We start from the raw sequence: 55,013 nt of genomic DNA, 5'->3' as shown, positions 1-55,013 counted from the left end.
CGGGGAAGTCGAAGTAGGTGTCCGGGTAGGGCTCGTCCCGCAGGGTGTAGTGCCACCACTCGCAGTCGTACCGGATGAAACCGCAGTCCTCCATGAGCGTGCGCAGGTGCCGGCGGTTGCGCGTCTCGGCCGGGGTGATGCCCTTCGCGCCGTGGTGCGAGACGGGGTCCATCAGGTCGTGGCCGCCGCCCATGGCCGCGAGCTCGCCGGTGCCCAGGTGGTAGAGCGTCAGGTCGACGGTGCTGCCGCGGCTGTGGCCGGACTTGGCGGCCACGTAGCCCTTCTCGAACATCTGGCGCCGCTGGATGTTGGGATAGTGCCGGGGCTTCGTCCGCCCCGCCTCCGGCTCCTTCGACCAGCGCACGAAGCAGTCCACGGCGCGCTGCGGGCGGTAGCCGTCCCACAGGAGCAGGCCGAAGCCGAGGGCCGCCGCCTTGTCCCGCGCCTGCTCCAGGGCCGCGCACAGGGCCCGCGTGCCGACGATGCGGTTCGCCACATAGCCGTCCACCGGCTTGCCGGTGAAGTTGTCCCAGGTGGCGTACTTGGCGTCCCAGCGGATGCCGGGCACCAGCTCGTCGACGAAGACGAACTCCTCCTTCATCGCCGCCGTCCCGCCAGCGTCAGGGCCACGAGCCGGTCGATCACCTCGGCCAGCGGCAGCCCGGCGGCCGCCATCATCCGGGGATAGCGGCTGTACGACGTCAGGCCGGGCATGGTGTTGACCTCGTTGAGCACGACCGTCCCGTCCTCTCGCAGGAACAGGTCAACGCGCGCCAGCCCCCGGCAGCCCAGCGCCCGGTACACGGCCTTGGCGGTCTCCCGCACGAGCGCGCGGGACTCGGCCGGGATGTCGGCCGGGACGATCGGCGTCGAGTTCTCGGAGCCGCTCTCCGGCGTGCTCTCCTGATGGATGCGGAAGAACCCGTGCGACAGCGCGATGCGATCCACCTCGCCGGCGAGCAGATCCGCACCGCTGCCCAGGATGGCGCAGCCGACCTCGCTGCCGACGACCGCCTCCTCGATCAGGACCTTCGCGTCGTACTGCCGCGCGGCCTTCACCGCGTCGGGCACGTCCTCGGCGCGGGTGACCTTGCTGACGCCGAACGACGAGCCCGATCGGGCCGGCTTCACGAAGGCGGGGTAGGCGATCCGCGGGTCGACGGGCTCGTCCCCGGTGACGATCCAGTGGTTCGGCGTGGCGATGCCCGCGTTGCCGGCGACGATGTAGGCCAGCGACTTGTCCATGCACAGGGCGGAGCTCTGGATGTCGCAGCCGACGTAGGGGATGCCGGAGAACTCGAGCAGCCCCTGCACGCCGCCGTCCTCGCCGAGCCGGCCGTGCAGCACGGGGAACACCAGGTCGAGCCCGATCGTCTCGTACCGCCCCGCATCGAGCACCAGCAGCCCGTGGACGCCCGGGTCCGGCGACAGCGCCACCGGCCGGCGGCCGCCGTGCTCGTCGAGCAGGTTCCAGGCGCCGTCCTCCGCGATCTCGATGAAGTACGGCTCGTACCGGCCGGTGTCCAGGTTCTTGGCGACCTCCCGCGCCGACTTGACGGAGACGGGATGTTCCTCGGAACGACCCCCGAACATGATGCCGATGCGCAACCTAGCCATGCCGCGTCCCGCTTTCGAAGTTGAGGCAGTTGATGATGGAGTTCTCGACCGTGTCGCTCAGGGCGTGGTCGGTGTAGTAGGCGGTGTGCGGGCTGATGAGCACGTTCGGCAGTTGGTGCAGCCGCAGCAGCGCCTTGCTGTCGATGGGGCGGTTCCGGCAGTCGGCGTAGAAGATGCCCTCCTCGCCCTCCAGGACGTCCAGCGCCGCGCCGCCCAGCCGCCCGTCCTCCAGGGCCGAGACGAGGGCCTCGGTGTCGATCAGCGGGCCGCGCCCGGTGTTGACGACGTACGCGCCGGGCTTCATCCGCTCGATGCGCTCGCGGTTCAGGAGGTGGTGGGTGTCCGCCGTGAGCGGGGTGTGCAGCGTGACGATGTCGCTTTGCCGCAGCACCTCGTCGAGGGGATGGCGGCCGCTGGTCAGGATGCGGCAGCCGAACCCGCCCAGCCGGTCGACGACGGCCGAGCCGATGCGCCCGGTGCCGACGACGCCGACCGTCAGATCGCGCAGCTCCCGGCCCCGCACCTCGTGCAGCCGGTAGTCGTGGGCGTCCGCGCGCAGGACGATCGACTTGGCGTTGCGCACCGCCATCAGCATCAGCATCAGCGTGAAGTCGGCCACGCTGTCGGGCGAGTAGGCGACGTTGCCCACGGCGATGCCGACGCTGCGCGCGAAGGGCACGTCGATGTGGTTGTAGCCGATGCTCCTGGTGGAGATGTACCGCACGCCGGCCCGGCCGAGCGCCCGCAGCGTGGCATTCGTGACGTGGGTCTTGTGCCCGACGCTGACGCACCGGTTGCCGACGGCCAGGCCGATGGTGGCCTCGGACGCGGCCGCCTCGGTGATGGTCGGCCGGACGCCGAAGCGGGGGGCCAGCTCGCGGAACAACACGGCCTCGTCGGGGCCGCACCCGTACACCGTGATGCCCGTCGAGGTCGCGCCACCAGTCATGCCACCAGTCAAGGCGGCGGGGTGTTGCCGGTGCGTATGCGGTTTTCGATACGCGGGCGATATGGCCTCAGCCGAGCGTGAGCCAGCCCAGGCTCGCCAGCCCGGCGGCGACGCAGTAGATCGCGAACGGCGTCAGGGTGCGCCGCTCGAAGTACCGCGTCAGAAACCGCACCGACAGGTATGCGGCGGCGAAGGAGGCCACGCTGCCGGCCAGGACCTGACCGCGGATGCCGGCGCCGAGCGGGCCGGACAGGTCCGGCACCTTCAGCACGCCAGCGGCGAAGATGACCGGCGTGGCGAGCAGGAACGAGAAGCGCGCCGCGTCCTCGTGCGACAGCCCCTTGAGCAGCCCCGCGCCCATGGTCGCCCCGGAGCGGCTGATGCCCGGCAACAGGGCCAGGATCTGCGCGCTGCCGATCTGCAGGGCGCGCGAGAACGAGCCGGACGCCAGCCGCTCGTCCGGATCGCCGGTGGTCCGATCCTCGGCGGGCGCACGGCGGCGGAGCCGTTCGGCGCCGAGCAGGATGAGCCCGTTGAGGGTGAGGAAGATCGCCGCGGGCACGGGGCGCCCCAGGACCGTGCGGAACGTGTGCTCCAGCAGCAGGCCGGTGACGCCCACGGGGATCGTGGCCACGATGATCATCCACGCGAGGCGCTCCTCGGGCGTCATGATGCGGCGGTACCGCACCGACGACCCGAACCCGCCGAGGATCCGCAGCCAGTCCCGCCAGAAGAACATCAGCAACGCCAGCGCCGTGGCCACGTGCAGCCCCACCACGAACGCCAGATACGGCGACTCGGGCGCCGACACGCTGAGGTCGCGGGCCCAGCGGCCCCCGATGAGCGCGGGCAGCAGCACGCTGTGGCCGAGGCTCGACACCGGGAACAGCTCGGTCACGCCCTGCAGGAGGCCGACGACGATCGCCTCCGGATAGGTCAAGTGGTGCATGAGCCGGGATGGTGCCGAGCCGATCCTGAGAACAGCTTGAATTCAGCCCCCGTTCAGGACCGCGCCGTTACCGTCCGTCGGGTGATGAGGTTCGCGGCGGGGATTCGGCAGCGGCTCGGGGTGCGGATGCGCTCCGCGCTCGCCGCGTCCGCCGTGGTGGCGATCGCCTCGGTGCTGACCGGTGTGGCGTTCGTCATCGCCGCGAAGGTCATCCTCACCGGCAACGTCGACCAGAGCACCGGCGACCGGGCGGCCCAGATCGCCGGGGCGATCGACGACGAGGAGGCCCTCGCCGCGGTCATCCAGCCGTCGCTGCGCGACCGCACCATCGTGCAGGTGCTCGACGCGAGCGGGAAGGTGCTGCGCTCCTCGACGCTGCTCGCCGGGGCCCCGCCGATCTCGGCGCTCCGGCCGCCGGCGGGGGAGACGCGGCTGGAGCAGCGCCGGCTCCCGGTGGCGCACGACGAGTACTTCCGCATCACCGCGCTCGGGGCGCCCGGGCAGCGCACGGTCCTCGTGGGGCAGTCGATCGACGAGATCGACGACGGGACCGAGGCCGCGATCGGGGCGCTCGCGATCGGTCTGCCGCTGCTGACCGTGACCGTCGGGGTCGCGACCTTCCTGTTCGTGGGGCGCTCGCTGCGGCCGGTCGACGCGATGCGCCGGCAAGCCGAGACGATCAGCGGGCGGAACCTGCACATGCGGCTGCCGGTACCGCCGGCCAATGACGAGATCGCCGCGCTGGCCGCGACCATGAACGGGATGCTCGACCGCATCGAGTCCGCGACCGCCGCGCAGCGCCGGTTCGTGGCCGACGCCTCGCACGAGCTGCGCAGTCCACTGTCGACGGTGCTGGCCGGGCTGGATCTGCTCGGAGACGGGCCGCACGTGGACCGGATGCGCCGGGAGAGCGACCGGATGGCGCGGCTCATCGCGGATCTGCTGCTGCTGGCGCGGGTGGACGAGAAGGGGCTGCAGCTGCGGCACCAGGACGTGGACCTCGACGACCTCGTGTACCTCGAGCGGGAACGCCTGACGGCACAGCACCCGCAGTTGCGGGTCACGACGCGGGCGGCGCCGGTGCGCGTGAACGGCGACCCGCACCACCTCCAGCGCGTGCTGCGCAACCTCGTGGACAACGCGGCCCGGTACGCGAAGCACGCGGTCGACGTGACGGTGCGGACGCAGGACGACGCGGCCGAGGTCACCGTGGCCGACGACGGGCCGGGCATCGGCCCCGCGGACCGCGACCGGGTCTTCGACCGCTTCGTCCGCCTCGACGAGGACCGCTCCCGGGCCGGCGGCGGCACGGGACTCGGGCTGCCCATCGCCCGCGACATCGTGACCGCCCACGGGGGCACGCTGACGGTCGAGGAGTCCCCGGCCGGCGGGGCGCTGCTGCGCGTGAGCCTGCCGCTCACGCGATGACGATCCGCTTCGCCGAGGCCGAGCGTCGGCTGTGCCAGGTCCATGGCAGGTCCCTGGCAGCGTTTACCCAGGTTCATCTCCGACGCTGAGCATCGCGAAAGCGCAGGTGGAAGGCCTGCGCGGGGGATAGGAGCGATGCACGTGCCCATGAAGTCGATGAAGACAACCAAGCGGATCGGCCTCGCGGCGGTCGGCCTGACGGCGACCGGCGTGATGGTGTTCGGCGCCGCCTCGCTGGCCAGCGCGGAGACGGCCGCGCCGTCCCCGAGCGCCTCGGCCGAGGCCGGCAACGGTGGCAAGGGACACGACGGCGGTGGACGGGGCCAGTCGAACCACACGGCGGTGACGGGGGATGAGCTGGCGAAGGTGACGGCGGCGATGCGGGCGAAGGACTCGTCGGTGTCGGTGACGAAGGTGTTCAAGGACTCGGACGGTTCGTACGACGTGCTGGGGACGAAGGACGGCGCGAAGGTCTTCTACGAGGTGACCGCGGACCTGAAGACGTTCACCCAGCGCACGCACAAGCAGGACGGCGGCAAGTAGGTCTCCGCGCCGCCGGATCGCTAGGCTGCATCGGGTATGAGCGTTCGTGCGGCCGCAAGACGGTGGCTCCGCACCGCGGTGGCGGTGGCGGGGTTCCTGGTCGCCGGCTGTGGCGCCGCCCCGCCGCCGCCGGCGGCGTCACCGTCGTCGCCGCAGGGGCCCGGGCACGTCGTCGTGGTGGTGTTCGAGAACAAGTCCTACCGGCAGCTCGCCGGACGCCCGGAGGCGCCGTACCTCAACACGCTCATGGCCCGCTCCGCCGTCTTCACCGACGCGCACGGCGTCGCCCACCCGAGCCAGCCGAACTACCTCGCCCTGTTCTCCGGCTCGACCCAGGGCGTCACCGACGACCACTGCCCGGTCCGGGCCGGCGGGGCACCGAATCTTGCCCAGCAGCTACAGGCGGCCGGGCACACCTTCGCGGGCTACTCCGAGGACCTTCCCGCCGCCGGATACCGCGGCTGCTCGCGCGGGCGGTACGCCGCCAAGCACAATCCCTGGGCCGACTTCGACACCGTGGCCGACGCGGCGAACCAGCCCTTCACCGCGTGGCCCGCCGACCCGGCGAAGCTGCCCACCGTCGCGTTCGTGATCCCGAACCTGTGCGACGACATGCACGACTGCGGGGTCGCGACCGGCGACGCCTGGGCGCGCGAGCACCTCGACCCCTACGCGCGGTGGGCCGAGGCGAACGACAGCTGGCTGATCGTGACGTTCGACGAGGACGACGGCGGCAGCGGCAACCAGATCCTGACCCTCGTCGCCGGGGCGGGCATCACCCCCGGCAACCGCTCCGGCCGGGTCGACCACTACTCGGTCCTGCGGACCATCGAGGACCGCTACGGGCTGGCCCCGCTGGGTGGCGCGGCCGCGGCGACCCCGTTGCCGCTGGGGCGCTGAAGGCTCAGCCGCCAGACTTGCCGGCCCGCGCGCCGGGGCCGCCCTCGACCGCGATCGGGCCGGGCTCGAGGCTCCGGCACGCGGTGTCGGCCCGGCGCCAGGCCGGGTCGTCGTCGGGCGGCACGGTGGCGGGCCGGAACACCCCGTCGCCGCCGGGGTCGGGCCAGTCGGGCAGGCCGTTGTCGCGCACGCACGCGGCCCAAGCGCGCAGCTTCGCCATCTCCGCGACGCTCAGCGGGCGCTCGGTGCGGGCCGGGATGGCGCCGATCCGGGCGAACTGCTCCTGGCACTCGGCCGCCGGCTGCTTGACGAGGCCGTTGACGGAGGCCGGGAAGCCCCACCGGCCGTCGGTCTCGACCGGGTCGGGGAAGTCGGGGAAGCCGTTGGCGCGCATGCACGCCGCGGCCGCGGCGTAGACGTCCCGGTCCGGCGCGGCCGGCTCCGGGGTGCCGGAGCCGCAGCCGGCCAGGCCGATGATCCCCGCGCTCACCGCGGCGAGCAGACGCATACGCATGCCCCAACGGTCGGCCCCGGGCGCTGTCGGCGCTTCCCCCGAAGGATGCCCGGACCCGACCCGAATTCGGGGGAGCCGCGGTGACAGGGCGTGGACGGGTGCGAGTATACCGAGTATGCTACCGGGCATGATATCGAGTGGGGTGGCGCGATGAGCATCCGATATGCCCTGCTGGCGCTGCTGAAGGAGGGCCCGAAATACGGGCTCCAGCTGCGCGAGGAGTTCGAGGCGCGCACCGGCGAGGTGTGGCCGCTCAACGTCGGGCAGGTCTACACGACCCTGCAGCGGCTGGAGCGCGACGGGCTCGTCGAGTCCGACGACGACGCCGAGCCCGGCCCGCAGAAGGGGTTCCAGATCACCGCGGCCGGGGCCGAGGACCTGGCCGTCTGGCTGAGGACGCCGCCCGACCTCGGCTCGCCGCCCCGCGACGAGCTCGTCATCAAGATCCTGATCGCGGTGCGGCTGCCGGGGGTCGATGTGCACGAGGTGATCCAGGAGCACCGGCGGTACATCGTGGAGCTGATGCAGCAGTGGACCCGTCTCAAGGAGGAGGAGGGCGAGCTCGACCTGGGCCTCGCGCTCGTCGTGGACGCCGAGCTGTTCCGCCTCGACTCGGTCGTGCGCTGGCTCGACACCGCCGACGGGCGGCTCAAGCGGGCCGCGCTCGACCCGCCGGCCCCGGCCCGCGCCGCGGGCCCGCAGATCCGCCGCCGCGCGGGGGTGCGGCGATGAGCGGGGTGCTGGAGCTGCGCGGGGTGTCGAAGACCTATGTGGACGGTGCCGACGAGGTACACGCGCTGCGCGACGTCGACCTGACCGTCGAGCCCGGCCGGATGGTCGCGGTCATGGGGCCGAGCGGCTCGGGCAAGAGCACCCTGCTGACCATCGCGGGCGCACTGGAGTCGCCGAGCGCCGGCGAGGTGCTCATCGCGGGGCAGCCGCTCTCGGCGATGTCCCGCGACGACCGCGCCCGGCTGCGGCGGCGCGCGATCGGGTACGTCTTCCAGGACTTCAATCTCCTGCCCGGCCTCACCGCCGCCGAGAACGTGGCCCTCCCGCTCGAGCTCGACGGCCTGAAGGCGGCCAAGGCGCGGGCGGCCGGCCTGCGCGCCCTGGACGAGCTGGGCCTGGCCGACCGGGCGGCGCGCTTCCCCGACCAGCTCTCCGGCGGCGAGCGGCAGCGGGTGGCGATCGCCCGGGCGGTCGTCGGCGACCGGCGGCTGCTGCTGGCCGACGAGCCGACCGGCGCGCTGGACACGGCCAACGGCGAGGCCGTCATGCGCCTGATGCTCGCCGCCTGCAAGCGCGGGCTGGCCGCGGTGATGGTGACCCACGACGCCCAGCTGGCCTCGTGGGCCGACCGGGTCGTGTTCATCCGCGACGGGGCCGTGGTCGACCGCACGGCCCCGCGCCCGGGCCCGGACTCGCTGCTGACCGGCGAGGCGGCCCGGTGAGCGCCGCCGTCGCGCACCGCCCGCTGGTGCTCGGCTCCGGCCACGGCGGCCTGCCCGCGCGGCGCGCCGTGGCCCGCTGGGCGTGGCGGCTGTTCCGGCGCGAGTGGCGGCAGCAGGCGATCGTCCTGGCGCTGCTGGTGGTCGCGGTCGCCGGGACCACCGTCGGGCTCGCCGTCGCCGCCAACGCCCCGACGGAGGCGGGCACCTTCGGCACCGCCGACCACCTGATCGCCCTCGACGGCACCGACCCGCAACTGGCGGCCGGCCTCGCCGAGCTACGCACCTCGTTCGGGACCGTCGACGTCATCGAGCACGGCAAGAAGCTCCCGCTGCCCGGCTCGGCCAACGGCTTCGACGTGCGCGCCCAGGACCCGCACGGGCCCTTCGGCGCCCCGATGCTGCGCCTGACCCAGGGCCGCTGGCCGCAGGGCCCCGGCGAGATCGCGCTCACCGGGCGCGTGGCGGCGGCGCTCGGCCTGGGCGTCGGCGGCGCCTGGAACCAGGACGGGCGGCCGCGGACGGTCGTGGGCCTCGTCGAGAACCCGCTCGACCTGCGCGACACGTTCGCCCTCGTCGCGCCCGGGCAGGCGGCCGCGGTCGACCGCGTCGACGTGCTCATCCGGGCCTCGGCCGACGAGTTCCGGGCCCGGCCGAGGCCGAGCGGGTCGACGCAGGTCCGCTCCGCAGATGCCTCCGCGAGCGCCGTGGTGCTCGTGCTCGCCACGATCGGGCTGGTGTTCGTCGGCCTGCTCGCGGTGGCCGGGTTCACCGTGATGGCCCAGCGGCGGCTGCGGGCGCTCGGCCTGCTCGGCGCGATGGGCGCGAGCCACCGGCACATCCGGCTCGTGCTGCTCGCCAACGGCGCGGTCGTCGGCGGCGTCGGCGCGGTCGCGGGCGCCGCCGCGGGGACGGTCGCGTGGGTCGCGCTGGGCCCGATCCTGGAGTCGCCGCTCGGGCACCGCATCGACCGGTTCGCCGTACCGTGGCCGACGATGCTCGTCGCCGTGCTGCTGGCGACCATCACCGCCGTCGTCGCCGCGTGGTGGCCGGCCCGGGCGGCCGCGCGCATGCCGGTCGTGGCCGCGCTCAGCGCGCGTCCGGCGGCGCCGCGCCCGGCCCACCGCTTCGCGGCCCTCGGGGTCGTCCTGCTGGCGGCGGGGACGGCCGCGCTGGCCCTGGCCCAGCAGACCAGGGCGCCGTTCATCATCGGCGGCGTTCTCGCCACCGCGGTCGCGCTGCTGCTGCTCGCCCCGGCCGGGGTCGCGATCGTCGGCCGGCTCGCGCGGCGCGCACCCCTGGCGCCCCGGCTGGCCATGCGCGACCTGGCCCGGCACCGGTCCCGCTCCGGCGCGGCGCTGGCCGCGATCGCGCTGGCCGTGGGCATCGCCGCCGTCGTCACCCTGGGCGCCGCCGTCACCGTCGCCCGGGCCGCCGCCCCGACCGGCGGCAACCTTCCCGCCGACCAGCTCGCCGTGTGGGTGTCCCCGGAGGCGATGACCGGCCCGGTCCCGACGCTTCCCCAAGAACAATTCGATGCGGTACGGACCGAGGTGGCCACGATCGCCGCCGACGCACACGCCACCGCCGTCCCGCTGACCGGCGTCGTGGACCCGAACCAGCCGCTGGAGCGCAACGGCCGCCAGCCCGCGGTGTACGCGAAGCCGCACGCGCCCGGCCCCGGCGAGCCCGGCGGCGTGATGTACAGCAGCCGCGACATGATCGGCCTGTTCGTCGCGACGCCCGAGCTCCTCACGCACTTCGGCATCGACCCCGCGAGCGTCCACGCCGACACCGATCTGCTCCTCGGGCGCGACAGCATCGACGGGTACGACCTCATCCCCGGCCGCAACGCGCGGTGGCAACCGGTCCAGCAGCACGTGACGCTGCCCGCCTACGGCTCCCTGCCGAACGTCCTCATCACCGAGCACGGCCTGGCCCGGCTGCACCTGACGCCGATCCCGGTGGGCTGGCTGGTCGACGCGCCCGCCGCCCTGACCGCGGCCCAGATCGAGCACGCCCAGCGCTCCGCGGCCGCCGCCGGCGTCAGCGTCGAGTCCCGCCCGACCGGCGCGGACCAGGCCCGGCTCGCCGGCTGGTTCACCGGGGCCGGGATCGCGGTCGCCCTCGGCGTGCTCGCGATGACCGTCGGGCTCATCCGCAGCGAGACGGCCCGGGACCTGCGCACGCTGATCGCGACCGGGGCCCGCCGCGGCACCCGCCGCGCGCTCACCGCCGCGACCGCCGGGGCGCTCGCCGTCGCCGGGGCCGTCATCGGCACGGCGTGCGCCTACGTGTCGATGCTCGCCTGGTATCACCGGGAGGCGCACTGGCTCGCGCATCCGCCGGTGCTCAACCTCGTGGCGCTGCTCGTGGGTCTGCCGGTCGTCGCCTACCTCGGCGGCTGGCTGCTGGCCGGTCGCGAGGCCCGCGGCATCGCCCGGCGGCCGCTGGAGTGACCGGCGTGCTGCTCACGCGCCGTCGCCGCCCGGCGGGGAGCCGGGGGGTCGCAGCCGGACGAGATCGCGCCGGCGCGGGCGCAGCACGATGCCGAGCGCGATCAGGATGGAGCCCGCGAGCAGCCAGCCGCCGAGCACGTCCGTCGGCCAGTGCGCGGCGAGCGCCACGCGGCTGATGCCGACCAGCCCCGCCCACAGCCCGGCGGCGGCGGTGAGCACGGCGCGGGCCCGGCCGCTCGGCAGCAGCGGGCACAGCAGCACGACGAGGATGCCCGCCGCGATGGTCGCCGAGGTCGTGTGGCCGGACGGGAACGCCCAGCCCGCGGCGGCGGTGAGCCGCTCGGGCGGGCGGGGGCGGTGCACGAGGGTCAGTACCGTCAGACGCAGCACGGTCGCGGTGGCCGCCGCGGCGAGCAGGAACACGACGCCGGCCCGGTCGCGGCGCCACACCGCGAACGCGACGGCGAGCAGCAGCGCCGGGAGCAGGACCCGCTGGTCGGCGGTGTGCGTGATGGCCGACATGACCGCCCGCCACGCGTGGTGCGACCGCGCGAAGCGCAGGGCCGCGTCGCTGACCGCGGTGTCGAGGCGCAGCAGCGGCCCGAAGCGCATGGCGACGAGGGCGGTCAGCGCGGCGAATCCCAGCGGCAGGACGACGGCCACGACCCGGCGGTCAGCCGCCATGCGGGTCCAGCCGGTAGCCGACGCCGCGGACGGTCTGGATCGCGCAGCGCCCGTACGCGTGGTCGATCTTCTTGCGCAGGTAGCCGACGTAGACCTCGACGATGTTCAGATCGCCCTCGAACCCGGCGTCCCACACGTTCTCCAGGATGGCCGACTTGGACACCACGTCGCCGGCCCGCCGCAGCAGGAACTCCAGCAGCGCGAACTCGCGCGGCGTCACCTGGATCGGGTCGTTCCCGCGGCCCACCCGGCGGCGGGCCGGGTCCAGGTGCAGGTCGCCCGCGGTGAGCACGACGGGCCGCTGGGGCGCGCCGCGGCGGATCAGCGCCCGCAGCCGTGCGGTCAGGACCACGAACGGGAACGGCTTGGTGAGGTAGTCGTCGGCCCCGAGGTCGAGGGCGTCGGCCAGGTCGTACTCGCCGTCCTTCGCGGTCAGCATGAGGATCGGCGTCCACACCTCCCGCCGCCGCAGCTCCCGGCACACCTCGTAGCCGTTGAGCCCGGGCAGCATGATGTCGAGCACGATCGCGTCGTAGGCGCCGTTCGGGGACTCGGTCGCCGCCCACAGCCCGTCGATGCCGGTGAAGGTCAGGTCGGTCGTGAACCCCTCGACGGCCAGCCCGTCACGAATCGTCTCGGCCAGCCCGACCTCGTCTTCCACCAGCAACAGCCGCATGGATCCACCTCCCACCGCAGAGCCTCACACGGTGCACCTGAATGCATCCTGAAAGGCGCCTACATGGTGTAGGAGTGAAAATTGGCCATTCGTGTTACCGGGTGCGCCGCGCGGCGTAGACCACGTTCACGGCCCACGCCCCGCTGCCGGGCAGGCGGCAGGCGAGGGCGTCCAGCGGCGCGGCGGCCCGGCGCAGCAGGGGCCGCTCGTACCAGCCGGGCGTCAGCACCGAGAACCCGCGCCGGGCCACGATCGTGAACCCGTGCCGGTGCAGCAGCGCCTCCACCTGGGCGTGCGACAGCTCCGCGAACCATCGCCGGCCCCGGTGCCGGCGCGCCCGCAGGTGCCGCAGCGAGCGCCGGTTGCCGTGGTTCTCGACGATCAGCAGCCCCGACCCGGCGCTCGGCAGCGCCGCCGCGGCGAACGCCAGGGCCCGCTCGCGCACGTCGTCGTCGACGTTGAGCAGCAGCCGGAACATCGTCACCAGCGCCGGGCCGTCGCTCGCCACCGGCTCCGGGACCGGGCCGCCGGTCGCCACCACGTGCAGCCGCGCGTCCGTGCCCAGCTCGGCGGCCTTGGCCAGCATCTGCGGCGAGGTGTCGTAGCCGTGCGCCCGCCGGACCAGGCCGTGCAGGTTGCGGATCGCCCGGCCGGTGCCGCAGGCGAAGTCGTGCTGCGTCGGGAGCGCGTCCGGGAACGTGCGGCGGATCAGCCCGCGCAGGAAGACCCGCTGCCGCCGGTTGACCCGCGAGGCATAGCTTCCCGGCGCATATGTGACGTGTTCGTACTTGTCGACGGACCCGGCATTCCGGAACGCATTCGCGTAATTGTCATCCACCATTCTGCTTCAACGCCGGTGACTTTTCCCGAGTGACGGCCGGGGCGGCGCCGGGCCGGCGTATCACCCGAGTGTATGTACTCGGTGTATATCCGTGGTGTATGGTCGGCGGCATGAGCGTTCCTCTCACGCTGCTGGGCCTCCTGGAGCGCCAGCCGAGCCATGGTTACGACCTCAAGCGCGACTACGACACGTTCTTCGGCCGCGGCCGCCCGCTGCCCTTCGGCCAGGTGTATTCGACCCTCGGCCGCCTCGCCCGCGACGGCAAGGTCGTGATCAGCGAGGTCGAGGCGGGGGAGGGGCCCGAGCGGAAGCGCTACGTCATCACCGACCTCGGCGCCACCGAGGTCGACGCGTGGCTGACCCAGCCGGTTGAGCCCGAGCCGCACCTGCAGACGGTGCTGTTCGCCAAGGTGATGCTGTCGCTGATGCTGGAGCGGCCGGCCGCGGAATATCTCGACACCCAGCGCGGCGCGCACCTCAAGCGGATGCGGGAGCTGCACGAGATCAAGAAGGGCAACGACCTCATCGAGGCGATGCTCGCCGACCACGGCCTGTTCCACCTCGAGGCCGACCTGCGCTGGATCGAGCTCACCGTGGCCCGCCTGGACCACCTGGCCGGGCTGGTGCGCCGATGAGCGCCGTCATCGAGGCCCGCGACATCGAGCTGTCCTTCGGCGAGACCGCGGCGCTGCGCGGCGCCTCGTTCGACGCGGGGCCGGGCGAGATCGTCGCCGTCATGGGGCCGTCCGGCTCCGGCAAGACCACGCTGCTGCACTGCCTCGCCGGGATCCTGGTGCCGAGCGCCGGCGAGGTCCGCTTCGACGGGCAGCGCATCGACGGGCTCAACGAGCACCAGCGCAGCACGCTGCGCCGCGAGCGTTTCGGGTTCGTGTTCCAGTTCGGGCAGCTGGTGCCGGAACTGACCGTCGAGGAAAACGTCGCCCTGCCGCTGCTGCTCGGCGGGTCACGGCGCGGAGACGCCCTGCGCGAGGCGCGCGGATGGCTGGACCGGCTCGGCCTGGCCGGGATGGAGGGGCGCCGGTCGGGGGAGCTGTCGGGTGGTCAGGCCCAGCGCGTCGCGCTGGCACGGGGAATGATCAACCGGCCGCGGGTGCTGTTCGCCGACGAGCCCACCGGCTCCCTCGACTCGCTCACCGGCGAGCAGGTCATGGATCTCATGGTGGCGGCGGCGCGGGAGCACGGCACGACCGTCGTGCTCGTCACCCATGAGCCGAGGGTCGCCGTCTACGCAGACCGCGAGGTGATCGTCCGGGACGGTCGCGTGCACGCCCTGGCCGCCTCGTGATCCGGTTCGGTCTGCGCCTGGCCCTCGCCAACGGGCGTGAGGCGCTGCTGCGGTTCGTGGTCATCGCCGTCGCCGTCGCGCTCGGCACCGGGCTGCTGCTGGCCACCACCGCCGGCGTCCGCGCGCTCGACGCCCAGGTCGGCCGGGGCGCCTGGCTGCGCGGGCAGCAGGCTCCCGGCGGTCCCGCGGCCGACCCGGTCGTCTGGGCCGGCCGCGAGGACTTCTTCGGCGGCAAGTCGATGTGGCGCATCGACGTCGGCCTCAAGGGCGCCAACCCGCCGGCCGTGCCGGGCATCCCGCGGCTGCCGGCGCCGGGGCAGTACTACGTCTCGCCGGCCCTGCACGACCTCATCGCCGCGCACCCGGCCGACCAGCTCGCCGCGCGCTTCCCGGGGCACGAGGCCGGGATCATCGACGCGGACGCGCTGGAGTCGCCGGACTCGCTCGTCGCCGTCGTCGGCCGCACCCCGGGCGAGGTCGGCGGCATCCCGAGAGCTCACGAGGTCACCGCGGTGTCCACGACGCCGCTGAAGATCCCGACCGCCGCCATGGACCTGGTGCTGTCCGTCGTCGCCGGGGGCCTGCTCTTCCCGCTGCTCGTCTTCGTCGGTACGGCCACACGCCTGTCGGCCACCCGCCGGGAACAGCGGTTCGCGGCCATGCGGCTCATCGGCGCCACACCGCGCCAGGTGACCCAGCTCGCCGCCGTCGAGTCCGGCGCCGCCGCCGTGGCCGGCACGATCGCGGGCTTCGCGCTGTTCCCGGCGCTGCGGGCGGCGATGGCGGCGGTGCCGCTCACGACCGAGCGGTTCTTCCCCGCCGATCTCTCGCCCGGGCTGCCCATCGCCGTGCTCGTCGCGCTCGGCGTCCCGCTCGGGGCGATCGCCGCGGCCGCGCTCGCCATGCGCCGGGTCCGGATCTCGCCGCTCGGCGTCGCCCGCCAGGTGACCCCGAAGCCGCCGCGCGCGTGGCGGTTGATCCCCGTCGTCGCGGGGCTCGTGGAGCTGGCGTACTTCGTCGGCCGTAAGCCCGAAACCTCCAGCGGACAGACCGCCGCCTTCCTGCCGGGCTTCCTGATCACCATGGTCGGCCTCGTGATCGCCGGCCCGTGGATCACCATGGTCGGGGCCCGGCTGATGGCCCGCCACGCCCGCCGGCTGCCCACGCTGGTGGCGGCCCGGCGGCTCGCCGACAACCCGCAGGCCGCGTTCCGCGCGATCAGCGGCGTCATGCTCGCCCTGTTCGTCGTCAGCGTCGCGACCGGCGTCATCACCACGATGCAATTCGAGCGCGGCGTGCGCTACAGCGACCTCGCGGCGGTGACGATGGACCAGTACGTCGGACCGCAGGCCACCCTCCCGGACGACGTGTCCGACCGGCTGCGCCACGTCCAGGGCGTGACCTTCGCCCTCCTGCTGCACGACAACCCCGACGACGGGCCGGACAGCCCCTCCAGCATCGTCGCGTGCGCCGATCTCGCCCGGATCCCGCAGTACGGCACGTGCGCCCCCGGAGCCGAGTACGCCCAGATCTGGAGCAACCTCGTCGGCTTCGACCGCACGCGCACCGGCACGGGCACGGCGACCGTCTGGCCGGCCGCGCCCGTCACCGCCGAGCAGGTCGCGGCGCTCCCGCTCGACAGCGTCGTCGTCGGCCTCGACGGCAGCGCCGCCGCCCACGAACGGGCCCGCACCGCGATCGGGCTGGCCTACCCGGACTACGAGGTCCCGGCGCTCACCGACCTTGAGCGGGGCAGCAACTCCCGCACCCAGATGGCGCTGTTCCAGCGCCTGGCCGACGTCATCATGCTCTTCAGCCTGCCGATCGCGGGCTGCAGCCTGGCGGTGAGCGTCGCCGCCGGCATCGCCGACCGCAAGCGCCCCTTCAGCCTGCTGCGCCTCACCGGCGTCCCGCTGCGCGCCCTGCGCCGCGTCGTCGCCCTCGAGTCCGCGGTGCCGCTGCTGGCGGTCGCGGTGCTGGCCGCGGTCACCGGGTTCGCCGCGGCCCAGCTGTTCCTCCGCGCGCAGATGGGCTACACCCTGGCCGCGCCGGACTGGTCCTACTACGCCCTGGCCGGGCTGGGCCTGGCCGTCTCACTGGCCATCATCGCCGCGACCCTGCCGCTGCTGTCGCGCATCACCGGACCGGATTCCGCCCGCAATGAGTAGCCCGTCCCGCCGCACCGTCCTCATGTCCGCGGTCGCCGCCGGTATCGCCGCGCCGTTCGCCGCCGCCGGCCGGGCCGGCGCGGCCACCACCGAGCCCACGTCCGCGCCCCGGCTCGTCCTGCCCCGGCCGACCGGCCCGTATCCGGTCGGCACGGTGGCGCTGCGCCTGCGCGACCGCTCGCGCGACCGCGAGCTGATGGCGAGCGCCTGGTACCCGGCCCGCGACCCCGACCGCCACCCGCGGGCGATCTGGCTGGCCGACGCCCCGATGCGCGCCCTGCTGGGCAACGCCGGCTTCCCGCCCGGCGCGGTCGGCGCCCCGATCACCTCCGGCCACGCCGGCGCACCGGTGCGGCAGTCCGGCGGCCGCCTTCCGGTCATCGTGTACTCGCACGAGGCCCACGATCACCGCGCCGACACCACGATCGTCGTGCAGGAGCTGGCCAGCCACGGATACCTGGTGCTCACCGTGGACCACACCGGCGACGCCTTCACGGAGTTCCCCGGCGGCCGCCTGCTCGTCCCGATCCGGGGCGACGGCGCGCTGGGCGCGCGGGACTTCGCCGACGACATCCCGTTCGTGCTCGACACCGTCGAGCGCCTCGCCGCCGGCCACAACCCCGACGCCGATGGCCGACGGCTGCCGCCCGGGCTGCTCGGCGCCCCCGACCCGCGCCGCGTCGGCATGTTCGGCACCTCGAAGGGCGGCACCGCGACCGCGCTCGCCATGGGCACGGACCGGCGCATCCGGGCCGGCCTGAGCCTGGACGGCCCGATGGAGCCCCTGATCACCACTGACCTCGACCGGCCGTTCATGCTCATGACCGCGGACTTCCCGCGGTCCACGCCGCCGGTCGCCCAGTTCTGGTCGCACCTGACCGGCTGGCGGCTCAACGTCCAGGCCGACGGCGCGGTCCACAACGCGTACGACGACTACCAGTTCCTGCTCCCGCAGGTCGCGAGGGCGGTCGGGATGAGCGACGCGGAGCTGCGGGGCTGGATCGGCACCCTCGACCCGGGCCGGGCCGTGCGCATCCAGCAGGCGTACCCGCTCGCCTTCTTCGACCAGCACCTGCGCGGCCGGCGCCAGCGCCTGCTCGACGGTCCGAGCCGCGCCTTCCCCGAGGTCCGCTACCTCCCATGAGCGCCGCTACGCTTCCGGGCCATGGGTGTCATGTCGACGTACTGCCAGATCTGCGGCCTGCCGGTGCAGCAGGACCACTACGTGCCCGCACCGGGCGGGGGGTCCTTCCGGATCTGGCGCGGTGACGGCGACGACGAGGGCGGCCCGGCGGTCGCGTTCGGGCCGGAGCACGGGTGGCTGCGCGACGCCGTCGGGCTGCGGCTGCGGGCCGGCGACGGGGACGTCGTCATCGAGGGCGCCGTGCACGACGGGGTCTTCGAGGACTCCGGCAGCGACGGCTTCGTCGGCGACGGGCTCGACGACCGGGCGGCCCTGCACCGCGCCTGCTGGGACCTGGCCGGACGGCCGGACACCTTCGAGCCGCTGGCCGACCTCGAGTGGCCCGAGGCGGAGGAGCGCTATCGCCAGCAGCTCTTCGAGTTCGCCGGCTTCGTCGCCGACGGCCACGGCTGGATGCTGGTCGACCCCGCGACCGGCTCACCGGACGCCCTGCGCAACCGCCGGCGCATCGCCGACCTGCTCGCGTGACCCGCTCCAGGCGGGACCGGGGCGCCAGGTCGTGACCAATGCGAACGCGAGCAGCAGCTCGGCGATGTCGCCGGCGTAGTACATGAGCGCGGCCCCGCCGTGCCGCTGGGCGGCGGGCACCGCCGCGCCGGGCAGGAACAGCCCGGCGTAGAGGAGCTGGGCCAGGCTGGCGTGCACGGCGATCGCGACGCCGAGCACGGCGAGCCGGAGGCGGACCGCCGGGCGGCGGGGCGCCGGGTCCGGGCCGGCGATGACCCAGGTGAACAGGCATCCGGCGAGCAGCATATGGGCGTGGACGAGCTGGTGCAGGCCGGGGTCGCGGGTGGTGGCGGCGTAGAGCGGGGTGCCGTAGAGCACGATCAGGCCGCCGGAGGTGACCGTCAGCGCCGTCCACGGGCTGCCGAGGAGCCGGACCGGGCGGGTGCGCAGCAGCCGGGTGAGCCGCCGGCCGGTCGGGGCGGGCACGGTGCGCAGCAGCAGCGTCCCCGGCGCGCCGAGGACCAGGCCGAGCGGGGCGAGCATGCCGGTGAGCAGGTGCTGCAGCACGTGCGTGCGGAAGTCGCCGGCCGGCCACGGCGATACGGCCGGGTCCAGGCCGGCCGCCAGCAGGCCGGCGCCGGTCAGGAAGAGTGCCGAACGCCACCAGGGCCAAGAGCGGCGGCCGAGGCTCGCCATCGCGTCGTAGCCGACCGCGCCGGCGAGGACCAGGGCGGGCAGCAGGCCGACGGCGGGATGGGCGTGGCTCACCGGGCGCGGTCTCCCGGCCGGGCCGAGTGCTGCAGCAGCCAGCCGGCGACGACGAGGACGGCGCCGAGCGCGAGGAAGCCCAGGTCCCACCAGCGCTGGTCGGGGCCGCCGTGGACGTGGTGGATGCCCAGGATCTGATGGTCGATCGTGCCCTCGACGAGGTTGAAGCCGCCCCACCCGACCAGCATCCAGCCCCACAGGGTGCGCGAACCCCACACCCGCGCGCGCCCCGCCGTGATCCGGGAGTACAGCAGGGCCAGGCCGATCAGCACGGCCAGCCAGGTGCAGGTGTGGAACAGGCCGTCCCACAGCGTGTTCACCCGCAGGCCCGCGAGCGTGTCGGCCGGATACCTGGTGGTGCTGCTGAGCATGTGGTGCCACTGCAGCAGCTGGTGCAGCAGAATGCCGTCGACGAACCCGCCGAGGCCGGCGCCGAGCACGACGCCGGGTAGCACGATGCCGCGGTCCGCCCCGGTGGCGTCCGTCTGGGTACCCGTCATGGCGGCGGGAACTACCCACCGCCCGGCACCTGACACAACCGCCTCCGGGCCCGCACCGGTCGCGCCGGTGCGGGCCTTCGCGGGTCAGGTCCTGCGCAGAGCGTCCCGGATCTTGTCGAAGACGGCGATCGGGGGACCGGCGAGCAGGTTCACCGTCGCCGACTCACCCGCGGCCGGGTGCGGCCGGGTCGGCGCGACCGTCTCGGCGGCCTCGAACACCGAAGCCATCCGTCGCAGCTTGTCCGGCTCGACGGTGCGCCGCAGCTGCTCGAACTCCTCGGTCTCCTCGCTGGCGGCGTGCTCGCTGACGTCGGCCGCGAACGCGCCGAGCCGCTCGTCGAACTCCGGGTGGTCGACGCCCAGGTCGTACAGTTCCGACAGGACCTGCTTGGCCTCGGACTCCTCGCGGAGCCGGGCGTCGACGACCTGATCGCCGCGGTCACCCAGTGCCCGGCGGGCCTCCGGGTGCACGATCTGCTCCTCGGCGCTCTCGTGCACGGCGAGCAGCCGGACCAGGTCGAAGAACAGCGTCCGCTTCTGGTCGCCCTGCGCGCTGGCGACCCGGTTGAACAGGGCCTTGATCTCGAGGTGCTGGTTCATCAGGACGTCGACGACGTCCTGATGCTGAGTCTGGGTCACGCGCCACCTCCTTCGTCTCCGCAGCCGACTACCCGCGGCCCCGGCCGCCTAACAACCCCGGGACGCGGGCGGATCACGGCACGGCGGTGACGATCTGCTCGGCGAGCGACTGCCACTGGGCGTAGGCGTCCGGGAACGCCGACACCTGGACCGTCTGCGCCGCGACGGTGACCGCCATCTGCTGCCAGCCGGAGACGTCCATGAGCGCGTTGTAGAAGCGGCGCGCGGACTCCGCCGGGTTCATCAGCTCCGTGACGGTGCCCCAGTTCGGCCGCTGCTGGAACAGCCCGACGGAGTCGTGGTCGCTGCCCACGCCCTCGTTGGGCAGGTTGAGCGACTCGGGAACGTTGGAGTTGGCGAGGTTGTGCAGGTGGCTCTCCTGCAGCGCGGTGGAGATGGCCACGACGAACGCGCGGCTGGGCAGGCCCATCTGCTGTCCGGTGCGGATGATCGTCACGGCGTTGTTCATCTCGGCCTGGGTCAGCTCGCCGACCGCGGCGATGACCGCCGGCGTCGGCGCGGCGGTCGTCGGCGCGGCGGTGGCCGTGCTCGGCGGCTGTGCCGTGGTGCCCGCCGTCGACGGCTTCGCCGGGGCGCTGGCCGCCGCCGACGGTTGCCGGCTGGGCGTGTCGCCGGTGCGCGCCTCGCCGCGGGATGCGCGGTTCTCGGCGTCGGCCGCCCGGTCGTCGGCGCGCTGGGTCGCCGACTCGTTCTGCGCCACGGCCAGCGCGCTTGGGCCGTGTGAGTTGAACAACAGCAGCGCGCCGATGACGGCGAACGCTACGACGGCGGCCGCCGAGTACAGGGCGATGCCCCGCCGGGCCGGGAGGCGCCGGCCGGACGGTTCCTGCCGCCGGTGCCGCCCGGTGGTCTCATCGGCCGGCACGGGCGCACCTCGGCCGGAGTGAACGGTGCGGATTGTCGGGATGGTTGGGTTTGTTCGAGTGCTGCACGGGAAACCTCGACAGGGTTCGACTCCGGGCCGGGGGTCCGGTGCGGAGCAAGGGAATGCGCAATCGACCGTCCACTCGGGACAGTGGCGGTCGGGGCGTTGTGGTGGGGGCGGGGTCCGGGGCCGGAGGGTCAGCCGATGCGGCGATCCGGGCGCGCCGGCGGGTCCGCTGGGCGATGGGCCGAGGTATGGCTCCGCGAGAGGGCGTGCATGTACTGCTCCTTCCGGTGCCGCCTACCGGGTTAGCTGACGGATTCGGGCGGGAGGATCGCCCTACCGCGCGGCGCGTGGCCACACGGATTCACCCCAGTGATGCTTGGGTCCCCGGCTCGTCCGAGCACGACTCGGCGGGCCGCCGCGCCGTCACCGGAACGGTGACGATCACTCGCGGCGAGCCTCATGACCATAGCGGCTTCTCAAGCGCAGGTGAACCCCTCGATTGGAACTGCCGAGATGCGGCGTGCACCCCGGCCACCTGCGACTTTGCTCAGGAAACGGCGCCAATCGAAGGGAAGTCCATCGATGTGTGCGTCAGGCGGCGTGCACCACCGGCACCACATCGGGGGCCTCGCGGCGGATCCGCTCGGCGGCGCGGTCGTCGGGCTGGGTCTGGGAGGCCCGCTCCGCCTCCACGCGCAGCCGGTAGCTGTCCACCTCGCGATCGACCTGCTCGGCGGTCCAGCCCAGCGCGTCGGCCATCAGCATGGCCACCGGGCGGACCGCCGTCATACCCCGGTCGAACGTCTCGATCGAGATGCGCGTGCGGCGGGTGAGCACGTCTTCGACGTGCCGGGCGCCCTCGGCCAGCACGGCGTAGCGCACCTCCGCCATCAGGTAGTCGTCGGCGCCGGGCACCGGCCGCGCCAGGTGCGGGTCGGCGGCGAGCAGTTCCAGCACCTCGGGGACGAGGCTGCCGTAGCGGCCGAGGAGGTGCTCGATCCGGGCGACGTGCAGGCCGCTGCCGGTCGCGAGCGCGGCGCGCTGGTTCCACAGGGCCGCGAAGCCGTCCGCGCCGACGAGCGGGGTCTGGTCGGTGCACGACGGGGGTACCGCCCTGTCCAGCCCGTGCACCGCGGCGTCCACGGCATCGGCGGCCATCACGCGGTACGTGGTGTACTTGCCGCCCGCGACCGCGACGAGCCCGGGCACCGGCGTGACGACGAGGTGCTCGCGGGACAGCTTGGAGGTGGGCTCCGACTCCCCGGCCAGCAGCGGGCGCAGGCCGGCGTAGACGCCCTCGACGTCGTCGTGGCGCAGCGGCGTGGCGAGGACCTGGTTGATCTCGCCCAGCAGGTAGTCGATGTCCGTGCGGGTCGCGGCCGGATGCGCCTTGTCCAGGGTCCAGTCGGTGTCGGTGGTGCCGACGATCCAGTGCCGGCCCCACGGGATGACGAACAGCACGCTCGTCGCGGTGCGCAGGATCATGCCGGTGGAGGAGCGGATCCGGTCGCGGGGCACGACCAGGTGGATGCCCTTGGAGGCGCGGACGTGGAACTGGCCGCGCTCGCCGATCATCGCCTGGGTGTCGTCGGTCCAGGCCCCGGTCGCGTTGACGACCTGCCGCGCGCGCACCTCGAACTCGCGGTCGTGCTCCAGGTCGCGCACCCGCACGCCGGTGATCCGGCCGCCCTCGCGCAGGAAGCCGATGACCTGCGCGCGGGACAGCACGTGCGCGCCGTAGGCGGCGGCGGTGCGGGCCACGAACAGGGTGTGCCGGGCGTCGTCGACCTGCGCGTCCCAGTACTGCACGGCGCCGACGAAGCTCTCCGGGCGCAGCGCCGGGCAGACCCGCAGCGCGGCGCGGCGGCTCAGCTGGCGGTGGCGGGGCAGGGCGCCCCGGTCGCGCCCGGCCATGGTGTCGTACAGCGTGACGCCCGCGCCGACGTAGCCCCGCTCCCACACGTGGTGGGTGAGCGGGTAGAGGAACGGGACCGGCCGGACCAGGTGCGGGGCCAGGCGGCGCAGCAGCAGGCCGCGTTCGCGCAGAGCCTCGCGCACCAGCCGGAAGTCGAGCATCTCCAGGTAGCGCAGGCCGCCGTGGATGAGCTTGCTCGACCGGCTCGAGGTGCCGCTGGCGAAGTCGCGCATCTCCAGCAGCCCGGTGGTCAGGCCGCGGGTGACGGCGTCGAGGGCGCAGCCGGCCCCGACCACGCCGCCGCCGATGACGACGACGTCGAGCTCGGTGCCGGTCAGGGCCGCGACGGCCTCGTCCCGGGCGGTCGGTGACATGGTGCCGGTGTCGTACACGCTCAGGCCCCGATCTCGATCCAGTCCATGGTCCGCCGTACGGCGTCGTGCCAGTGCCGGTACCCCTCGGCCCGCTGCTGCGGCGACCAGGTGGGCTCCCAGCGGTGCGATTCCTGCCAGTGGGCCCGCAGCTCCTGCGTGTCGCTCCAGAAGCCGGACGCGAGCCCGGCGGCGTAGGCGGCGCCCAGCGCGGTGGTCTCGGCGACCACGGGCCGGCTCACCGGCACGCCGAGGATGTCGGCCTGCAGCTGCATGCACAGGTCGTTGGCGGTGACGCCGCCGTCGACCTTGAGCACGTCGAGCGTCACCCCGGAGTCCTGCTGCATCGCCTCGACGACGTCGCGGGACTGGTAGCAGATCGCCTCCAGGGTGGCGCGCGCGAGATGGGCGTCGGTGTCGTACTGCGACAGCCCGACGATCGCGCCGCGCGCGTCGGCCCGCCAGTAGGGCGCGAAGAGGCCGGAGAAGGCGGGCACGAAGTACATGCCGCCGTTGTCGGCCACCCGGGCCGCGAGGGTCTCGCTCTCGGCCGCGGTGCCGATGATGTGCAGCCGGTCGCGCAGCCACTGCACGGCCGCGCCGGTGACGGCGATCGAGCCCTCGAGCGCGTAGACCGGCGGCTCGGAGCCGAACTGGTAGGCGACCGTGGTGAGCAGCCCGTGCCGCGAGCGCACCGGTTCGGTGCCGGTGTTGAGCAGCAGGAAGTTGCCGGTGCCGTACGTGTTCTTGGCCTCGCCGGGCGCGAAGCAGACCTGCCCGACGACGGCCGCGTGCTGGTCGCCGAGCGCCGCGGTGAGCGGGATCCCGTCCGCCGTGCGCCCGAAGACGGCCGGGTCGCACGACGGGTGGATGCGCGGCAGCATCGCGCGCGGCACCCCGAAGCAGGCCAGCAGCTCGTCGTCCCAGTCCAGCGTCTCCAGGTCCATCAGCATGGTGCGGCTGGCGTTGGTCACGTCGGTCGCGTGGACCCGGCCGCCGGTGAGGTTCCACAGCAGCCAGGTGTCCATGGTGCCGAAGAGCGCGTCGCCGCGTTCGGCCGCCGCCCGGGCGCCGTCGACGTGCTCGAGGATCCACTGCAGCTTGCCGCCGGAGAAGTACGTGGCCGGGCGCAGGCCACTCTTGCGCCGGACGAGCTCGCCGCGCCCGTCGCGGTCGAGGGCCTCGGCGATGCTGTCCGTGCGGGTGTCCTGCCAGACGATCGCGTTGCCCAGCGGCGTGCCGGTGCGCCGGTCCCACACCACCGTGGTCTCGCGCTGGTTGGTGAGGCCGAGAGCGCGGATGCGGTACCCCTGGAAGGCCTTGCCCGCGACGAGGAGCGCGTTGCGCCGGATCTCGTCCGGGTCGTGCTCCACCCAGCCGGCCCGCGGCAGGATCTGGCGGTGCTCGACCTGGTGCTGGGCCACGACCGCGCCGTCGTGGTCGAACACCATCGCCCGGGTGCTCGTGGTGCCCTGGTCGATCGCCCCGATGTAGTCAGCCACTGCCGATGTCCACCCTTCCCGGCTCGCGCCGCCGGACCGGCAGGTAGCGCCCGACGGCGAGCCGGTACGCCCAGGCACCGAGGATCCCGCCGACGATCGGGGCGACGATCGGCACCCAGAAGTACGGGTAGCCGCTCTGGTCCACGAACGCGCCGCCGTAGCCGGTGAGGAACGACGCGACCCGCGGCCCGAAGTCGCGCGCCGGGTTGATGGCGTATCCGGCGGCGGAGCCCAAGGCCATGCCGATCACCACGACGATGAGCCCCACGAGCAGCGGCGCCAGGTTGGCCCGCGGCGCGTTGTTGCGGGCGTCGGTCACGGCCATGATGAGAAACAGCAGGATCGCCGTGCCGATGATCTGGTCGAGGAACGCGTTGCGCACGTCGACCGGCAGGGTGCCGTTGCCCGGCAGGGTCGAGAACACGATCTGCGTCTTGATGGTGTGCCGCGGGTCGGCGGCGTGCAGGATCGACGCGTAGTTCCAGCGCACCAACAGGGCACCGGCGAACGCACCGAGGGTCTGGGCCGCGGAGTAGGGCAGCACCTTGCGCCACTCGAAGCCGCCGAACACCGCGTACGCCACGCTCACGGCCGGGTTGAGGTGCCCGCCGCTGAGCCGCCCGGCGACGTACACCCCGAACGTCACGCCGAGGCCCCATGACCACGCGATGCTGTCGTGTCCGCCCAGCCCGCCGGCGATGACCTGCGCGACGGCGCCGCATCCGAAGAGGATGAGCACCATCGTCCCGGCGAACTCCGCCGCCAGCTCCCCGGCCAGCCCGCTCTCGCGCAACCAGCGCACCGCAGCCATGCGCCGCGGACTACCCCGCCGCACCGGGCCTACACCACGCCGGCACCGGTGTGCCGAACCCCGCACCGGGGGCCTACAGCGCCGGAGTCGTCCAGATCGGGAACCAGCGGCTCAGATCCGACTCGACCGGGAGCTCGCCGCCGAGCTGCGCGCGGACCTGGAGCTCCAGGGCGTTGTCGCGGGTCTGTGCCCCCGAGGGTGCGAACGGGTAGAAGGTGCCGCGCTTGAACAGGTAGACGAGGCCGAGCCGGCGGCCGCCGGCGCCGGTGAAGCCAATGACGGTGCACAGCAGGCTGGGGCCGTAGCCGGCGTCGGCGAGGGTGCTGTTCACCGCGTGCAGGTCGGTGACCAGGCTGGCCAGGTCGTCGGGGTCGCGCCGGCCGGCGATCCAGGTGTAGCCGTACTCGTCCCGGCTGGTGGCCACGCGCGCGGCCTGGTCGGCGGTGAGCAGCGACAGGGCCTCGGACTCGGCCCGGGCGGCGGCCGGGCCCTCGGCCGTCTTGAAGCAGACGGCGCCCACGCCGGTCGGCTCGAGGTCGAGGGCCGCCTGCAGGGTGGTGGCCGCGGCCGGCACCGCGAACAGGGCGTCGAGGTCGGGCTGGACCGGTCTGGTGCGCCCCAGCAGCGCGTCGAGGAATCTCATGCCTCCGGTGCCGCCCTCTCGAGTTCGGTCGAGATCTCGGCCAGCTGGTCCAGGCGCCGCTGCAGGGTCGGATGCGTGGAGAGCAGGGTCGCCAGGCTCGGCCGGGCCCCGACCGCGGGGGTGAAGAAGAACGCGTTGAACGCCTGCGCGGTGCGCAGGTCGCGGGTCGGGATGCGGGCCATCTCGCCGGTCACCTTCGTCAGCGCGGAGGCGAGCACCGAGGGCCGGCCGGTCAGCGTCGCGCCGGCGCGGTCCGCGGCCAGCTCCCGATAGCGCGACAGGGCACGGATCAGCAGGAAGCTCAGCGTGTACACCACCGCGGAGACGGCCATGACCAGCACGAGCAGCAGGTACGTCTGGTTGTCTCCGCGCCGGCGGCCGCCGAAGAGCTGCGAGTAGAACATGAAGCGGGTGACCATGCCGGCCACGACGCCGAGGAACGCGGCGAGCGTCATGACCGCCACGTCGCGGTGGGCGATGTGGGACAGCTCGTGGGCCAGCACCCCCTCCAGCTCGTCGGTGTCGAGCCGGCGCATCAGGCCGGTGGTCACGCACACCACCGCGCGGTCGGTGTTGCGGCCGGTGGCGAACGCGTTGGGCAGGTCGGTGTCGGCGACGGCGACGCGCGGCTTGGGCATGTCGGCCGCGGCGCACAGCCGGTCGATGACGCCGTGCAGGCGCGGCTGCTGCTGCGGGTCGACGATCCGGGCGCCCATGCCGGCCAGGGCGATGCGGTCGGAGCACCAGTACTGCACGGCCATCACACCGCCCGCGATGACCACGATCGCCACCCACGAGCGCAGCAGGGTCACGAGGACGGCGATGAAGGCCACGTACACCAGCCCGAGCAGGAACACGGTCAGCACCATGCGCGCGGTCAGGCGGCGGTCGGGGCGGAATCGGGTACGCATCGGGTGCTCCTCAGCCCGGGATGAGGCCCTCGTCGCCCAGCAGCGCGGCCACGTCGGCCAGGTCACTGTCGGGTGCGGGCAGGACCAGCCCCGAGGCGGTCAGCTCGTCGTCGGGCACGCCGGTGCCGCGCGCCCGGACGGCGGCGAGCAGGTCGCCCAGCCGATCGTGGAACGCGGCCCGGTCGCCGGTGTCGACGGCCGTCTGCACCGCGGCGTCGAGCTCGTTGAGCTCGACCAGCGCGGACTCCGGCACGCGGTACTGGCCCTCGCCGAGAATTCTGATGATCATCGCCGGGCCTCCTCGTCCGACGGCCCCGCCTCAACCGCGCGGGGCTGCGGTCCGCCGCCGACGGCCGGCACCGACCGGCCCGCCTTGAGCGCGGCGAGCTCGCGGTCGACGCCCTGGTCCCCGCGCGCCGCGTCGAGGGCGGCCTGCAGGTCGTCGCGGCCGGCGGTCGTCGCGGTGGCGTCCTGCAGCGCGCCGGAGGTGAGCAGCTCGTCGATCGCGCCGGCGCGGGCCTGCATCTGCGCCGTACGGTCCTCGGCGCGCTGCACCGCCATGCCGACGTCGCCCATCTCCTCGGAGATGCCCGAGACGGCCTCGCCGACGCGGCTCTGCGCCTCGGCCGCGGTGTAGGTGGCCTTGATGGTCTCCTTGCGCGTGCGGAACGCCTCCACCCGCGCCTGCAGCCGGGTGGCGGCCGTGGTGAGCTTGGCCTCCTCGCCGGTGAGCGTGTCGCGCTGGGCGCTGATCTCACCCATCTGGGTGGCGACGGCGGCCCGGCGCGTGAGGGCCTCGCGGGCGAGGTCGTCGCGGCCCATGTCGACCGCCTCGGCGGCCTGACCCTGCAGCCGGTCGGCGGCCTGCTGCAGCTGGGCCAGCTGCAGGTCGAGGCGTTTGCGGCTGGTGGCGACGTCGGCCACGCCGCGGCGCACCTTCGTCAGCATCTCCAGCTGGCGTTCGTAGGAGTAGTCGAGCACCTCGCGCGGGTCCTCGGCCCGGTCGAGGGCCTTGTTGGCCTTGATCCGGAACAGATCGGCCAGGCGGCGGGAAATACTCACGGCACCCGTCCTTTCCTCTCGATGCCGTTCGGCCCGGTCGCACGCCGCGCTCCGCGGGCGGGACGCCGGTGCGACCCCATGTGCGACCCCATCTCCAATCTTGCTTCGCCGCCGGCGCCGACCGGCCCCGGTTTCGGTGCCACCGCCGCGGGTAGCGGCCGTCCCGATCGGTCCCGGCCAGGTGGAGGAGTGCATGAGCAGACGGCTCCTGGCGGTGAGCGTGTCCGCCGCCGCCGTTGTGCTGCATGCGGGCCCCGCGGTGACGGCGCTGCCGCCGGTCCGCCGGCACCTGCCGGCGCTGAGCGGCGCCGGTCGGCCCGGCACCGTCGCGCTCACCCTGGACGACGGCCCGGACCCGCGTTCCACCCCGCACTTCCTCCGGTCGCTGGCCCGGCTGGGCATCCCCGCCACCTTCTTCGTGCTCGGCTCCATGGCCGCGAGGGCGCCCGGCCTGCTGCGCCGCATCCACGAGGAGGGGCACGAGATCGGCGTGCACGGCTGGACCCACCGCAGTCACCTCCGGATGAGCCCGGGCCGCGTGCACGGCGAGCTCGCCCGCACGGCCGAGCTGATTCTCGGGGCCTGCGGAGCCCCGCCCCGGTGGTTCCGCCCGCCGTACGGCGTGCTGTCCGCCGGAAGCATCGTCGCGGCCGCCCGGCTCGGCCTGCGCCCGGTGCTCTGGAGCGCCTGGGGCCGCGACTGGGAGGCGGGCGCCACCACCGCCACCGTGCTGGCCCACCTGCGCGCCGGCGGCATCAGGGGCGGCGCCACCCTGCTGCTGCACGACAGCGACTGCGTGGCGGTGCCCGGCTCCTGGGGCTCGGCCCTCGGCGCGCTGACGTCGATCGCCGGCGACGGCGAGCGGCAGGGGCTGCGATTCGCCCGCATGAGCGAGCACCTCCGGTGGGGTGAGCGACGGCCGGGCGTGCCGGATGCCGGACCGCCACCAGGAACTGCCGCGAAGGTTACGAGCGCGGATCGCGGGTAGCGCGCCGCCATGCGCGGCATGACGACCCAGACGGCGCTGCCTGACGGGCCCTTGGCACCGCAGCAGCGGGCCGGCGGCGAGAACTTCCCGGTGGCGCTTCGCATCCTTCCCAGGGCGACACGCGAGCACCTGCTGGCCCTGTACCGCTACGCGCGGTTCGTCGACGACCTGGGCGACGAGCCGGTGCCGGGCCTGAGCGCCCGGGCCCGCATGGCGGCGCTGGACGCGTTGGAGGCCGAGGTCCACGAGCTCTACGACGGGCGCCCGGTCCGGCACCCGGTGCTGCGCGGGCTCGCCCCGACGGTGTCCGCGTGCCGGCTGCCCGCCGGGCCGCTGCTGCGCCTGATCGAGGCCAACCGGGTCGACCAGACGGTGACCCGCTACGAGACCGTCGGGCAGCTCGTCGAGTACTGCTCGCTGTCCGCCGACCCGGTCGGCGAGCTCGTCCTGCACGTGTTCGGGCGGCCCGAGCCGGCGCTGATCGCGCTGTCGAACCGCGTCTGCACCGCGCTGCAGGTCATCGAGCACCTCCAGGACATCGCCGAGGATCACCGGCGCGGGCGGGTGTACCTGCCCGCGGCCGACCTCGACCGGTTCGGCGTGACGGAGGCCGACCTGGCCGCGGCCACGGCGAGCGGAGCGCTGCGGGCGCTCGTGCGGTTCGAGGCGGGCCGCGCCCGGGCATGGCTCGACGCCGGGACGCCGCTGGTCGAGGGGCTGCACGGCTGGGCACGGGTGGCGGTCGCCGGATACCTCGCCGGCGGCCTCGCCACGCTGCGGGCACTGCGGCGCAGCGGCTACGACCCGCTGCCCGGCCCGCCCCGGCCCCGCCGGCGCGACATCGCGAGATCCTGGCTGGGCGTGATGATCAGGAGCGCCGGGTGAGCGCGACCGGTCCCCTCGCGGCGGCCTACCGGCACTGCGAGGAGATCACGCGCCGGGAGGCGCGCAACTTCTCCTACGGCATCCGGCTGCTCCCGAGGGACCGGCGGCGCGCGCTGTCCGCGGTGTACGCCACCGCCCGCCGCATCGACGACATCGGCGACGGAGCCCTGCCGCCGGACGAGCGGCTGGGCCGGCTCGACGAGGTCCGCGACGCGCTGCACCGGCTGCCGGAGACGGCCGGGCACGACCCGGTGCTGCTGGCCCTGCACGACGCCGCCCGGCGGCTGCCCATCCCGCTGCCGGCCTTCGACGAGCTCATCGACGGCTGCGCGGCCGACGTGCGCGGCACCACCTACGCGACGATGGACGACCTGCTGTGGTACTGCCGCTGCGTGGCCGGCTCCGTCGGGCGCCTGTCGCTGGGCGTCTTCGGCACCGGCGCACCGCCGCGGGCCGCCGCGCTCGCCGACGCGCTGGGCATCGCGCTGCAGCTGACCAACATCCTGCGCGACCTGCGCGAGGATCGGCTGGCCGGCCGGGTGTACCTGCCCAAGGACGACCTGGACCGCTTCGGCTGCAACCTGGAGCCCGACGGCGACGGCTTCGCCGACCCGCCCGAGCGCTTCGCCGCGCTCGTGCGCTTCGAGGCCGAGCGGGCCGAGCGGTGGTACGAGACCGGCCTGCGGCTGCTGCCGATGCTGGACGCCCGCAGCGCCGCCTGCACCGCCGCGATGGCCGGCATCTACCGCCGGCTGCTGGCCCGCATCGCCGAGGACCCGCTGGCCGTCACCCGCACCCGGCTGTCCCTTTCTCCCGGCGCGAAGGCCATGGTCGCGGCCCGTGCCCTCGCGCTGCGGTCGGCCTGATGGCGACGCCATCGAACACACCATCAGCCCCGGTCGCCGGCCGTGACGTGTGCGTCGTCGGCGGCGGGCTCGCGGGCATCACCGCCGCGACGGTGCTCGCCGACGCCGGTGCCCGGGTGACGCTGGTCGAGCGGCGTACCGAGCTCGGCGGGGCGACGTACTCCATCGACCACGACGGTCTCGCCGTGGACACCGGGCAGCACGTGTTCCTGCGCTGCTACGAGCGATACCGGGCCCTCCTGGACCGCCTCGGCAGCGCGCACCTGGCCCGGATACAGCCGCGCTTCCGGGTTCCGGTCCTCTCGCACGGGCGGGCCCCGCACGTGCTGGCCCGCACGCCGGGACTGCCCGCCCCGGCCCACCTGCTGCCGGCCCTGGCCCGCTACCGCCTGCTCGACGCCCGCGAGCGCCTGCGCGCGATCGGCGCGGCCGGCGCGCTGCGCACGGTGGACCCGGACGACGCGGCCAACGACCAGCGGTCCTTCGGCCAATGGCTGGCCGAGCACGACCAGGGTTCCCGGGCGGTGCGCCGGCTGTGGGACCTGATCACCATCGCCGCGCTCAACACGCCCGCGCGGCACGCGTCACTCGCGCTGGCCGCCCGGGTGTTCCGGACCGGGCTGCTGGAGCGCGCCGGCGCCGGCGACATCGGGCGTCCGCTCGTGCCGCTGGCCGACCTGCACGGCCGTCCCGCGCACCGGCTGCTGACCGGGCTCGGCGTGCGGGTCGCCACCGGCAGCCGGGCCGAGCGGATCCGGCCGGACAGCACCGGGTTCCGGGTCGTGACCGGCGGCACCGGTGGCCGCACGGCCCAGGACGAGATCCTCGCCGACGCGGTCGTGCTGGCCGTTCCGCCGCAGGCCGCCGCGCGGCTGGTGCCGCCCGCGGCGGGCGCCGCCCGGGACGACTGGCACCGGCTGGGCAGCTCCCCGATCGTGAACGTCCACCTGCGCTACGACTCGGCCGTGACCCGCCTGCCGTTCGCCGCGGCCGTCGAGTCCCCGGCCCAATGGATCTTCGACCGTACGCCGGCGTCGATGCCCGGCGAGCAGTACCTGGTGGTGTCGATCTCCGCCGCGGACGACACCATCGCGGCCCCGGCCGCGCGCCTGACCGCCGTCTGCGCCGACGCCGTAGCCGGGCTCCTGCCCGCGGCGCGCTCGGCGCGGCTGCTGGACGCGTTCGTCACCCGCGAGCCGCGGGCGACGTTCCGGCAGGCTCCCGGGACCCGTGCGCTGCGGCCCGGCGCGGCGACCCGCGTGCCCGGCCTCGTCCTGGCCGGAGCGTGGACCGACACCGGGTGGCCGGACACGATGGAGGGCGCGGTCCGAAGCGGTCACCGCGCCGCCGACGTCGTGCTCGCCCACCTGGCTTCTGCCGACCGAACCCTGGAGGGCACACGTTGACCATCGCACCCGTCGGCTTCCTCGACCAGGTTCCCGCCCTGGTCGAGCCGCGGATCAGGGAGCTCCTGGGCCGCCTCGATCCCCGCAACCAGCGGGTCACCGCCTACCACATGGGCTACTGCGAGGCCGACGGCTCGCCGTCCGCCGCGGGCGGCAAGGGCATCCGCCCCGCCCTGGCCCTGCTGTCGGCCCGCGCCGCGGGTCATCCGCCCGAGCGGGGCGTCGCCGCCGCGGCGGCCGTCGAGCTCGCGCACAACTTCTCGCTGCTGCACGACGACGTCATGGACCAGGACACGGTACGCCGGCACCGCCCGACGGCCTGGGCGGTCTTCGGCGTCCCGGCCGCGATCCTCGCCGGCGACGCCCTCATGCTGCTCGCGCGCGACGAGCTCAGCGGCGACACCCGGCCGGGCACCGTGCGGGCGGCCCGGCGGCTGGATTCCGACGTCCACCGGCTCATCGCCGGCCAGGTCGCCGACCTGGAGTTCGAAGGGCGCGACGACGTCACCCTCGCGGAGTGCCTCGCGATGAGCGCGGACAAGACCGCGGCGCTGATGTCCTGCGCCTGCGCGCTGGGGGCTCTGCTGTGCGACGCCCCCACGGCCGTGACCGAGGCCCTGACGCGCCTCGGCACGCACCTGGGCATGAGCTTCCAGCTCGTCGACGACGAGCTCGGCGTCTGGGGCGAGCCGGCGCGCACCGGCAAGCCGGTCGGGTCCGATCTGCGCTCCCGCAAGAAGTCGGTGCCGGTCGTGCACGCGCTCACGTCCGGCACCGCCGCGGGCGAGGCGCTGCGGGAGCTGTACGCGTCGACCGGCGACCTGCACGACGCCGACCTGCGCACCGCCACCGGGCTGCTGGAGGAGGCCGGATCGCGGGACTGGGTGCGGCAGGAGGCCGACCGCCACCTGCGCCACGCGCTCGCCGAGCTCGACGCGCTCGGCCTGCCCGCGGACGTGCACGACGACCTCGCGGACCTCGCCCGCCTCGTGACGGGACGCAACCACTGATGGCCGGGGTACCGACGCGGGCACCCGCGCGCGACGAGCTCACCGACCGGCTCCGCGACGGCCTGGAGCGGGCGACCGATCACCTGCGCGCCCGGCAGGACGCCGCCGGCTGGTGGAAGGGCGAGCTCGAGACCAACGTGACGATCGAGGCCGAGGACCTGATGCTGCGCCGGTTCCTCGGAATCCGCGACGAGCGCCTGACCGCGCAGACGGCCCGCTGGATCCGCTCCCGGCAGCTCGGCGACGGGGCCTGGGCGACGTACCACGGCGGCCCGGGCGACCTGTCCACCACCATCGAGGCGTACACGGCGCTGCGCCTGGCCGGCGACGCGCCCGAGGCACCGCACATGACGGCGGCCGCCGCGTTCGTCCGCGACCGGGGCGGCATCGAGCGCAGCCGGGTGTTCACCCGCATCTGGCTGGCGCTGTTCGGCGAGTGGCCCTGGCGGCGGGTGCCCGCCGTCCCGCCCGAGCTCGTCCTGCTGCCGGCGTGGATGCCCTTCAACGTGTACGACTTCGCGTGCTGGGCCCGCCAGACCATCGTGCCGCTGTCGATCGTGCGGGCGCTGCGGCCCGTGCGCTCGCTGGGCTTCTCGCTGCCGGAGCTGCGCACGGGGCTGCACCCGCCGCCACCGCCGCCGCTGACGCGCCGATCCGGCTGGCTGCACCGCCTCGACCTCGCCGCCCGCGGCTACGAGCGCGTCGCCGCCGGGCCGCTGCGCCGCCACGCGCTGCGCCGCGCCGCGGAGTGGATCATCGCCCGGCAGGAGGCGGACGGCTCGTGGGGCGGCATCCAGCCGCCGTGGGTGTACTCGCTCATCGCCCTGCACGCGCTCGGCTACCCCGTGACGCATCCGGTGCTGCGAGCGGGCCTGGTGGGGCTGGAGCGGTACACCGTGCGCGAGGAGACGCCCGGCGGGACCGTGCGCCGCCTGGAGGCGTGCCAGTCGCCGGTGTGGGACACCGCGCTCGCGGTCACGGCCCTGGCCGACGCCGGGCTGCCGGCCGACGATCCCGCGATGGTGCGGGCCGGGAACTGGCTCGCCGCGGAGGAGATCACCGCGCGGGGCGACTGGGCCGTCCGCCGCGCACACGTCCCGCCGAGCGGGTGGGCGTTCGAGTTCGACAACGACGGATACCCCGACACCGACGACACCGCCGAGGTGATCCTCGCGCTGCGGCGGACCCCGCTGCGGGGCCACGCCGTGCTGCACCGGGCGACCCGCTGGCTGGTCGGCATGCAGTCGCGCGACGGCGGCTGGGGCGCCTTCGATGCCGACAACGACCGCACGCTCGTGGCCGACCTGCCGTTCTGCGACTTCGGCGAGGTCATCGACCCGCCCAGCGCCGACGTCACCGCGCACATCGTCGAGGCGCTGTGCGCCCAGGGCCTGACGGACTCGCCCGCCACCCGCCGGGGCGTGCGGTGGCTGCTGCGGGCGCAGGAGACGGACGGCTCCTGGTTCGGCCGGTGGGGCGCCAACCACGTGTACGGCGTCGGCTGCGTCGTGCCCGCCCTGACCGCCGCCGGCGTCGCGCCCGGGCACTCCTCGATCCGCCGCGCCGTGCGGTGGCTGCGGGAGCATCAGAACGACGACGGCGGCTGGGGCGAGGACATGCGCTCCTACCGCGACGAGGCCATGCGCGGACACGGGGCCTCCACCGCCTCGCAGACGGCCTGGGCACTGCTGGCGCTGCACGCCACCGGCGAGCACCACACGCCCGCGGCGCGCCGGGCACTGGCCTGGCTGCTCGACACCCAGCGCCCCGACGGCACCTGGGACGAGCCGCACTACACCGGCACCGGCTTCCCGGGCGACTTCTACATCAACTACCACCTGTACCGGCTGGTGTTCCCGGTCAGCGCCCTGGGCCGCATCCTGCGCGACAGCGCCGAGGAGGAGCGATGAGCACACCGGCCCGGACCCGCGCGGACGTCGACTGGCTGCTGTGCGCGCCGATGCGCACGGAGGCGGCGGCGCTGCGCCGGGGCCGGCCCGGTCCGCTCGGCACCGTCCTGCACACCGGGGCAGGGCGCCGCCGCTCCGTTCGGGCCGCCGGCTCGTCCGCCGTGACCGGTGCCGCAGCGCTCGCCGTGGCCGGCGTCGGCGGCGGGCTGGACGCCGCGCTCGAGCCCGGCGACGTCGTGGTGGCCACCGAGGTCCGCGCCGCCGTCCGGGCCGGAGCCGCGGCGCCGCCCGTGACCGTGCTCCCCGCGGCCGTCCTGCTCGAGGGGGCGCTGCGCCGCCAGGGACTCACCGTGCGCGCGGGCCCGGTGCTCAGCACCGACCGGCTCGCCCTGGGCGCGGCGCGCAACCGCCTCGCCGGCACCGGCGCGCTGACGGTGGACCTGGAGTCGGCGTGGCTGCTCGCCGCGGCCGAGGACCGGCCCGCCGCCTGCGTGCGGGTCGTCGCCGACACCGATGCGGTGCTCCGGCCGGGCACCGTGGGGCGGCTGCGCACGGCGCTGGCGGCCCTGCCGGCCGTCGCCGCCGGGCTGCGGGAATGGGCGGCGGCCACCACGGTCCGCCGGGTCGTGCTCGCCGCGCCCCGCTCGTTCTGCGCCGGCGTGGAGCGCGCCATCCTCGTCGTGGAGCGCGCCCTGGAGCAGTACGGGCCGCCGGTGTACGTCCGCAAGCAGATCGTGCACAACACGCACGTGGTCGCCGACCTGTCCCGGCGGGGCGCGATCTTCGTCGACGAGGTCGACGAGGTGCCGGAGGGCGCGATAACGGTGTTCTCCGCGCACGGCGTCTCGCCCGCGGTCCGCTCCGCGGCCGCCGACCGGCACCTGCCGACGATCGACGCCACCTGCCCGCTCGTGACGAAGGTCCACAGCGAGGCCCGGCGCTTCGCCGAGCACGGCGACACCGTGCTGCTCATCGGCCACGCCGGGCACGAGGAGACCGACGGCGTGCTCGGCGAGGCGCCCGAGCGGGTCCACCTCGTCCAGGACGTCGCCGACGCCGAGCGGGTGCGCGTCGACGACCCGGGTCGGGTGTCCTACCTGGTCCAGACGACCCTCGCCGTCGACGACGTCGCCGACATCCTCGCGGTCCTGCGGGCGCGCTTCCCCGACCTGGCCGCGCCGCCGTCCGACGACATCTGCTACGCCACGACGAACCGGCAGCGCGCGGTGGCCGAGATCGCGGACGCCTGCGACGCGGTGCTCGTCGTCGGCTCCGTCAACTCCTCGAACTCCAAGCGCCTCGTCGAGGTCGCCGAGCGCACGGGGACGCCCGCGTACCTCATCGACGGCGCGGGCGGCATCGACCTGCGGTGGCTGGCCGGCGTGCGCAGCGTCGGCGTGTCCGCCGGTGCCTCGGCGCCGCCCGCCGTCGTCGACGAGGTGATCGCCGCGCTGTCGGGGCTCGGCGCCCGGACGGTGCGCGAACACACCGCCGTGCTCGAAGACGTCCGTTTCATGCTGCCCAAGGAGGTACGGCAATGAGCATCCCGCTGCGGCAACGGCTGCGCATCGGCCGGTATCTGCTGTCCCAGAAGCTGCACCACCGCGAGAAGTTTCCCCTGCTGGTCGAGTTGGAGCCGCTGTTCGCCTGCAACCTCAAGTGCGCCGGGTGCGGCAAGATCGAGCATCCGGCCGACGTGTTGCGCCAGCGCATGCCGGTCGAGCAGGCGCTGGCCGCGATCGACGAGTGCGGCGCGCCGATGGTCTCCATCGCCGGCGGCGAGCCGCTCATGCACCCGCAGATCGACGTCATCACCGCCGAGCTCCTGCGGCGCAAGAAGTACGTGTTCCTGTGCACCAACGCCCTGCTGCTGCCGAAGAAGCTCGACAAGTTCCGGCCGTCGCCGTACTTCGCGTTCACCGTCCACATCGACGGCCTCCGCGAGCGCCACGACGCCTCGGTGTGCAAGGAGGGCGTCTTCGACGAGGCCGTGGCGGCCGTGCGGGAGGCGCAGCGGCGCGGGTTCCGGGTCACGACCAACACCACGTTCTTCAACACCGACACCCCGCAGACCGTCATCGAGGTCCTCGACCACCTCAACGACGAGCTGGGGATCGACGAGATGATGATCTCCCCGGCGTACGCCTACGAGAAGGCCCCGGACCAGGAGCACTTCCTCGGCGTGGAGCAGACCCGTGAGCTGTTCGCCAAGGCGTTCGCCGACGGCCGGCGCCGGCGCTGGCGGCTGAGCCACTCGCCGCTGTTCCTCGACTTCCTCGAGGGCCGCATCGATTTCCCGTGCACCGCCTGGGCCGTGCCGTCGTACTCGCTGTTCGGCTGGCAGCGGCCCTGCTACCTGATGGCCGACGGGTACGTGCCCACCTACCGCGAACTGGTGGAGACCACCGACTGGGAGCAGTACGGGCGCGGCCGCGACCCGCGCTGCGCCAACTGCATGGCCCACTGCGGCTACGAGCCCACGGCCGTGCTGGCGACGATGGCGTCGCTGCGGCAGTCGCTGCGAGCGCTGCGCTCCGGGTAGCCTCAGCCGAACCGGGCGGCCAGCCGGCGGTACAGCCCCGGGGCCGCCCCGCGCACCGCGACGGGCAGGCGCAGCCAGCCCGGCGCATAGCGCTCCGCGCCGCCCGCCGCGATCGCCCCGACCAGCAGGTCCGCGACCCGCCCCACGGGCAGCGGCCGCGGGCGGCGCCGCTCGTACGGCCGCCCGCGGCGCTGGAAGAACTCCGTCTGCACGACCCCCGGCACGAACACGCCGACCCCGACGCCCGTGCCCCGCGTCTCCAGGCGCAGGCTCTCGGCGAACGCGTCCAGCCCCGCCTTGCTCGCCGAGTAGACCGCCTCGCCGGCCACGCCCGTGCGCCCGGCGATCGACGTCACGAACATCACGTGCCCGTCCCCGCGGTCGCGCATCCCCGGCAGCAGGGCCCGGGTGAGCCGCATCGGCGCGACCAGGTTGACCGCGACCAGCCGCTCGATGTCGCCGGGCGCCATCTCGCCGAACGGCCCGGCCCAGCCCACGCCCGCGTTGTTGACCAGGATGTCCACGCCGCCGCCGAGCCGGTCCGCCTCGTCCGCCAGCCGCTCGGCCGCGCCGGGCTCCGCGAGGTCGCCGCTCACCGCGAGGCCGCCGGTGCGCTCGGCCAGGGCCGACAGCCGGGCGCGGTCCCGGCCGTGCAGGACCAGCCGCGCGCCCGCGCCGGCCAGCCGCAGCGCCGTGGCCTCGCCGATGCCCGACGAGGCGCCGGTGACCAGCGCGACCCGGTTCGCGATCCGCATCGGACCACCCCTTCCCGCCCGCCTCCGCCGGCGGGCCGAGCGTTAGAACCAGGCGTGGTGCGGTAGTGCGCCTGGCGTGTCCACTCTCGAGTCTGCTGCGCCGCGCGCCGACCTGCGCCGCCGCGTCGTGGTGATCTCGGCCAGCGTCGGCGCCGGCCACGACGGCACGACCCGCGAACTGGCCGAGCGGCTGCGCGCGCGGGGCCTGCGGGTCGACTGCCTCGACGTCACCGACGTCTTCCCGTGGCGGCTCGGGCGGCTGCTGCGCGGCTCGTACCACGGCCTGCTGCTGCGCCTGCCGTGGATCTACGACGGGCTGTTCGCGATCGCCCGCCGGTTCCGCGGCGCCGCACCGATCACGCGCGCCCTGCTGCGCCCGGTGCGCGCGCGGATGCGCCGGGCGCTGCCCGCCGACGCCGACGTGGTCATATCGACGTATCCGATCGCCAGCCAGCTGCTCGGGCCGCTGCGCCGCGACGGGCACCTCGCCGCGCCGGTGGTCACCTACGTGACCGACTTCGCCGCGCACCCGATCTGGCTCTCCCCGGGCGTCGACGTGCACTATGTGGCGCACGAGACGAGCCGCGCCCAGGCGCTCGCCCACGCGGCGGCCGGCGTGCGCGTGGCGGGCCGGGTGGTGTCGGCCCGGTGCGCCCCGGCCTCCGCGGCGCGGAAACGGCGCGCCCGGGAGCGCTTCGGCCTGCCGCCGGACGCCCCGCTCGCGCTGGTGGTCGCCGGGGCGTGGGGGGTCGGCGAGGTCGCCGCGACGGCGGCCGACATCGCCCGGACGGGCGCCGCGATCCCGGTCACGGTCTGCGGGCGCAACGAGGCCCTGCGCAGCCGGATGCTGCTGGCCGGGACCGGGCCCGTCCTGGGCTGGGTGGACGACATGCCGGAGCTGCTGCGCGCCGCCGACGTGCTCGTGGAGAACGGCGGTGGCCTCACCGCGCTCGAGGCCATGGCGTGCGGGCTGCCCGTGCTCACGTACCGGCCGCTGCCCGGTCACGGCCGGGCGAGCGCGGCCGCCATGGACGAGGCCGGGGTGAGCACGCTGGTCCGCGGGCGGGACCAGCTCGCGCGGGCGCTCGCCGAGGTCGCCGGGGGTGAGCGGGGCCGCCGGGCCCGCGCCGCCGGTCTCGCGCTGTTCGCCGGCGATCCGGCCGCCGGCATCGCCGACCTCGTCGCCGGGTCCGGCCGTCGCGCGCCCGGTGGCGATGACCGCCGCCGGTGACCCCGCCGCCGGCGAGAACCTCGTCGCGGTGGTCGCGGCGCTGGGGTCCGCGGCCGCGTTCGCCGTCAGCGCCGCGCTCGAGCAGAGCGAGGCCAAGCTCGAGAAGCGGGCGCCGCCGCTCGACCCGCGGCTGCTGCTGCGCCTGATCCGCCGGCCCCGATGGCTGCTGGCCTGGGTGCCCGAGACCATCGGCACCGGCCTGCAGGCCCTCGCGCTGAGCTTCGGGCCGCTCATCCTCGTCGAGCCGCTGCTGATCACCGGCCTGTTCCTGGCCATCCCGCTGGCCGCCGCCCTCAACCGGCGCCCCGTCCACCGGCGCGACTACGCCGTGGTGGCGCTCGGCGGGGCCGGCCTGGCCGCGTTCCTGCTCGCGGCCCAGCCCCGCCCCGGCATCGCCCAGCCGTCGGTGGCCGGTTGGCTCGGCGTCGCGCTGTGGGCCGGACCCGTGCTCGCGGTGTGCCTGTTCTTCGCGTGGTGCGCCGGCAACTCGACCCGGGCGGTGCTGCTGGGCGTCGCCAGCGGCCTGCTCTACGGTATCGCCGCCTCCCTGCTCAAGGCGCTGACCGCGGAGCTGTCCTTCGATCCGGCCGCGATCTTCGGCCGGGGGCAGACCTACGCGCTGATCGTCACCGGGCTGGCCGCGGTGATCCTCAACCAGAACGCGCTGCAGAGCTCGCGCATCGCCGTGCCGCTCATGGCGATCGCCATCGCCGACCCCGCCGTCAGCGTCGCGGTCGGCGTCACCGCGTTCCACGAGCAGATCGACACCAGCGGGGTGCGGCCGTGGATCATGGTCTGCGCTGGCCTCGCCATGCTCGCCGCCATGTGGCTGGCCAGCACCACCCGGTCGGACATCCGCCAGGCCCCGCCGCCGAGCCGGAACAACGGGGCCCGCTGACGGCCGGGCGCCGCCGTCCGGGCCGGATTGCTGTCTCACACCCGCCATTTGGCTGGCCGACGCCCGGCCCGCGGCCACACTGGGCGACGTGGCGCTCACCTGTACGGTGCTGGTCCGGGACGTCAACGGCCTGCCGATCGCCAACGCCCTGGTGACCCTGGGCGGGGCGAGCGGCGCCACCGACGCGGCCGGGCGCTTCAGCACGGTGCTGGCGTCGCCGCCGCCGATCCCGCTGATCGTCGTGGCCCACCCGGCGTACGTGACCGAGCACATCGCCGTCGCCGGGGACCTGCGCACCGAGCCGTGGAACAACGCGCTCGCCCAGCGGGCCGTGGCCGGCGACGACGTCACGTTCACGGTGACGCTGGGCCGGCTCGACACGTGCCCGGTGGTAGAGCTCAACGCCGAGCAGATCAAGGCCGTGATGCGCCAGCCGGGCCGCGACCCGCACGCGGCACTGCTGTGGCGGCCGCCCAAGTACCCCGCCGTGCGCGCCTACACCGGCCACTGGAACGACCAGCTCGACTGCTACGTCGCCGAGGAGGATCTGCTGCCCGCGACCCCGGTCGCCGACGGCGCCCGCGGCTGGGCCCAGTTTCGCCACCGGCTCGTGAAGAACCAGGTCGACGCGCTCGGGCGGTTCTACTGGCTGCGCTACCCGGCGCCGCAGACGGACCAGATGCTCACCGTCGCCGTGTTCTCGCCGAACCTCGGGCGCCCCCGGCCGGTGTCGCGGCTGGACTTCGTGCTGTTCTACAGCCCGAACACCAGCTCGTACTCGGCGACCTACCCGTACGGGCTGATCAATCGGGACAGCCCGTTCCAGCAGTACTTCGACCTGGGCAAGAAGTACCTGCTCGACGAGTTCTACTTCGTCGCGCAGCTCCTGGCCCGCCGCAGCCGCGCGATCACGGTCATGCCGATCGCGCACGGCACCGACCTGGGGCCGCTCGTGACGGGCGAGGGGGTGCTGCGGCTGCTGCGCGAGGTGGCCGCGTTCCTGCACCGGCAGTGCCGCACCAGCTCGGCCGGGGTACGCCCGCCGGCCGACAATCCGGACGAGCTGTGCGGCCCGAACCTGCGCTCGCTGGCCCGGGCCGTGTTCAGCACCGACTTCGGGGCCGTGCCCCCGGTCGGCGCGGTCGCCGTGAGCGGGTTCAGCACCGGCATCGCCCCGGTGAAGCAGGTCATGAAGACGTTCCCGGTCACGCAGGGCACGACGCTGTGGGGCGTGCCGTCGACGGGCGGGACGGACGCGCTGCGCGTGTGGAACACGGCGTTCCGGGAGCTGTGGGACCTCGACGGGTTCCACCCGGACACGGGCGGGTGGCCGGCGTACCTGCAATTGCTGCGCACCTGGTTCACCTTCGACGGCACCCGGGTCGTGCGCAGCTACCACTCCTCCGGGCGGGTCCCGCCGGATCCGCTCGCCGACCCCGACCCGGTCTGGAAGGACCTGCGCGGGGCCGGACTGACGCTCGACCGGCAGCAGACGCCGCCGGGCCGCTGGGCGCGCATCCTGCAGAACGCCCGCTGGACGAGCGTGCGCATGTCGGACTCGTACGTCGACTACGGACCGGGCGACGACCGGCCGGTCTTCCTCGACGCGCACCACACCACGCCCCGGATCGGCTTCTCGCACGCGGCCGGGATCACGGGGATCGGCAAGGTACCGCCGGGGGAATGACAGCGGAGGGGGACCCATGTACACCGTCAGCCTGATCGGCACGACACCGTTCCCGCGGATCGCGGGCGGCGGGTTCGCCCTGTGGCGATACCGCGTCGACATCGACCAGCCCGCGCACGGCGGCCCGATCGGCCTCGGCTTCGGCACGGCCGTGGACATCCGCGACCCGTCGGCGTTCCCGGACGTGGCCCAGCTGCGGGGCACCCGGCTGCTGCGCCCGGGCGGCGAGGCGGCGGCGCTGCAGTTCGTGGTGCACGACGCCGACGACCTGTCCGACGGATCGCTGGAGATCGCCTTCGTCGCCCCGGCCGGGCAGGACCGGTTCACCGCGGCGGCGCTGGTGACGCTGTCGGGCACCGACGCCGAGCACCCGCGCTTCCTGAACTACCGCACCCAGCCCAGCGGGCCGGACAACGTCGTGCAGGCGCTCACCGGCCCGGCGGTCGCCGCCGCGGCGCCGGCCCCACAGCCGGTGGGGGAGTCGGTGGGGGAGAAGCCGAACAAGGGCGTGCTGCCCTACGCCAGCGAGCTGTTCGGGGTGTACCAGCCGCTCGTCGGATGGCGCTCGACGCTGCAGCACGAGCACCTCGCCGAGGCGACGTCGAGCCGGTTCCGCCAGGCGGTCCGGCTCGTGGACCCGGCGATGTTCGAGCCGCCGGCGCCGAGCCCGGCCACGCCGCCGGCCGAGCCGCGGGGTCCGGTGGTGCGCCTCGCCCCCGAGCAGGAGGACGAGCGCACCGTCGCGATCAACCTCCGCGAGGGGCTGGTGCTCGACCCGGGCATCCGGCCGGGGACCGCGCCCGCACCGGCTCCGGCGCCCGTGCGCGAGGAGGGGGCGGCCGGGGCGTTGCTGCAGTACCTGCGCCGGACGTCGCCCCAGACCGTCCAGCAGATGCTGACGCCGAAGGTGCCGGCCTGGCAGCGGGTGCTCGCCGCGGCCACGTGGTTCGCCGAGGACCACCCGGCCCGCTCGGCGTTCCTGTCGCCGATCGGGCTGCTGCACATGTTCCGCGAGTACTTCTTCGAGATCGGCACGTTCCTCGGCCCGCCGGTCGGGCACGTGTGGATCAGCCCCGGCGGCCAGGTCGAGCTCGTCGAGGTCAACACCCGCCGGCAACTCGTCGAGCGCACCGTCGAGCAGTCCGTCGAGACCACCACGAAGACCGAGGTGGCGCAGACCGACCAGGACGAGCTGTCCGACGCGGTGAAGGTCGAGAACGCCAACGACACCCGCCTCGGCGTCACCGCGAGCGCGAGCGGCGGCGTGGCCGGCATCTTCCAGGCCAGCGGCAGCGGCAGCTTCAACCTCGACAGCTCCCGCAAGCAGGCCCAGGAACAGACCCACAAGCGGATGCGGGAGCAGAGCTCGAAGCTGTCCAGCGAGGTCCGCCAGAACTACAAGACGACGTTTCGCACCGTCACCGAGACCACCGACACGTCCAGCCGCCGGTACCTGCTGCAGAACACCACCGACAGGCTCGTCAGCTACCAGCTGAGCCGCAAGATGCGCAAGGTGGCGGTGCAGGTCCAGGATCTCGGCGAGCAGCTGTGCTGGCAGCTCTACATCGACAACCCGGGCGACCCGCTGGGCCTGGGCGAGTTCGTGCACGCCACCTCCGCGGCCCTGGACCCGGGCGTCAAGGTCCCCGACTACAAGCCCTACCCGGCCAACATCGAGAAGACGCACTCGCTCGCGATCCCGTTCATCCTGTACCAGGGCGCCGACGACGAGGCCGAGAACACCTACGAGCTCTCGGGCGACAACGCCGACCACGGCATCTTCAAGCCCGACGCCGGCAAGGACGACATCATCCAGTTCAAGTTCGAGTTCAAGTGCCCGCCGCCGCCCGCCGGGTTCGTGCTGAACGGCATCAGCAGCCTCGACTTCCACGGTGCCCAGGTCAACTTCAACGTCGACCCGCCGGACGTGAAGAACAACAGCTTCGTCGTGCACCTCACCCACGCGAGCTTCGGCGGCCGGCCGGCGATCCCGTTCGACGCCAACCTGGTGTACGCGCCCACGCCCGAGGCCCGCGCCGCGATCGACCGCGCCAACGCGGACCTCAAGACCGCCTACGACGACGAGGTGGCGCTGAAGAAGGAGCAGCTGTTCTACGACACGCTGCGCAGCCGGCTCAAGCTGGTGAGCCAGGTCCGGCCCCGGCCCCAGGAGGATCTGCGGGCCGAGGAGCGCAGCATCGTCTACCGCTCGCTCATCAAGCGGCTGTACGGCAACGAGAACGGCTGGAGCAACGAGGACTACCACGTGGCGTCGGAGCTGATCCGGTACCTGTTCGACGTCGACTCGATGCTGTACTTCGTCGCCCCCGACTGGTGGCGCCCGCGCGAGCAGCGCCTGGCCACCAAGGACGACCAGGGGGAGCTGCAGCCGACCATCATCGCCGAGCCGGCGCTCAGCGACCGGGTCGCGGGGATCGGCAAGGGCCGCCCGCGGGTCATCCCCGGGCACCGGCCGTACTACCTCATCACCGAGGAGACCGCGCCCGCGCCGCAGGGCGCCTCGCTGGGCTGGCTGATCCAGCTCGACGGCGACGTGCACCGCAACGCGTTCCTGAACTCGCCCTGGGTCAAGGCGGTGCTGCCGATCCGCCCGGGCCGCGAGCGCGAGGCGATGGCGTGGCTGCGCCGTCCCGAGGTCGCGGGCAGCGACGGGCTGGACGAGCCCTATCCGTTCGACGCCGCCCAGGATCCGCCGGAGTACCGCGGGCAGAGCATCGGCCAGGTGCTGCTGCTCATCGCCGACCGCATCCGCGCCGAGCACGAGGCCTCCCTGACCCCGGTCCCGGCCGACCCGGGCCGGGTCGGCAGCGCGCTGACCCTGCCCACCGAGACCGTGTTCAGCAAGGGCTTCGACCCGCTGGAGGGCGGCATCAAGTTCGGCGCGGCACCGTTCGCCGTGTTCAGCCAGTGGATGGAGATCCTGCCCACCGACCAGGTCGTCGCCACCGAGTACACCGTGCCGTAGCGGATCGCTCAGCCGACCCCGGCGAGCTCGCTGGTGCAGTGCGGGCACCGTTGCGCGCCCGTCGGCAGGTCGGCGACCTTGCAGCGCGGGCACTCCTTGGTCGGCGGCGGGTCGCCGAAGACGGTCTGGCCGCGGTGGCTCATGTACGCCCGGTACGGCACGACGATCAGGAAGTAGATGACCGCCATGAAGATGATGAAGTAGATGAGTGCGCCGACGAAGGCGCCGACGTCGATGCGCTGGCCGTTGATCGTCCAGCCGAGGCCCTTTCCGGCCGTCCCCCCGCCCCCGATCGCGCCGATCAGCGGCGTGATGATGCTGTCGGTGAACGCCTTGATCAAGGTGCTGAAGGCCAGCGCGACGACCAGGCCTACCGCGACGACGATCAGGTCGCCCTGCATGAGAAAGTTCTTGAAGCCCTTCAACATCTCGCAATCCCCTGCGGTGAAGCGGGCCGCTGTGCCCCCGGTCGCCCCATGCAACCATCGCGCGGGCCGGGCGGGGGCCGGAGCGCGGCCGCGTCACCTCGCATGCGCCCCGGGGATCACCCCGGTGCCCGGTCCGGCGGGCCGGGCACCGGTCGACGCTGTCAGCTCGCGGGCGCCGGGCCGGACGGCTCCGGGGAACCCTGCATGCCACCGCCGTGCATGGTGTGCATCAGGATGTAGGTGGCGGAATACGTCGCCGAAGAGCCGGTGCCCTGGACCGTGCCGGCCACGAAGACGGCCGATCCCATGCCGATCTGCCCGGACTGCAGGCCGGTGCGCATCGACACCACCTTGGTGTCCGATCCCACGCTCCAGGTGCGGGTGAAGCCGTCGGACGACTGCACGGTCACGTTGGACCCGCTCACCTGGCTCACGGTGCCGTGCTGGATGGCCACGCGGACCTGCCCCTGCTCGGTCTGCACCGTGCCCTCGCCGTGCAGCACGCCATGGAGCCCGTGCATGCCGCCGCCCGGCTTTTGCTGTGGCGGCGCCGTCTGGGTCGTGCCCGGGCCGGGAGCACCCGGGCTCGGCTGCTGGGCGGACGCGGCCACCGGGACACCGGTTGCGATGGCGGTTGCGGCGGTCGCGGCCATGATTACTCGCCGTATGCGATACATGATCCCTCCTTCGCTCACCTCACTTCGGGCCTGCTACCAACCGGGCCAGCCGACGTAACCCGACCAGGGCGAGAAATTCGCGCTTCGCCCTCGCGCGTCACCCTCCGCGGGCCGTAGGACTGATCGACGGCTCAGGGCGACCATCCGCGGACCTGGCAGCGTCGGCGCGCAGCGCCCAGCGGTGTCTGGCGGGAGCGACGGTCCGCACCACGGCGGACCCGAGTCATGTTCTGGCACTGCTCGTTGCGTCACCGGACTGCGAGATCAGCACGGGCGTCGCGTCGACGGCCAGGCGGAGGCGGCCGCCGTCGACCGTCACCTCGTGCCGGTCGCCGAACGCGTCGACCGCTTCCGCGCCGCCGTCCCAGGGCCAGGTGGCGGTGGCGGGCGGCTCGTCCTCGCCGGAGAACGTGTCGCGGCGTTGCCACAGGACGAGCAGCGGGCCCCGTGCGGGCCGCTCGATGCGGAACGCGCACAGCTCGGGCTGGTCGGGCGCATCGAGGCGGGTGACCCGGGTGGCGCCGTCGAGCTGCGCGGCGAGCAGGGCGAACGTGTCGGCGGCGGGGTGCCGGACGCCGAGCGTGGTGCCCTCGTAGCCGAGCAGGGCGAGCTTGCCGGTGAGCAGGTGCATCATCTGCAGGTGGTCGGGGGTGCCGGGCACCTCGGGCGCCAGGCACCAGTACGCCATGCGGCGCACGCCGCAGGACAGTGCCAGCAGGGTGCGCATGACCAGCTGCCGGGCCGCGATCCGGTGCCGTCTGGCCTCCAGCGCGGGCGCACAGCCGGCCATCAGCATCCGCAGCTCGGCGGGCAGCTCCGGCATCCGGGCATACAGCGCCCGCATGGCCCGTCGTTCCGGCGTCTCCTGGGCCATCCGGGCGCGCAGCTCGTCGGTGTCCTGGGTGTCCAGGGTCGCGGTGGCCATCACCTGGTGCAGCGCCGCCTCGACCGCCGGGAACTCGAACAGCATGGGGCCGCCGTGCTCGCCGACCACGATCTCGGTGTTCTCGCCGGCGATGGCACGGGCCTGGGCGATGTCGTCGGGCACCCGGTGCGGGTCGCCGTAGAGGTTGACGCTGAACAGGCCGAACGCGCCGCGCCCGGTGCGGCAGACCTCGTCGAAGAACTGCCGCTGGGGGCTGCCGGGCGGACTGGACAGCACGTCGTACCCGCAGCCGCCGAGCACGACCTCGGCGCGGGGGTCGGCGTCCCTGACCGCGGCGTGCATGGCGCGCAGCTGGGTCACGTATTCGGCGGCAGTCCCGGCCCAGGTCAGCCCGATGTTGCTGGGTTCGTTGTCGCATTGCCACATCCGGACGCGGCCGCCGCAGCGGTGGACCAGCCGCCGGATGAACTCGCCGTAGGCGGCGGGGTCGCGGGCGGGCGACGGGGGCAGGAAGTCCGTCGGCGTCCGGGTCGCCCAGCGGGAGCTGGACACGACCGTGATCCACACCTCCTCGTCGCCGTTGAGCTGCCGCATCAGCGCGTCGACGGTGTCCCAGGCGTACTCGCCGGGGCGCGGTTCGACCTGCCCCCAGTAGACGTACGCCCGGACCAGGCCGGCGCCCAGGGCCCGCGCCTGCGGCCCGAACTCGGTCGGCGGCCCGAACAGCCCGTAGCTGACGCCGCGCACGACTCCAAGTCTCATGTCGCCTCCTCGTATATGACGTATACCAGAATGTATCCCGTATACTTTCGCTGTGCCGGTCACCATCTGGAATCAGCCCCCGCCGCCTCCCCGGCAGCGCGCGCTCGGCCGCCCCGAGATCGTGGCGGCGGCCATCGCCGTCGCCGACGAGTCCGGCGCGGCCGGCCTCACGATGAAGGGCGTCGCCGCGCGGCTGGGCGCCTACACCCCGATGGCGCTGTACCGGTACGTGCACAGCAAGGACGGCTTGGTCGACCTGATGCTCGACGAGGCCGCCGCGCAGGTGCCGGTGCCCGCCCGGCCGGGCCCGGACTGGCGCGCCGACCTGGAGCGCATCGCCCACGACACGCACGCGATGATCGGCCGGCACGGCTGGTACGCCGAGCTCGTGCACACTCGCCCCCCGGCCGGCCCGCGCCAGATGCGCCGCCTGGAGTTCATGCTCGCCGTCCTCGTCGGCCAGGGCGCCGGCGTCGCGGACGCGATGACCTGGACGGCGCTCATCGACCGGCACGTGTTCGGCGCCAGCCGCCAGGAGGCCGAGGAGTCCCACGCGGAGCGCCGCGCCGGGCTGGCCGACCCGCGGCAGCAGCACGCCGCGTTCGCCGAGGTCCGCGACCTCGTGGCCGGGTACGGCGACCTGCCGAACGTCACCGCGTGGCTGGCCGCACCGACCGGACCGGACCCACAGGCGCAGTTCGCCCTCGGCCTGCGGTATCTGCTCGACGGCATCGCCGCGGATCTGCGGCACCGCGTCCGGAGCACCGCATAACCGCCGGATCGCCGGGTAGCGTGCCGCCGTGAACGAACGGACGAGCGAGCCACGCGTCGGGATCACCCCGAACCTCTTCGGAATCGCGTACGGCCTGACCGGCCTCGCCGGCTGCTGGGGTTACGCCGCGATGCTGCAGTTCGCGCCCGCGCTCGTCTCCGACGCCCTGTGTGTGCTGGCGGCCGCGGTCTGGCTGACGCTGCTCGTGGGCTACGTCATGCAGGTGTCGCGGCGACCGGGCGGCTGGGGCGCGGAGCTGGCCGACCCGGTGCTGGGGCCCTTCGTCTCGCTGATCCCGATCGTCGGCATGCTGCTGGCCATCGGCCTGATGCGCCACGATCGCGCGGCGGGGCAGTGGCTGTTCGGGGTGTTCGTCATCCTCACGATCGCGCTGGCCGGGTGGATGGTCGGCCAATGGATCGTGGGCGGCCTCGTCCTGGACAAGCTGCACCCCGGATACGTGCTGCCGACCGTCGCCGGGGCACTCATCGCCACCATCGGCGCGAGCCTCGCCGGCTGGACCGACCTCGCCCGGGTGTTCTTCGGCCTCGGTCTCGTGTCGTGGATCGTCATCGAGGCGATGGTGCTGGCCCGGCTGTACTTCCGGCCCCCGCTTCCCCCGCCGCTGCAACCCACCCTCGCGATCGCGTCGGCGCCGCCCGCCCTCGCCGGCCTGGCGTACCTGGCCACCACGCACGGCAAGGTCGACGCCATGGCCTTCGGGCTCGCCGGCTACACGCTGCTGGCCGTGCTGGTCCAGCTCCGGCTCATCAGCGTGTACCGCCACCTGCGCTTCACGTCCGGATTCTGGGCGTACGCCTTCCCCTACGCGGCGGTCGCCACGTTCGCGCTGCACTGGATCGCCTACGCGCACCCGCCGGGGTACCGGATCTGGGCCTGGGTCGTCATCCTCGCGATCACCGCGTTCATCGTCGCTCTCGCGGCCGAGACGACCGCGGCCCTCGCCCGGCACCGGTTCCTGCCGCAGCTGCCCTGAGCGCCGCCGGGGGTCAGTTCCGGCAGCCCGCCGCCGCGTTGCCGACGGTGCCGAAGAAGTCCAAGGTCACCTGCGCGGCCGACGGGGTGAGGTCGTCGCCCGCCGGCCAGTCGTGGCTGCCGCCCTGGTAGACGGCGAGCCGCACGCACCGCCCGGTGCCGCAGCCCGACCACGTGCTCGTGGTCAGGCTGCCCTGCGCCCGGACGGTCGGGGTGGCGGGGCAGCGGTTCGCCCGGCGGTACTGCTCCACCTGCCCCTCGACGGTCGGCTGGGTGTAGCCGTCGAGGGTGCGGGGAGGTCCGCCGGGGCCGATGGTCAGCTCCGGGTCGCCCGTCGCGGCGATCTCGAGCAGCGACACCGGCGCCGGGCCGGGGCACGGCATGGAGCCGACGGCCGCGTAGGACGCGACGGCCGCGAAGCGCCGGGGCGCCGCGCAGGCCATGCGGAGGGCCATCTTGCCGCCGTTGCTGTACCCGACCAGGAACACCCGGCCGGCGTCGGCGTCGGTCTGGGTGGCGAGCACCTTGTCCACGACGGCGGTGAGGAAGGCGACGTCGTCGACCCCGGCGGCCCGGGCGGGGCCGCAGCAGGAGCCGGCGTTCCAGGACTGGCCGACCCCGGTGGGGTAGACCAGGATCGCCGGCCCGGTCACGTCGGCGAACCCGCTGCGCTTCTGCTCGTACTCCGGCGTGACGCAGCAGCCGTGCAGGTCGACCAGCACCGGCAGCCGGGCCGCACCGGGCGCCCACGGGCGGGCCAGCAGGTATCCGCGGGGGAGCCCGTCCACGACGATCGGGACGGTCGCCTGCGTCCACTTGACGGGCGGTCCCGGTGATGTCCGGACGGCCGGCGAGCGCGAGGAGGTCAGGGCCAGACACGCGACCGTGACGAGCGCCGCGGCGGCGTGCAGCCGTCGCCTCCGTCCGGTCAGTACTGCAGCCTCGGGTCGTCGTACTGCTTGAACTCCAGCACGTTGTTGGACGGGTCGACGAGGAAGATGGTGCGGTGCTGCTCGGCGGTGCCCTCGAACCGTGTCGCGGGGCCGGACAGGACGCGCAGCTTGCGGTGCTCGACCAGCTGCAGCAGCCGGTCGAAGTCCTCGGTGCGGGCGAACGTGACCCCGAAGTGCCGGGGATACTCGACGGGCTGGGCGGCCACGGCGTCGGCGTCGAGGTGGCAGACGAGCTGGTCGCCGAAGAAGTCGAACGTGACGCGGTCGTCGTAGCGGCGGGCGAGCTTGGCGCCGAGGCCGAAGACGTAGAACCGCACCGCCTCGTCGAGATCGTGGGTGGGCACCGCGACGTGGAAGGCGTCGTGTGTGGATCGCATGGGATGGTCTCCTCGACGGTGTCAGGGAACGGGTGGGATCAGGCGCCGGAGGACGGGCTCGACGGGACCGTGGCCACGTGCAGCAGCGTGTCGCCCCGCAGCCCGCGGCGCAGCGTCTCCGCCCCGAGGACGTCGGACGCGGCGACGTTGCCGAGATTGACGTCCGGGCCCAGGGCGGTGATGAGCTCGACCTGGAGCGTCTTGGTCGGCGCCTCGAACATCACCTGCGCGGTGGGGAGGTGGTCGATCACCGCGTCCAGGACGTCCCGGCGCAGGTGCCCGTCGGGCCGGGCGATGCCGCTGAGGCCGCTCTCGCGGGCCTCGGTGACGACCATCATGGCGCCGGCGTCGAGGTCCTCGCCCATCGCGTCGACCCACTGGGCCGGGGTGAGCCGAGCCGAGCGGTCGGCGTCCTTGTACCCGACCTCGGACAGCACGGGGCGGTACTGCGACATGCGCCGCACGTGTTCGGCCTTGGCGCGCTGGTCCAGCGGAATGGTGCCGTTGGACACCTCGATGTGGGTCGCGCCGGTACGCCGGACCAGCTGGAGGTATTCGTCCAGCCGCCCGGTCCACAGCTGGTGCTCGAACAGCGTGCCGCCGAAGTAGAACCCGATCGCGGCCTCCCGCAGCACCCCGGCCTTGCGATCGAGGTCCCGGGTGACCAGCGCCGTGCCCCAGCCGAACTTGACCAGGTCGATGTAGTCGCCGTGGCTGGTGACGAGGTCGGTGAAGGCGGCGGTGGGCAGCCCGCCGTCGATCACCATCGTGATGCCGGGTGACGTTCGCATCGCATCCTCCTGAAGGGTCATTCCCGGGTACCGCGCCGAGCTCGGCCGGTCAGCGCCAGGCTCAGCGGCGTGCGCAGCGCCACCGCCACCGCCGACCAGCACGCCAGGTAGATCAATGGGACGACGGCCAGCGCGGCCCCGGTGACGAGCGGGCCGGGCTGGCGCTGGGCCACGGCGGCCAGGCCCGAGGCCGCAGCCACCGCCAGCAGACCCTGCAACAGCAACGGGTGAGCCAGGTAGACCCCGAACGAGGCGTCCGAGGCGGAGTGCATCAGGCGCCGGCCCGGTGCGCCCCGGCGCTGCCAGGCGACGCCGCACGCCAGGAACGCCCACGCGACCGCGACGCTCTCCACCACGACGACGGGCTGGAACACGGCGCCCGCGACCAGCGGGGGCTGCCGCAGGACCGACGCGCGCACGAAGAAGACCACGACGCCCGCGGCGACGGCGAGCGCGCATCCGGCGAACACCCACCACATCCGCTCGAGGGTCCACCGCATGAGCGCCTCCGCGTGCCAGGCCGCCACGCCGCCGGCCACGACGAACCCGAGGTAGCTGGGCAGGTACGCGCTGGGGTCGCCGAGCCCGGGCACCGATCCGCGCTGCACGGCGGTGTAGCAGCCGGTCTGGTAGACGGCCGCGGCGGCCAGCAGCCAGCCGTGGCGGCCGCGGGTGGCCCGAAGCAGGCGGCGCAGCAGCGGGAACACGAGGTACAGCTGCATGGTCACCAGCAGGAAGTACAGGTGGTAGCGGGCGCCGCCGGTCAGCAGGTCGCGCGCGAGCCCGGGCAGTGCCCGGCCCGCCGGCCACAGCGGCGCGCCGCCGGCGACGTAGTACACCGCGGTCCACACCACGTACGGCACGCCGATCAGCAGGTAGCGCCGGCGCCAGAACGCCCACCAGCTCGACGGCGCGCGAGCGCGGCGGCTGTAGACGAGCACGAACGCGGTGAGCAGGAAGAAGACCTCGCGGCTGACGTGCAGCACGATGAGCGGCGCACCGTTGGACAACCCCACCCCGCCGGGCTGCTGGGCGAGCACGTGGACGGCGATGACGAGCCCGACGGTGAGCACCCGGACGACATCGAGCGCGTCGAGATGGGCGGGTGCGCGGGCCCGCTCGTGCCGGGCCAGCGTGGCGGCGCCGGGCGGCGGCCCGCTCACGGGCCGCCGCCCAGGGCCGCCGCGTCGGCGCGGAGGGCACGACGGAGCACCTTGCCCGTGGGGCTGGTCGGCAGCTCGGCGCTGACGGTGATGGCGGCCGGGCACTTGTGGCGCGGCAGCCGCTCGGCGCACAGCCGCCGCAACTCCTCGACGAGACCCGCCGGCGCGTGGGACGGCCGGAGCATGACGAAGGCGACCGGTACCTGACCGAGCCGCTCGTGCGGCGCGGCGACCACGGCGGCCGAGCCGACCGCGGGATGGCCGAGCAGGACGTGCTCCACCTCCTGCGGGTGAAGCTTCTCCCCGCCCCGGTTGATCACGTCGTCGGCGCGGCCGACCAGGTACACGTAGCCGTCCTCGTCGCGGAACCCCAGATCGCCGGTGGGCAGCCACCCGTGCGCGTCGCGCGCCGACCGGCTCGCCTCCGCCCCGTGCCGCGTCAGCTCCAGATACCGGCGGGTCACCGGCCGGCCGTGCAGCATCACCATGCCCTGCACCCCCGGCGGGACGGGCCGGCCGTCCGGGCCCGCGACCGCGAGCCCGACGCCGACCGGCAGCCCGACGGAGCCGGCCCGCCGGGCGGAGGCGTCGAGCGGGTTGGCGGTGATCTGGCCCGCCGCCTCGGTCATCCCGTACGTGTTCAGCACCGCGACGCCGGTGCGCGCGGTGAACGCGTCCTGCGTCGGGCCGGGCAGCGGCGCCGACGCACAACGCGCGAAACGCACCCGGGCCAGGGTCGCCTCGGGCGGCGCGGGCCGCGCGGCGAGGGCGTCCAGGATCGCCGGAACGGTGTTGAGCCAGGTGGGTGACCACTGCGCCACCCGCGACCAGTACGCGTCGGGCTCGAAGCGCCCGTCCAGCACCAGCGACGCGCCGCTGACCAGCGCCGCGAGCAGCCCCATCACCTGGGCGTTCACGTGGAACAGCGGCAGCGGGCTGAAGCCGCGCTGGCCCGGCCCGAACCGGTGGTGCCAGGCGACCCGCCGGGCCGCGTGCAGCAGCTGCGCCTCCGACAGGGGAACGCCCTTCGGCTCACCCGTCGTGCCGGACGTGGCCAGCAGCACGGCCGGACGCAGGGCGGCGCCGGCGCTGGGCCGCACGCCGGTCGGCGGCGCGCCCATCGGCACCGGCGCCGCGCTTCCGGCCACCCAGATCTCCACCCCCGCCCCCGGCGCGGACAGTGGCGCGTCGGCGACGACGACGTCGACCCGCAGCCGGGCGAGGAAGTCCTCCAGCGCCGGCGCCGGCAGCCGCGGATCGACGGGCACCACCGTGAGCCCGGCGGCCAGCCCGCCGAGGTAGGCGGCGGCGAAGCGCAGCGGGTCGGCGACGACCAGGCCGATCCGCGCGCCCAGCGGCACCCGGCGCGCGGCGGCCAGCCGCCGGAGCCGTTCGGCGTACGCGGCCAGGGACGGCCACGAGACCGCCTGACCGTCCGCGCCGGCGATGAACGCCGGCTCCCGCGGCTGCTCCTGCGCGCGTGCGGCCAGCAGCCGAGTCGCCACCGTCATGCGCCTCGCCTTCCCGTACATTTCTGTTGGCACACAAGGGTTTCCGGTTCAGTCGCGGCCCTACCCAGCGACGGGCGGTGCAATCGCCGGACGCCTCACAGCAACCTCACGGCCGTCAGCGGCGGCGCGGAACGGTGGGCTGGCTACCGTGGAACCATGTCCACGGCTCGGCCGCTGCCGACCGTCCGTCGCCTGCTGCGCGGCCGGGACGGGGACCCGATCTGGGCGAGGCCCGCGCTCGCGCTCCTGCTCGTCGTCGCCGCGCTGCTGTACGGCTGGGGGCTCGGCGCGTCCGGGTGGGCCAACGCGTTCTACTCGGCGGCGGCGCAGGCCGGCTCGCTGAGCTGGAAGGCGTGGTTCTTCGGGTCGTTCGACCCCGCCGG

The 55,013-nt window shown here is 74.2% G+C and carries 55 protein-coding genes and 1 riboswitch (3 of these 56 running past the window's edge); of the genes, 27 read left to right on the top strand and 28 right to left on the bottom strand.

Annotation, left to right across the window (positions count from 1 at the left end):
- On the top strand, positions 1-17 hold the 3' end of the coding sequence (locus AC6JBM_RS22715) for a sensor histidine kinase (protein WP_497985579.1). The gene continues 1,105 nt to the left of window position 1, outside the view; the window shows 17 of its 1,122 coding nt (coding positions 1,106-1,122); the start codon falls outside the window, past its left edge; its stop codon occupies positions 15-17.
- Here AC6JBM_RS22715 and vanX read toward each other — a convergent pair.
- The 4 genes from vanX to AC6JBM_RS22695 all read right to left on the bottom strand — a co-directional run.
- Positions 1-601: the 5' portion of a D-Ala-D-Ala dipeptidase VanX gene (gene vanX / locus AC6JBM_RS22710; protein ID WP_497985578.1), read on the bottom strand. Its footprint begins 8 nt before the window's first position; the window shows 601 of its 609 coding nt (coding positions 1-601); the start codon lies at positions 599-601; its stop codon lies beyond the left edge, outside the window. The two genes, AC6JBM_RS22715 and vanX, sit on opposite strands and share 25 nt — an antisense overlap.
- A complete protein-coding gene (locus tag AC6JBM_RS22705) occupies positions 598-1,617 on the bottom strand; it encodes a D-alanine--D-alanine ligase family protein (protein WP_497985577.1) in 1,020 nt (339 codons plus the stop codon). Before AC6JBM_RS22705 ends, vanX begins: the two co-directional genes overlap by 4 nt.
- Positions 1,610-2,566, bottom strand: coding sequence for a D-isomer specific 2-hydroxyacid dehydrogenase family protein (locus tag AC6JBM_RS22700; RefSeq protein ID WP_497985576.1), 957 nt, complete (start codon positions 2,564-2,566; stop codon positions 1,610-1,612). Before AC6JBM_RS22700 ends, AC6JBM_RS22705 begins: the two co-directional genes overlap by 8 nt.
- 67 nt (positions 2,567-2,633) lie before the next feature.
- Entirely contained in the window at positions 2,634-3,515 is an 882-nt protein-coding gene (locus AC6JBM_RS22695; protein WP_497985575.1) for an undecaprenyl-diphosphate phosphatase, read from the bottom strand.
- Positions 3,516-3,599: 84 nt separating this feature from the next.
- On the opposite strand from AC6JBM_RS22695, the gene AC6JBM_RS22690 reads away from it, so the two are divergent.
- The 3 genes from AC6JBM_RS22690 to AC6JBM_RS22680 all read left to right on the top strand — a co-directional run bounded on the left by AC6JBM_RS22690 (position 3,600) and on the right by AC6JBM_RS22680 (position 6,386).
- Positions 3,600-4,943 (top strand): sensor histidine kinase, encoded by a 1,344-nt coding sequence (locus tag AC6JBM_RS22690; protein WP_497986512.1) that lies wholly within the window; start codon positions 3,600-3,602, stop codon positions 4,941-4,943.
- 156 nt (positions 4,944-5,099) lie between these two features.
- Positions 5,100-5,486 carry a hypothetical protein gene (locus tag AC6JBM_RS22685; RefSeq protein WP_497985574.1) on the top strand — a complete coding sequence of 129 codons (387 nt, stop codon included), beginning with the start codon at positions 5,100-5,102 and terminating at the stop codon, positions 5,484-5,486.
- A gap of 36 nt (positions 5,487-5,522) precedes the next feature.
- Complete coding sequence (locus AC6JBM_RS22680) at positions 5,523-6,386, top strand: alkaline phosphatase family protein (protein ID WP_497985573.1); 864 nt, start codon at positions 5,523-5,525, stop codon at positions 6,384-6,386.
- 4 nt (positions 6,387-6,390) lie between these two features.
- Here the strand turns inward: AC6JBM_RS22680 and AC6JBM_RS22675 are convergent, their stop codons facing one another.
- On the bottom strand, positions 6,391-6,900 hold the full coding sequence (locus AC6JBM_RS22675; RefSeq protein WP_497985572.1) for a hypothetical protein: 510 nt from the start codon (positions 6,898-6,900) through the stop codon (positions 6,391-6,393).
- Between the two features lie 150 nt (positions 6,901-7,050).
- Between AC6JBM_RS22675 and AC6JBM_RS22670 the strand changes: the two genes are divergently transcribed.
- Genes AC6JBM_RS22670 through AC6JBM_RS22660 form a run of 3 tightly spaced genes read left to right on the top strand, consistent with a single transcriptional unit; the run spans position 7,051 to position 10,810 of the window.
- Positions 7,051-7,632 carry a PadR family transcriptional regulator gene (locus tag AC6JBM_RS22670; protein ID WP_497985571.1) on the top strand — a complete coding sequence of 194 codons (582 nt, stop codon included), beginning with the start codon at positions 7,051-7,053 and terminating at the stop codon, positions 7,630-7,632.
- Positions 7,629-8,354 (top strand): ABC transporter ATP-binding protein, encoded by a 726-nt coding sequence (locus AC6JBM_RS22665; RefSeq protein ID WP_497985570.1) that lies wholly within the window; start codon positions 7,629-7,631, stop codon positions 8,352-8,354. The genes AC6JBM_RS22670 and AC6JBM_RS22665 overlap by 4 nt, the downstream gene beginning before the upstream one ends.
- A complete protein-coding gene (locus tag AC6JBM_RS22660; RefSeq protein WP_497985569.1) occupies positions 8,351-10,810 on the top strand; it encodes an FtsX-like permease family protein in 2,460 nt (819 codons plus the stop codon). Before AC6JBM_RS22665 ends, AC6JBM_RS22660 begins: the two co-directional genes overlap by 4 nt.
- A 12-nt stretch (positions 10,811-10,822) precedes the next feature.
- On the opposite strand, the gene AC6JBM_RS22655 is transcribed toward AC6JBM_RS22660, so the two are convergent.
- The 3 genes from AC6JBM_RS22655 to AC6JBM_RS22645 form a co-directional block, all read right to left on the bottom strand.
- On the bottom strand, positions 10,823-11,494 hold the full coding sequence (locus AC6JBM_RS22655) for a phosphatase PAP2 family protein (protein ID WP_497985568.1): 672 nt from the start codon (positions 11,492-11,494) through the stop codon (positions 10,823-10,825).
- Complete coding sequence (locus AC6JBM_RS22650) at positions 11,484-12,170, bottom strand: response regulator transcription factor (RefSeq protein WP_497985567.1); 687 nt, start codon at positions 12,168-12,170, stop codon at positions 11,484-11,486. Before AC6JBM_RS22650 ends, AC6JBM_RS22655 begins: the two co-directional genes overlap by 11 nt.
- Positions 12,171-12,264: 94 nt before the next feature.
- Entirely contained in the window at positions 12,265-13,011 is a 747-nt protein-coding gene (locus tag AC6JBM_RS22645; protein WP_497985566.1) for a methyltransferase domain-containing protein, read from the bottom strand.
- 110 nt (positions 13,012-13,121) lie between these two features.
- On the opposite strand from AC6JBM_RS22645, the gene AC6JBM_RS22640 reads away from it, so the two are divergent.
- From AC6JBM_RS22640 to AC6JBM_RS22620, 5 genes are read left to right on the top strand one after another with little or no spacing between them, the layout of a single operon-like run.
- Positions 13,122-13,646: a PadR family transcriptional regulator gene (locus AC6JBM_RS22640; protein ID WP_350610595.1), complete on the top strand. Its 525-nt coding sequence runs from the start codon at positions 13,122-13,124 to the stop codon at positions 13,644-13,646.
- Entirely contained in the window at positions 13,643-14,317 is a 675-nt protein-coding gene (locus AC6JBM_RS22635; RefSeq protein ID WP_497985565.1) for an ABC transporter ATP-binding protein, read from the top strand. The genes AC6JBM_RS22640 and AC6JBM_RS22635 overlap by 4 nt, the downstream gene beginning before the upstream one ends.
- Positions 14,314-16,485: an ABC transporter permease gene (locus AC6JBM_RS22630; protein WP_497985564.1), complete on the top strand. Its 2,172-nt coding sequence runs from the start codon at positions 14,314-14,316 to the stop codon at positions 16,483-16,485. Before AC6JBM_RS22635 ends, AC6JBM_RS22630 begins: the two co-directional genes overlap by 4 nt.
- Positions 16,478-17,629 carry an alpha/beta hydrolase family protein gene (locus AC6JBM_RS22625; RefSeq protein WP_497985563.1) on the top strand — a complete coding sequence of 384 codons (1,152 nt, stop codon included), beginning with the start codon at positions 16,478-16,480 and terminating at the stop codon, positions 17,627-17,629. Before AC6JBM_RS22630 ends, AC6JBM_RS22625 begins: the two co-directional genes overlap by 8 nt.
- A gap of 21 nt (positions 17,630-17,650) precedes the next feature.
- Entirely contained in the window at positions 17,651-18,157 is a 507-nt protein-coding gene (locus AC6JBM_RS22620) for a hypothetical protein (RefSeq protein WP_497985562.1), read from the top strand.
- On the opposite strand, the gene AC6JBM_RS22615 is transcribed toward AC6JBM_RS22620, so the two are convergent.
- The 11 genes from AC6JBM_RS22615 to AC6JBM_RS22565 form a co-directional block, all read right to left on the bottom strand.
- Positions 18,107-18,904 carry a cytochrome c oxidase assembly protein gene (locus AC6JBM_RS22615; RefSeq protein WP_497985561.1) on the bottom strand — a complete coding sequence of 266 codons (798 nt, stop codon included), beginning with the start codon at positions 18,902-18,904 and terminating at the stop codon, positions 18,107-18,109. The two genes, AC6JBM_RS22620 and AC6JBM_RS22615, sit on opposite strands and share 51 nt — an antisense overlap.
- Positions 18,901-19,404 (bottom strand): DUF2243 domain-containing protein, encoded by a 504-nt coding sequence (locus tag AC6JBM_RS22610; protein ID WP_497985560.1) that lies wholly within the window; start codon positions 19,402-19,404, stop codon positions 18,901-18,903. The genes AC6JBM_RS22615 and AC6JBM_RS22610 overlap by 4 nt, the downstream gene beginning before the upstream one ends.
- Before the next feature lie 84 nt (positions 19,405-19,488).
- Entirely contained in the window at positions 19,489-20,043 is a 555-nt protein-coding gene (locus tag AC6JBM_RS22605) for a hemerythrin domain-containing protein (protein ID WP_497985559.1), read from the bottom strand.
- Positions 20,044-20,116: 73 nt separating this feature from the next.
- A complete protein-coding gene (locus AC6JBM_RS22600) occupies positions 20,117-20,929 on the bottom strand; it encodes a hypothetical protein (protein WP_497985558.1) in 813 nt (270 codons plus the stop codon).
- A 282-nt stretch (positions 20,930-21,211) separates the two neighbouring features.
- A riboswitch (cyclic di-AMP (ydaO/yuaA leader) is annotated at positions 21,212-21,355 on the bottom strand.
- 171 nt (positions 21,356-21,526) lie between these two features.
- Complete coding sequence (locus AC6JBM_RS22595) at positions 21,527-23,224, bottom strand: glycerol-3-phosphate dehydrogenase/oxidase (protein WP_497985557.1); 1,698 nt, start codon at positions 23,222-23,224, stop codon at positions 21,527-21,529.
- Between the two features lie 20 nt (positions 23,225-23,244).
- Positions 23,245-24,723 (bottom strand): glycerol kinase GlpK, encoded by a 1,479-nt coding sequence (glpK, locus tag AC6JBM_RS22590; RefSeq protein WP_497985556.1) that lies wholly within the window; start codon positions 24,721-24,723, stop codon positions 23,245-23,247.
- Positions 24,716-25,534, bottom strand: coding sequence for an MIP/aquaporin family protein (locus AC6JBM_RS22585; RefSeq protein ID WP_497985555.1), 819 nt, complete (start codon positions 25,532-25,534; stop codon positions 24,716-24,718). Before AC6JBM_RS22585 ends, glpK begins: the two co-directional genes overlap by 8 nt.
- A gap of 73 nt (positions 25,535-25,607) precedes the next feature.
- Positions 25,608-26,177 carry a PspA-associated protein PspAB gene (gene pspAB, locus AC6JBM_RS22580; RefSeq protein ID WP_497985554.1) on the bottom strand — a complete coding sequence of 190 codons (570 nt, stop codon included), beginning with the start codon at positions 26,175-26,177 and terminating at the stop codon, positions 25,608-25,610.
- Positions 26,174-27,088: a zinc metalloprotease HtpX gene (gene htpX, locus AC6JBM_RS22575; protein WP_497985553.1), complete on the bottom strand. Its 915-nt coding sequence runs from the start codon at positions 27,086-27,088 to the stop codon at positions 26,174-26,176. The genes pspAB and htpX overlap by 4 nt, the downstream gene beginning before the upstream one ends.
- Before the next feature lie 10 nt (positions 27,089-27,098).
- Entirely contained in the window at positions 27,099-27,377 is a 279-nt protein-coding gene (pspAA, locus tag AC6JBM_RS22570; protein ID WP_350610607.1) for a PspA-associated protein PspAA, read from the bottom strand.
- On the bottom strand, positions 27,374-28,150 hold the full coding sequence (locus tag AC6JBM_RS22565; protein ID WP_497985552.1) for a PspA/IM30 family protein: 777 nt from the start codon (positions 28,148-28,150) through the stop codon (positions 27,374-27,376). Before AC6JBM_RS22565 ends, pspAA begins: the two co-directional genes overlap by 4 nt.
- A gap of 193 nt (positions 28,151-28,343) precedes the next feature.
- Between AC6JBM_RS22565 and AC6JBM_RS22560 the strand changes: the two genes are divergently transcribed.
- The 8 genes from AC6JBM_RS22560 to hpnH are packed head-to-tail and all read left to right on the top strand — an operon-like array spanning position 28,344 to position 37,757.
- Positions 28,344-29,138, top strand: a complete 795-nt coding sequence (locus AC6JBM_RS22560) for a polysaccharide deacetylase family protein (RefSeq protein ID WP_497985551.1) — start codon at positions 28,344-28,346, stop codon at positions 29,136-29,138.
- 18 nt (positions 29,139-29,156) lie between these two features.
- On the top strand, positions 29,157-30,023 hold the full coding sequence (hpnC, locus tag AC6JBM_RS22555; protein WP_497985550.1) for a squalene synthase HpnC: 867 nt from the start codon (positions 29,157-29,159) through the stop codon (positions 30,021-30,023).
- Entirely contained in the window at positions 30,020-30,889 is an 870-nt protein-coding gene (gene hpnD, locus AC6JBM_RS22550; RefSeq protein ID WP_497985549.1) for a presqualene diphosphate synthase HpnD, read from the top strand. Before hpnC ends, hpnD begins: the two co-directional genes overlap by 4 nt.
- Entirely contained in the window at positions 30,889-32,295 is a 1,407-nt protein-coding gene (hpnE, locus tag AC6JBM_RS22545) for a hydroxysqualene dehydroxylase HpnE (RefSeq protein ID WP_497985548.1), read from the top strand. The genes hpnD and hpnE overlap by 1 nt, the downstream gene beginning before the upstream one ends.
- The gene (locus AC6JBM_RS22540; RefSeq protein ID WP_497985547.1) at positions 32,292-33,305 is read left to right on the top strand and encodes a polyprenyl synthetase family protein; all 1,014 of its coding nucleotides are present in this window, start codon (positions 32,292-32,294) and stop codon (positions 33,303-33,305) included. Before hpnE ends, AC6JBM_RS22540 begins: the two co-directional genes overlap by 4 nt.
- On the top strand, positions 33,305-35,215 hold the full coding sequence (gene shc, locus AC6JBM_RS22535; protein WP_497985546.1) for a squalene--hopene cyclase: 1,911 nt from the start codon (positions 33,305-33,307) through the stop codon (positions 35,213-35,215). The genes AC6JBM_RS22540 and shc overlap by 1 nt, the downstream gene beginning before the upstream one ends.
- Positions 35,212-36,756, top strand: a complete 1,545-nt coding sequence (locus AC6JBM_RS22530; protein ID WP_497985545.1) for a 4-hydroxy-3-methylbut-2-enyl diphosphate reductase — start codon at positions 35,212-35,214, stop codon at positions 36,754-36,756. The genes shc and AC6JBM_RS22530 overlap by 4 nt, the downstream gene beginning before the upstream one ends.
- Complete coding sequence (hpnH, locus tag AC6JBM_RS22525) at positions 36,753-37,757, top strand: adenosyl-hopene transferase HpnH (protein ID WP_497985544.1); 1,005 nt, start codon at positions 36,753-36,755, stop codon at positions 37,755-37,757. Before AC6JBM_RS22530 ends, hpnH begins: the two co-directional genes overlap by 4 nt.
- A gap of 2 nt (positions 37,758-37,759) precedes the next feature.
- On the opposite strand, the gene AC6JBM_RS22520 is transcribed toward hpnH, so the two are convergent.
- Positions 37,760-38,512 (bottom strand): SDR family NAD(P)-dependent oxidoreductase, encoded by a 753-nt coding sequence (locus tag AC6JBM_RS22520; protein WP_497985543.1) that lies wholly within the window; start codon positions 38,510-38,512, stop codon positions 37,760-37,762.
- 76 nt (positions 38,513-38,588) lie between these two features.
- On the opposite strand from AC6JBM_RS22520, the gene AC6JBM_RS22515 reads away from it, so the two are divergent.
- The 4 genes from AC6JBM_RS22515 to AC6JBM_RS22500 all read left to right on the top strand — a co-directional run bounded on the left by AC6JBM_RS22515 (position 38,589) and on the right by AC6JBM_RS22500 (position 45,314).
- Positions 38,589-39,743, top strand: coding sequence for an MGDG synthase family glycosyltransferase (locus AC6JBM_RS22515; RefSeq protein ID WP_497985542.1), 1,155 nt, complete (start codon positions 38,589-38,591; stop codon positions 39,741-39,743).
- Positions 39,727-40,641, top strand: a complete 915-nt coding sequence (locus tag AC6JBM_RS22510) for a DMT family transporter (RefSeq protein WP_497985541.1) — start codon at positions 39,727-39,729, stop codon at positions 40,639-40,641. Before AC6JBM_RS22515 ends, AC6JBM_RS22510 begins: the two co-directional genes overlap by 17 nt.
- A gap of 88 nt (positions 40,642-40,729) precedes the next feature.
- Positions 40,730-42,328, top strand: a complete 1,599-nt coding sequence (locus AC6JBM_RS22505; RefSeq protein ID WP_497985540.1) for a hypothetical protein — start codon at positions 40,730-40,732, stop codon at positions 42,326-42,328.
- 16 nt (positions 42,329-42,344) lie between these two features.
- The gene (locus AC6JBM_RS22500) at positions 42,345-45,314 is read left to right on the top strand and encodes a hypothetical protein (RefSeq protein ID WP_497985539.1); all 2,970 of its coding nucleotides are present in this window, start codon (positions 42,345-42,347) and stop codon (positions 45,312-45,314) included.
- Positions 45,315-45,322: 8 nt separating this feature from the next.
- Here AC6JBM_RS22500 and AC6JBM_RS22495 read toward each other — a convergent pair whose 3' ends face one another.
- From AC6JBM_RS22495 to AC6JBM_RS22485, 3 genes are all read right to left on the bottom strand, one after another.
- Positions 45,323-45,742, bottom strand: a complete 420-nt coding sequence (locus AC6JBM_RS22495; protein WP_497985538.1) for an MscL family protein — start codon at positions 45,740-45,742, stop codon at positions 45,323-45,325.
- 161 nt (positions 45,743-45,903) lie between these two features.
- Positions 45,904-46,263 carry a hypothetical protein gene (locus AC6JBM_RS22490; protein WP_497985537.1) on the bottom strand — a complete coding sequence of 120 codons (360 nt, stop codon included), beginning with the start codon at positions 46,261-46,263 and terminating at the stop codon, positions 45,904-45,906.
- A gap of 379 nt (positions 46,264-46,642) precedes the next feature.
- Positions 46,643-48,067 carry a hypothetical protein gene (locus tag AC6JBM_RS22485; RefSeq protein ID WP_497985536.1) on the bottom strand — a complete coding sequence of 475 codons (1,425 nt, stop codon included), beginning with the start codon at positions 48,065-48,067 and terminating at the stop codon, positions 46,643-46,645.
- 52 nt (positions 48,068-48,119) lie between these two features.
- Between AC6JBM_RS22485 and AC6JBM_RS22480 the strand changes: the two genes are divergently transcribed.
- Both AC6JBM_RS22480 and AC6JBM_RS22475 read left to right on the top strand, forming a co-directional pair.
- Positions 48,120-48,839, top strand: coding sequence for a TetR/AcrR family transcriptional regulator C-terminal domain-containing protein (locus AC6JBM_RS22480; RefSeq protein WP_497985535.1), 720 nt, complete (start codon positions 48,120-48,122; stop codon positions 48,837-48,839).
- Between the two features lie 28 nt (positions 48,840-48,867).
- Positions 48,868-49,836 (top strand): SLAC1 family transporter, encoded by a 969-nt coding sequence (locus AC6JBM_RS22475; protein ID WP_497985534.1) that lies wholly within the window; start codon positions 48,868-48,870, stop codon positions 49,834-49,836.
- A gap of 13 nt (positions 49,837-49,849) precedes the next feature.
- Here AC6JBM_RS22475 and AC6JBM_RS22470 read toward each other — a convergent pair whose 3' ends face one another.
- The 5 genes from AC6JBM_RS22470 to AC6JBM_RS22450 form a co-directional block, all read right to left on the bottom strand.
- Positions 49,850-50,623: a CE1 family esterase gene (locus AC6JBM_RS22470; protein WP_497985533.1), complete on the bottom strand. Its 774-nt coding sequence runs from the start codon at positions 50,621-50,623 to the stop codon at positions 49,850-49,852.
- A 140-nt stretch (positions 50,624-50,763) separates the two neighbouring features.
- Positions 50,764-51,165: a VOC family protein gene (locus tag AC6JBM_RS22465; protein ID WP_350610628.1), complete on the bottom strand. Its 402-nt coding sequence runs from the start codon at positions 51,163-51,165 to the stop codon at positions 50,764-50,766.
- 38 nt (positions 51,166-51,203) lie between these two features.
- On the bottom strand, positions 51,204-51,956 hold the full coding sequence (locus AC6JBM_RS22460; RefSeq protein ID WP_497985532.1) for a phosphosulfolactate synthase: 753 nt from the start codon (positions 51,954-51,956) through the stop codon (positions 51,204-51,206).
- Between the two features lie 17 nt (positions 51,957-51,973).
- A complete protein-coding gene (locus AC6JBM_RS22455) occupies positions 51,974-53,119 on the bottom strand; it encodes an acyltransferase (protein WP_497985531.1) in 1,146 nt (381 codons plus the stop codon).
- Positions 53,116-54,630 carry a class I adenylate-forming enzyme family protein gene (locus tag AC6JBM_RS22450; protein WP_497985530.1) on the bottom strand — a complete coding sequence of 505 codons (1,515 nt, stop codon included), beginning with the start codon at positions 54,628-54,630 and terminating at the stop codon, positions 53,116-53,118. The genes AC6JBM_RS22455 and AC6JBM_RS22450 overlap by 4 nt, the downstream gene beginning before the upstream one ends.
- A 156-nt stretch (positions 54,631-54,786) precedes the next feature.
- On the opposite strand from AC6JBM_RS22450, the gene AC6JBM_RS22445 reads away from it, so the two are divergent.
- On the top strand, positions 54,787-55,013 hold the 5' portion of the coding sequence (locus AC6JBM_RS22445) for an ArnT family glycosyltransferase (protein ID WP_497985529.1). The gene runs 1,681 nt beyond the window's last position; the window shows 227 of its 1,908 coding nt (coding positions 1-227); the start codon lies at positions 54,787-54,789; the stop codon falls past the right edge of the window.

The organism is Dactylosporangium thailandense (assembly GCF_059739745.1).
Note: the sequence above shows the minus strand (reverse complement) of the source record. Positions and strands in the feature narration are given on the sequence as shown.

What these genes read in the sequence shown, in the direction of transcription:
- AC6JBM_RS22585 (WP_497985555.1), bottom strand. Translation starts at nt 25,534, where the DNA reads ATGGCTGCGGTGCGCTGGTTGCGCGAGAGCGGGCTGGCCGGGGAGCTG.
- AC6JBM_RS22510 (WP_497985541.1), top strand. Translation starts at nt 39,727, where the DNA reads ATGACCGCCGCCGGTGACCCCGCCGCCGGCGAGAACCTCGTCGCGGTG.
- AC6JBM_RS22485 (WP_497985536.1), bottom strand. Translation starts at nt 48,067, where the DNA reads ATGAGACTTGGAGTCGTGCGCGGCGTCAGCTACGGGCTGTTCGGGCCG.
- hpnE (WP_497985548.1), top strand. Translation starts at nt 30,889, where the DNA reads ATGGCGACGCCATCGAACACACCATCAGCCCCGGTCGCCGGCCGTGAC.
- AC6JBM_RS22690 (WP_497986512.1), top strand. Translation starts at nt 3,600, where the DNA reads ATGAGGTTCGCGGCGGGGATTCGGCAGCGGCTCGGGGTGCGGATGCGC.
- AC6JBM_RS22495 (WP_497985538.1), bottom strand. Translation starts at nt 45,742, where the DNA reads ATGTTGAAGGGCTTCAAGAACTTTCTCATGCAGGGCGACCTGATCGTC.
- pspAB (WP_497985554.1), bottom strand. Translation starts at nt 26,177, where the DNA reads ATGAGATTCCTCGACGCGCTGCTGGGGCGCACCAGACCGGTCCAGCCC.
- AC6JBM_RS22675 (WP_497985572.1), bottom strand. Translation starts at nt 6,900, where the DNA reads ATGCGTATGCGTCTGCTCGCCGCGGTGAGCGCGGGGATCATCGGCCTG.
- hpnH (WP_497985544.1), top strand. Translation starts at nt 36,753, where the DNA reads ATGAGCATCCCGCTGCGGCAACGGCTGCGCATCGGCCGGTATCTGCTG.
- AC6JBM_RS22620 (WP_497985562.1), top strand. Translation starts at nt 17,651, where the DNA reads ATGGGTGTCATGTCGACGTACTGCCAGATCTGCGGCCTGCCGGTGCAG.
- AC6JBM_RS22650 (WP_497985567.1), bottom strand. Translation starts at nt 12,170, where the DNA reads ATGCGGCTGTTGCTGGTGGAAGACGAGGTCGGGCTGGCCGAGACGATT.
- hpnC (WP_497985550.1), top strand. Translation starts at nt 29,157, where the DNA reads ATGACGACCCAGACGGCGCTGCCTGACGGGCCCTTGGCACCGCAGCAG.
- AC6JBM_RS22490 (WP_497985537.1), bottom strand. Translation starts at nt 46,263, where the DNA reads ATGCACGGGCTCCATGGCGTGCTGCACGGCGAGGGCACGGTGCAGACC.
- htpX (WP_497985553.1), bottom strand. Translation starts at nt 27,088, where the DNA reads ATGCGTACCCGATTCCGCCCCGACCGCCGCCTGACCGCGCGCATGGTG.
- AC6JBM_RS22520 (WP_497985543.1), bottom strand. Translation starts at nt 38,512, where the DNA reads ATGCGGATCGCGAACCGGGTCGCGCTGGTCACCGGCGCCTCGTCGGGC.
- AC6JBM_RS22685 (WP_497985574.1), top strand. Translation starts at nt 5,100, where the DNA reads ATGAAGACAACCAAGCGGATCGGCCTCGCGGCGGTCGGCCTGACGGCG.
- AC6JBM_RS22665 (WP_497985570.1), top strand. Translation starts at nt 7,629, where the DNA reads ATGAGCGGGGTGCTGGAGCTGCGCGGGGTGTCGAAGACCTATGTGGAC.
- AC6JBM_RS22610 (WP_497985560.1), bottom strand. Translation starts at nt 19,404, where the DNA reads ATGACGGGTACCCAGACGGACGCCACCGGGGCGGACCGCGGCATCGTG.
- AC6JBM_RS22645 (WP_497985566.1), bottom strand. Translation starts at nt 13,011, where the DNA reads ATGGTGGATGACAATTACGCGAATGCGTTCCGGAATGCCGGGTCCGTC.
- pspAA (WP_350610607.1), bottom strand. Translation starts at nt 27,377, where the DNA reads ATGATCATCAGAATTCTCGGCGAGGGCCAGTACCGCGTGCCGGAGTCC.
- AC6JBM_RS22460 (WP_497985532.1), bottom strand. Translation starts at nt 51,956, where the DNA reads ATGCGAACGTCACCCGGCATCACGATGGTGATCGACGGCGGGCTGCCC.
- AC6JBM_RS22450 (WP_497985530.1), bottom strand. Translation starts at nt 54,630, where the DNA reads ATGACGGTGGCGACTCGGCTGCTGGCCGCACGCGCGCAGGAGCAGCCG.
- AC6JBM_RS22640 (WP_350610595.1), top strand. Translation starts at nt 13,122, where the DNA reads ATGAGCGTTCCTCTCACGCTGCTGGGCCTCCTGGAGCGCCAGCCGAGC.
- AC6JBM_RS22530 (WP_497985545.1), top strand. Translation starts at nt 35,212, where the DNA reads ATGAGCACACCGGCCCGGACCCGCGCGGACGTCGACTGGCTGCTGTGC.
- AC6JBM_RS22680 (WP_497985573.1), top strand. Translation starts at nt 5,523, where the DNA reads ATGAGCGTTCGTGCGGCCGCAAGACGGTGGCTCCGCACCGCGGTGGCG.
- AC6JBM_RS22465 (WP_350610628.1), bottom strand. Translation starts at nt 51,165, where the DNA reads ATGCGATCCACACACGACGCCTTCCACGTCGCGGTGCCCACCCACGAT.
- shc (WP_497985546.1), top strand. Translation starts at nt 33,305, where the DNA reads ATGGCCGGGGTACCGACGCGGGCACCCGCGCGCGACGAGCTCACCGAC.
- AC6JBM_RS22695 (WP_497985575.1), bottom strand. Translation starts at nt 3,515, where the DNA reads ATGCACCACTTGACCTATCCGGAGGCGATCGTCGTCGGCCTCCTGCAG.
- AC6JBM_RS22595 (WP_497985557.1), bottom strand. Translation starts at nt 23,224, where the DNA reads ATGTCACCGACCGCCCGGGACGAGGCCGTCGCGGCCCTGACCGGCACC.
- AC6JBM_RS22705 (WP_497985577.1), bottom strand. Translation starts at nt 1,617, where the DNA reads ATGGCTAGGTTGCGCATCGGCATCATGTTCGGGGGTCGTTCCGAGGAA.
- AC6JBM_RS22700 (WP_497985576.1), bottom strand. Translation starts at nt 2,566, where the DNA reads ATGACTGGTGGCGCGACCTCGACGGGCATCACGGTGTACGGGTGCGGC.
- AC6JBM_RS22635 (WP_497985565.1), top strand. Translation starts at nt 13,643, where the DNA reads ATGAGCGCCGTCATCGAGGCCCGCGACATCGAGCTGTCCTTCGGCGAG.
- AC6JBM_RS22625 (WP_497985563.1), top strand. Translation starts at nt 16,478, where the DNA reads ATGAGTAGCCCGTCCCGCCGCACCGTCCTCATGTCCGCGGTCGCCGCC.
- AC6JBM_RS22500 (WP_497985539.1), top strand. Translation starts at nt 42,345, where the DNA reads ATGTACACCGTCAGCCTGATCGGCACGACACCGTTCCCGCGGATCGCG.
- AC6JBM_RS22655 (WP_497985568.1), bottom strand. Translation starts at nt 11,494, where the DNA reads ATGGCGGCTGACCGCCGGGTCGTGGCCGTCGTCCTGCCGCTGGGATTC.
- AC6JBM_RS22560 (WP_497985551.1), top strand. Translation starts at nt 28,344, where the DNA reads ATGAGCAGACGGCTCCTGGCGGTGAGCGTGTCCGCCGCCGCCGTTGTG.
- AC6JBM_RS22670 (WP_497985571.1), top strand. Translation starts at nt 7,051, where the DNA reads ATGAGCATCCGATATGCCCTGCTGGCGCTGCTGAAGGAGGGCCCGAAA.